The organism is Amycolatopsis umgeniensis, from assembly GCF_014205155.1.
Taxonomy (GTDB): domain Bacteria; phylum Actinomycetota; class Actinomycetes; order Mycobacteriales; family Pseudonocardiaceae; genus Amycolatopsis; species Amycolatopsis umgeniensis.
Genome location: NZ_JACHMX010000001.1, coordinates 1,958,081 through 2,014,406, shown reverse-complemented (window position 1 = coordinate 2,014,406; position 56,326 = coordinate 1,958,081). Strand labels below are relative to the sequence as shown.

Annotated in this window: 54 protein-coding genes and 1 tRNA gene (2 of these 55 cut by a window edge); 27 read left to right on the top strand and 28 right to left on the bottom strand. The window is 68.8% G+C overall.

Annotated features, from left to right (window positions below; all coding sequences use genetic code 11):
* The 3 genes from HDA45_RS08930 to HDA45_RS08920 form a co-directional block, all read left to right on the top strand.
* Nucleotides 1-627, top strand: partial view of a S8 family peptidase gene (locus tag HDA45_RS08930; protein ID WP_184893605.1) — the 3' portion only. Its footprint begins 537 nt before the window's first position; 627 of the gene's 1,164 nt are visible here — the last part of the coding sequence; the start codon falls outside the window, past its left edge; it ends in the stop codon at nt 625-627.
* Entirely contained in the window at nt 627-2,174 is a 1,548-nt protein-coding gene (locus HDA45_RS08925; protein WP_184893603.1) for a S8 family serine peptidase, read from the top strand. Before HDA45_RS08930 ends, HDA45_RS08925 begins: the two co-directional genes overlap by 1 nt.
* A gap of 71 nt (nt 2,175-2,245) precedes the next feature.
* Nucleotides 2,246-3,769, top strand: a complete 1,524-nt coding sequence (locus tag HDA45_RS08920) for a phytoene desaturase family protein (protein WP_184893601.1) — start codon at nt 2,246-2,248, stop codon at nt 3,767-3,769.
* A 64-nt stretch (nt 3,770-3,833) separates the two neighbouring features.
* Here the strand turns inward: HDA45_RS08920 and HDA45_RS08915 are convergent, their stop codons facing one another.
* Nucleotides 3,834-5,285 carry a trypsin-like serine protease gene (locus HDA45_RS08915; RefSeq protein ID WP_184893599.1) on the bottom strand — a complete coding sequence of 484 codons (1,452 nt, stop codon included), beginning with the start codon at nt 5,283-5,285 and terminating at the stop codon, nt 3,834-3,836.
* An 87-nt stretch (nt 5,286-5,372) separates the two neighbouring features.
* Nucleotides 5,373-6,128, bottom strand: coding sequence for a peroxide stress protein YaaA (gene yaaA / locus HDA45_RS08910; protein ID WP_184893597.1), 756 nt, complete (start codon nt 6,126-6,128; stop codon nt 5,373-5,375).
* A gap of 59 nt (nt 6,129-6,187) precedes the next feature.
* Here yaaA and HDA45_RS08905 point away from each other — a divergent pair, with 59 nt between their 5' ends.
* Together HDA45_RS08905 and HDA45_RS08900 are read left to right on the top strand one after the other, a co-directional pair.
* Complete coding sequence (locus HDA45_RS08905) at nt 6,188-7,156, top strand: GNAT family N-acetyltransferase (RefSeq protein WP_184893595.1); 969 nt, start codon at nt 6,188-6,190, stop codon at nt 7,154-7,156.
* A 73-nt stretch (nt 7,157-7,229) separates the two neighbouring features.
* Nucleotides 7,230-8,165, top strand: a complete 936-nt coding sequence (locus tag HDA45_RS08900; protein ID WP_184893593.1) for an aminoglycoside phosphotransferase — start codon at nt 7,230-7,232, stop codon at nt 8,163-8,165.
* Between the two features lie 293 nt (nt 8,166-8,458).
* Here HDA45_RS08900 and HDA45_RS08895 read toward each other — a convergent pair whose 3' ends face one another.
* Both HDA45_RS08895 and HDA45_RS08890 read right to left on the bottom strand, forming a co-directional pair.
* Nucleotides 8,459-9,373 carry a 2-hydroxyacid dehydrogenase gene (locus HDA45_RS08895; protein ID WP_184893591.1) on the bottom strand — a complete coding sequence of 305 codons (915 nt, stop codon included), beginning with the start codon at nt 9,371-9,373 and terminating at the stop codon, nt 8,459-8,461.
* 31 nt (nt 9,374-9,404) lie between these two features.
* Nucleotides 9,405-9,758, bottom strand: coding sequence for a VOC family protein (locus tag HDA45_RS08890; protein WP_184893590.1), 354 nt, complete (start codon nt 9,756-9,758; stop codon nt 9,405-9,407).
* A 127-nt stretch (nt 9,759-9,885) separates the two neighbouring features.
* Here HDA45_RS08890 and HDA45_RS08885 point away from each other — a divergent pair, with 127 nt between their 5' ends.
* Entirely contained in the window at nt 9,886-11,634 is a 1,749-nt protein-coding gene (locus tag HDA45_RS08885; protein WP_184893588.1) for a proline--tRNA ligase, read from the top strand.
* Nucleotides 11,634-12,566 carry a DUF8017 domain-containing protein gene (locus HDA45_RS08880; RefSeq protein WP_184893586.1) on the top strand — a complete coding sequence of 311 codons (933 nt, stop codon included), beginning with the start codon at nt 11,634-11,636 and terminating at the stop codon, nt 12,564-12,566. Before HDA45_RS08885 ends, HDA45_RS08880 begins: the two co-directional genes overlap by 1 nt.
* Here HDA45_RS08880 and HDA45_RS08875 read toward each other — a convergent pair.
* The 4 genes from HDA45_RS08875 to HDA45_RS08860 form a co-directional block, all read right to left on the bottom strand.
* Nucleotides 12,503-14,692, bottom strand: coding sequence for a bifunctional lysylphosphatidylglycerol flippase/synthetase MprF (locus HDA45_RS08875; protein WP_184893584.1), 2,190 nt, complete (start codon nt 14,690-14,692; stop codon nt 12,503-12,505). The two genes, HDA45_RS08880 and HDA45_RS08875, sit on opposite strands and share 64 nt — an antisense overlap.
* 71 nt (nt 14,693-14,763) lie before the next feature.
* Nucleotides 14,764-15,630, bottom strand: coding sequence for a DUF8017 domain-containing protein (locus HDA45_RS08870; protein ID WP_184893582.1), 867 nt, complete (start codon nt 15,628-15,630; stop codon nt 14,764-14,766).
* Nucleotides 15,627-16,565: a DUF8017 domain-containing protein gene (locus HDA45_RS08865; RefSeq protein ID WP_184893580.1), complete on the bottom strand. Its 939-nt coding sequence runs from the start codon at nt 16,563-16,565 to the stop codon at nt 15,627-15,629. The genes HDA45_RS08870 and HDA45_RS08865 overlap by 4 nt, the downstream gene beginning before the upstream one ends.
* Nucleotides 16,566-16,574: 9 nt before the next feature.
* Entirely contained in the window at nt 16,575-17,261 is a 687-nt protein-coding gene (locus tag HDA45_RS08860; RefSeq protein WP_184905450.1) for an HAD hydrolase-like protein, read from the bottom strand.
* 127 nt (nt 17,262-17,388) lie between these two features.
* Between HDA45_RS08860 and HDA45_RS08855 the strand changes: the two genes are divergently transcribed.
* Nucleotides 17,389-18,393 (top strand): YhgE/Pip domain-containing protein, encoded by a 1,005-nt coding sequence (locus tag HDA45_RS08855; protein WP_184893578.1) that lies wholly within the window; start codon nt 17,389-17,391, stop codon nt 18,391-18,393.
* Here the strand turns inward: HDA45_RS08855 and HDA45_RS08850 are convergent.
* The 3 genes from HDA45_RS08850 to HDA45_RS08840 are packed head-to-tail and all read right to left on the bottom strand — an operon-like array spanning nt 18,331 to nt 20,130.
* Nucleotides 18,331-18,741 carry a secondary thiamine-phosphate synthase enzyme YjbQ gene (locus HDA45_RS08850; RefSeq protein WP_184893576.1) on the bottom strand — a complete coding sequence of 137 codons (411 nt, stop codon included), beginning with the start codon at nt 18,739-18,741 and terminating at the stop codon, nt 18,331-18,333. The two genes, HDA45_RS08855 and HDA45_RS08850, sit on opposite strands and share 63 nt — an antisense overlap.
* Before the next feature lie 5 nt (nt 18,742-18,746).
* Nucleotides 18,747-19,556 carry a DUF3626 domain-containing protein gene (locus HDA45_RS08845; protein ID WP_184893574.1) on the bottom strand — a complete coding sequence of 270 codons (810 nt, stop codon included), beginning with the start codon at nt 19,554-19,556 and terminating at the stop codon, nt 18,747-18,749.
* A gap of 10 nt (nt 19,557-19,566) precedes the next feature.
* Nucleotides 19,567-20,130, bottom strand: a complete 564-nt coding sequence (locus HDA45_RS08840; protein WP_184893572.1) for a helix-turn-helix domain-containing protein — start codon at nt 20,128-20,130, stop codon at nt 19,567-19,569.
* Nucleotides 20,131-20,161: 31 nt separating this feature from the next.
* On the opposite strand from HDA45_RS08840, the gene HDA45_RS08835 reads away from it, so the two are divergent.
* On the top strand, nt 20,162-20,692 hold the full coding sequence (locus tag HDA45_RS08835) for a GNAT family N-acetyltransferase (RefSeq protein WP_184893570.1): 531 nt from the start codon (nt 20,162-20,164) through the stop codon (nt 20,690-20,692).
* Between the two features lie 437 nt (nt 20,693-21,129).
* Nucleotides 21,130-21,591, top strand: a complete 462-nt coding sequence (locus HDA45_RS08830) for an AAA family ATPase (protein ID WP_343072036.1) — start codon at nt 21,130-21,132, stop codon at nt 21,589-21,591.
* On the opposite strand, the gene HDA45_RS08825 is transcribed toward HDA45_RS08830, so the two are convergent.
* The 5 genes from HDA45_RS08825 to HDA45_RS08805 are packed head-to-tail and all read right to left on the bottom strand — an operon-like array spanning nt 21,588 to nt 25,986.
* On the bottom strand, nt 21,588-22,232 hold the full coding sequence (locus HDA45_RS08825) for a response regulator (RefSeq protein ID WP_184893568.1): 645 nt from the start codon (nt 22,230-22,232) through the stop codon (nt 21,588-21,590). The two genes, HDA45_RS08830 and HDA45_RS08825, sit on opposite strands and share 4 nt — an antisense overlap.
* A 16-nt stretch (nt 22,233-22,248) precedes the next feature.
* On the bottom strand, nt 22,249-23,505 hold the full coding sequence (locus tag HDA45_RS08820; RefSeq protein WP_184893566.1) for a sensor domain-containing protein: 1,257 nt from the start codon (nt 23,503-23,505) through the stop codon (nt 22,249-22,251).
* A 47-nt stretch (nt 23,506-23,552) separates the two neighbouring features.
* Nucleotides 23,553-23,756 carry a hypothetical protein gene (locus HDA45_RS08815; RefSeq protein WP_101609572.1) on the bottom strand — a complete coding sequence of 68 codons (204 nt, stop codon included), beginning with the start codon at nt 23,754-23,756 and terminating at the stop codon, nt 23,553-23,555.
* A gap of 10 nt (nt 23,757-23,766) precedes the next feature.
* Nucleotides 23,767-24,882 carry a fatty acid desaturase family protein gene (locus HDA45_RS08810; RefSeq protein ID WP_184893565.1) on the bottom strand — a complete coding sequence of 372 codons (1,116 nt, stop codon included), beginning with the start codon at nt 24,880-24,882 and terminating at the stop codon, nt 23,767-23,769.
* 12 nt (nt 24,883-24,894) lie between these two features.
* Nucleotides 24,895-25,986 carry a ferredoxin reductase gene (locus tag HDA45_RS08805; protein ID WP_184893563.1) on the bottom strand — a complete coding sequence of 364 codons (1,092 nt, stop codon included), beginning with the start codon at nt 25,984-25,986 and terminating at the stop codon, nt 24,895-24,897.
* A gap of 89 nt (nt 25,987-26,075) precedes the next feature.
* On the opposite strand from HDA45_RS08805, the gene HDA45_RS08800 reads away from it, so the two are divergent.
* From HDA45_RS08800 to HDA45_RS08780, 5 genes are all read left to right on the top strand, one after another.
* A complete protein-coding gene (locus HDA45_RS08800) occupies nt 26,076-26,732 on the top strand; it encodes a TetR family transcriptional regulator (protein ID WP_184905446.1) in 657 nt (218 codons plus the stop codon).
* Nucleotides 26,733-27,084: 352 nt separating this feature from the next.
* Entirely contained in the window at nt 27,085-28,203 is a 1,119-nt protein-coding gene (locus HDA45_RS08795) for a Re/Si-specific NAD(P)(+) transhydrogenase subunit alpha (RefSeq protein WP_184893561.1), read from the top strand.
* Entirely contained in the window at nt 28,203-28,502 is a 300-nt protein-coding gene (locus tag HDA45_RS08790; RefSeq protein ID WP_184893559.1) for an NAD(P) transhydrogenase subunit alpha part 2, read from the top strand. Before HDA45_RS08795 ends, HDA45_RS08790 begins: the two co-directional genes overlap by 1 nt.
* Nucleotides 28,499-29,884: an NAD(P)(+) transhydrogenase (Re/Si-specific) subunit beta gene (locus HDA45_RS08785; protein ID WP_184893557.1), complete on the top strand. Its 1,386-nt coding sequence runs from the start codon at nt 28,499-28,501 to the stop codon at nt 29,882-29,884. Before HDA45_RS08790 ends, HDA45_RS08785 begins: the two co-directional genes overlap by 4 nt.
* The gene (locus HDA45_RS08780; protein ID WP_184893555.1) at nt 29,881-30,612 is read left to right on the top strand and encodes a lipoyl protein ligase domain-containing protein; all 732 of its coding nucleotides are present in this window, start codon (nt 29,881-29,883) and stop codon (nt 30,610-30,612) included. Before HDA45_RS08785 ends, HDA45_RS08780 begins: the two co-directional genes overlap by 4 nt.
* 83 nt (nt 30,613-30,695) lie before the next feature.
* On the opposite strand, the gene HDA45_RS08775 is transcribed toward HDA45_RS08780, so the two are convergent.
* Nucleotides 30,696-31,424: an Lsr2 dimerization domain-containing protein gene (locus HDA45_RS08775; protein ID WP_184893553.1), complete on the bottom strand. Its 729-nt coding sequence runs from the start codon at nt 31,422-31,424 to the stop codon at nt 30,696-30,698.
* 157 nt (nt 31,425-31,581) lie between these two features.
* Between HDA45_RS08775 and HDA45_RS08770 the strand changes: the two genes are divergently transcribed.
* Nucleotides 31,582-32,955 (top strand): dihydrolipoyl dehydrogenase family protein, encoded by a 1,374-nt coding sequence (locus tag HDA45_RS08770; protein ID WP_343072035.1) that lies wholly within the window; start codon nt 31,582-31,584, stop codon nt 32,953-32,955.
* Here the strand turns inward: HDA45_RS08770 and HDA45_RS08765 are convergent.
* Nucleotides 32,952-34,388: a hypothetical protein gene (locus HDA45_RS08765; protein WP_184893549.1), complete on the bottom strand. Its 1,437-nt coding sequence runs from the start codon at nt 34,386-34,388 to the stop codon at nt 32,952-32,954. The two genes, HDA45_RS08770 and HDA45_RS08765, sit on opposite strands and share 4 nt — an antisense overlap.
* Nucleotides 34,389-34,582: 194 nt before the next feature.
* On the opposite strand from HDA45_RS08765, the gene HDA45_RS08760 reads away from it, so the two are divergent.
* From HDA45_RS08760 to HDA45_RS08745, 4 genes are all read left to right on the top strand, one after another.
* Nucleotides 34,583-36,055 (top strand): S8 family peptidase, encoded by a 1,473-nt coding sequence (locus HDA45_RS08760; protein WP_184893547.1) that lies wholly within the window; start codon nt 34,583-34,585, stop codon nt 36,053-36,055.
* Between the two features lie 552 nt (nt 36,056-36,607).
* A complete protein-coding gene (locus tag HDA45_RS08755) occupies nt 36,608-37,111 on the top strand; it encodes a DUF3145 domain-containing protein (protein ID WP_091599164.1) in 504 nt (167 codons plus the stop codon).
* Between the two features lie 41 nt (nt 37,112-37,152).
* Complete coding sequence (locus tag HDA45_RS08750) at nt 37,153-37,746, top strand: hypothetical protein (RefSeq protein WP_184893545.1); 594 nt, start codon at nt 37,153-37,155, stop codon at nt 37,744-37,746.
* Between the two features lie 66 nt (nt 37,747-37,812).
* Nucleotides 37,813-40,173 carry a cation-translocating P-type ATPase gene (locus tag HDA45_RS08745; RefSeq protein ID WP_184893542.1) on the top strand — a complete coding sequence of 787 codons (2,361 nt, stop codon included), beginning with the start codon at nt 37,813-37,815 and terminating at the stop codon, nt 40,171-40,173.
* A gap of 74 nt (nt 40,174-40,247) precedes the next feature.
* Here HDA45_RS08745 and HDA45_RS08740 read toward each other — a convergent pair whose 3' ends face one another.
* The 5 genes from HDA45_RS08740 to HDA45_RS08720 form a co-directional block, all read right to left on the bottom strand.
* Nucleotides 40,248-41,498, bottom strand: coding sequence for a beta-ketoacyl-[acyl-carrier-protein] synthase family protein (locus HDA45_RS08740; RefSeq protein WP_184893540.1), 1,251 nt, complete (start codon nt 41,496-41,498; stop codon nt 40,248-40,250).
* A 40-nt stretch (nt 41,499-41,538) separates the two neighbouring features.
* Nucleotides 41,539-41,784, bottom strand: a complete 246-nt coding sequence (locus tag HDA45_RS08735) for an acyl carrier protein (protein WP_184893538.1) — start codon at nt 41,782-41,784, stop codon at nt 41,539-41,541.
* 68 nt (nt 41,785-41,852) lie between these two features.
* Nucleotides 41,853-42,836: a beta-ketoacyl-ACP synthase 3 gene (locus HDA45_RS08730; RefSeq protein WP_184893536.1), complete on the bottom strand. Its 984-nt coding sequence runs from the start codon at nt 42,834-42,836 to the stop codon at nt 41,853-41,855.
* Nucleotides 42,833-43,759: an ACP S-malonyltransferase gene (locus HDA45_RS08725; protein ID WP_343072034.1), complete on the bottom strand. Its 927-nt coding sequence runs from the start codon at nt 43,757-43,759 to the stop codon at nt 42,833-42,835. Before HDA45_RS08725 ends, HDA45_RS08730 begins: the two co-directional genes overlap by 4 nt.
* 475 nt (nt 43,760-44,234) lie before the next feature.
* Nucleotides 44,235-45,449 (bottom strand): PucR family transcriptional regulator, encoded by a 1,215-nt coding sequence (locus HDA45_RS08720; RefSeq protein ID WP_184893532.1) that lies wholly within the window; start codon nt 45,447-45,449, stop codon nt 44,235-44,237.
* Between the two features lie 328 nt (nt 45,450-45,777).
* On the opposite strand from HDA45_RS08720, the gene HDA45_RS08715 reads away from it, so the two are divergent.
* Both HDA45_RS08715 and HDA45_RS08710 read left to right on the top strand, forming a co-directional pair.
* Nucleotides 45,778-46,515, top strand: a complete 738-nt coding sequence (locus HDA45_RS08715; RefSeq protein WP_184893530.1) for a mechanosensitive ion channel family protein — start codon at nt 45,778-45,780, stop codon at nt 46,513-46,515.
* Nucleotides 46,516-46,720: 205 nt separating this feature from the next.
* Nucleotides 46,721-47,365, top strand: coding sequence for a nicotinamide mononucleotide transporter (locus HDA45_RS08710; protein ID WP_184893528.1), 645 nt, complete (start codon nt 46,721-46,723; stop codon nt 47,363-47,365).
* On the opposite strand, the gene HDA45_RS08705 is transcribed toward HDA45_RS08710, so the two are convergent.
* Together HDA45_RS08705 and aceE are read right to left on the bottom strand one after the other, a co-directional pair.
* A complete protein-coding gene (locus tag HDA45_RS08705) occupies nt 47,337-48,548 on the bottom strand; it encodes an alpha-hydroxy-acid oxidizing protein (RefSeq protein ID WP_184893526.1) in 1,212 nt (403 codons plus the stop codon). The genes HDA45_RS08710 and HDA45_RS08705 overlap by 29 nt on opposite strands.
* 122 nt (nt 48,549-48,670) lie before the next feature.
* On the bottom strand, nt 48,671-51,466 hold the full coding sequence (gene aceE, locus HDA45_RS08700) for a pyruvate dehydrogenase (acetyl-transferring), homodimeric type (RefSeq protein ID WP_184893524.1): 2,796 nt from the start codon (nt 51,464-51,466) through the stop codon (nt 48,671-48,673).
* 401 nt (nt 51,467-51,867) lie between these two features.
* On the opposite strand from aceE, the gene HDA45_RS08695 reads away from it, so the two are divergent.
* The 4 genes from HDA45_RS08695 (at nt 51,868) to HDA45_RS08680 (ending at nt 53,958) form a co-directional block, all read left to right on the top strand.
* Nucleotides 51,868-52,299, top strand: coding sequence for a DUF3052 domain-containing protein (locus HDA45_RS08695; protein WP_034311133.1), 432 nt, complete (start codon nt 51,868-51,870; stop codon nt 52,297-52,299).
* Between the two features lie 76 nt (nt 52,300-52,375).
* Nucleotides 52,376-52,837, top strand: coding sequence for a peroxiredoxin (locus HDA45_RS08690; RefSeq protein WP_184893522.1), 462 nt, complete (start codon nt 52,376-52,378; stop codon nt 52,835-52,837).
* A 39-nt stretch (nt 52,838-52,876) separates the two neighbouring features.
* Nucleotides 52,877-52,948 (top strand) — tRNA-Val (locus tag HDA45_RS08685).
* Between the two features lie 47 nt (nt 52,949-52,995).
* A complete protein-coding gene (locus tag HDA45_RS08680) occupies nt 52,996-53,958 on the top strand; it encodes a GNAT family N-acetyltransferase (protein WP_184893520.1) in 963 nt (320 codons plus the stop codon).
* Between the two features lie 789 nt (nt 53,959-54,747).
* On the opposite strand, the gene HDA45_RS08675 is transcribed toward HDA45_RS08680, so the two are convergent.
* Entirely contained in the window at nt 54,748-55,251 is a 504-nt protein-coding gene (locus tag HDA45_RS08675) for a carboxymuconolactone decarboxylase family protein (protein ID WP_184893517.1), read from the bottom strand.
* A gap of 14 nt (nt 55,252-55,265) precedes the next feature.
* Between HDA45_RS08675 and HDA45_RS08670 the strand changes: the two genes are divergently transcribed.
* Entirely contained in the window at nt 55,266-55,784 is a 519-nt protein-coding gene (locus tag HDA45_RS08670) for a MarR family winged helix-turn-helix transcriptional regulator (RefSeq protein ID WP_184893515.1), read from the top strand.
* Here the strand turns inward: HDA45_RS08670 and HDA45_RS08665 are convergent.
* On the bottom strand, nt 55,781-56,200 hold the full coding sequence (locus HDA45_RS08665) for a cupin domain-containing protein (protein ID WP_184893512.1): 420 nt from the start codon (nt 56,198-56,200) through the stop codon (nt 55,781-55,783). The two genes, HDA45_RS08670 and HDA45_RS08665, sit on opposite strands and share 4 nt — an antisense overlap.
* A gap of 20 nt (nt 56,201-56,220) precedes the next feature.
* Nucleotides 56,221-56,326 carry the final stretch of an AMP-binding protein gene (locus HDA45_RS08660; protein ID WP_184893510.1) on the bottom strand. Its footprint extends 1,391 nt past the window's final position, so the window shows 106 of its 1,497 coding nt (coding positions 1,392-1,497); its start codon lies off the right edge, out of view; its stop codon occupies nt 56,221-56,223.

Genomic DNA, 56,326 nt, shown 5'->3' with positions numbered 1-56,326 from the left:
CAGGGCCACGGCACGCACGTCGCGGGCACGGTCGGCAGCGCGACCTACGGTGTGGCCAAGGGCGCCAAGATCGTCTCCGTCCGGGTGCTGAACTGCCAGGGCAGCGGCCAGTACTCGCAGATCATCAGCGGGATCGACTGGGTCGTGAAGAACGCCAAGGGACCGTCGGTGCTCACCATGAGCCTCGGTGGCCCGGCCGACTCCGGGGTGGACTCCGCCGTCCGCCGCGCGGTCTCGGCGGGTATCACCAACACGGTGGCCTCCGGGAATTCCAACACGAACGCCTGCAGCACCAGCCCCGCCCGCGTGAAGGAGGCAATCACCGTCAACGCCACGCAGAACGACGACCGCCGGTCCACGTTCTCGAACTACGGCAGCTGCACCGACATCTTCGCGCCCGGCACCAACATCACCTCGACCCGTAACGGCGGCGGCACCCAGCAGATGAGCGGTACCTCGATGGCGACCCCGCATGTCGCCGGTGCGGCCGCGATCTACCTGACCTCGCACCCGTCGGCCAACCCCGCCGCCGTGGCCTCCGGTCTGGCCGCCGCCGCCACCAACGGCGTCGTGACCAGCCCTGGCACCGGCTCGACCAACAAGCTGCTGAACGTGGCAGGTCTCTGATGCGCCGCGGCGTGCGCGGCGGTGTGGTGGTCTTCGCGGCCACCGCACTCGCCGCGCTCGCCGCCGGCAACGCCGTCGCCGCGCAGGCGGAAGGCGTTGTCGTGCAGGCGAACCAGCACTACGGGGACCAGTACATCGTCGCGCTCCACGACGTCGGCACGATGGCTGTCGAGCAGTCTTCGGCCGCGCTCACCGGCCGCTACGGCGGCGAGGTCCGGTCGGCGTACAAGAACGTGCTGCGCGGCTTCTCGGTCAAGGGAATGTCCGAGCAGCAGGCCCGGCGGCTCGCGGCCGATCCCGCGGTCAAGGCGGTCTATGAGGACGGCACCGCGCGGGCCGTCGGCACGCAGACCAACCCCACCTGGGGCCTCGACCGGATCGACCAGAAGAACCTGCCGCGTGACAAGAGCTTCACGTACCCGAACACGGGCACGGGCGTCACCGCGTACGACCTCGACACCGGGATCAACCCGGACAACCCCGAGTACGAGGGGCGCGCGTCCATCGGCAAGGACTTCGTGGGCGGCAACGGCAAAGACTGCAACGGGCACGGCAGTCACACCGCGGGCACCATCGGCAGCAAGACCTACGGCGTGGCGAAACAGGTCAAACTCGTCGGGCTGAAGGTGCTGGGCAACGACTGTTCGGGCAACGGTCCCGACTCCGCCATCGTGGACGCGGCGGAGTGGCTGACCGCGAACGGCACCAAACCGGCGGTGGCGAACCTGAGCCTGCGGATGGACCAGGTCGGGCTCGGCGACGACGTCATCAAGAAGTCCATCGCGGCGGGCTTCGTCTACGTGGTGGCGGCGGGCAACGAGAACCAGAACGCCTGCAACGTCAGCCCCGCCCGCATCCCCGAGGCGATCACGGTCGGCGCCTCGGACGAGAACGACAACAAGTCCTCGTTCTCCAACCACAGTTCGTGCGTGGACATCTTCGCCCCTGGCAGCAACATCACGTCGCTGTCCACGTCCAACGGTGGTTCGGCGAACATGAGCGGGACTTCGATGGCCACGCCGCACGTGGCGGGCGCGGCGGCGCTGTACCTGTCCGCGAACTCCGGGGCCACCGCGCAGCAGACGCGGGACGCGCTGGTGAACAACTCCTCGGACGGCGTGCTCAAGGGCCTGCCGAGCGGGACGGTCAACAAGCTGCTGAACGTGTCGTTCATCGGCGGTGGCGGCCCCGGCCCGAAGTGCGGGGCCAAGTCGAACACCACACCGGTGTCCATTCCGGACGCGGGTGACGCGGTGACCAGCACGGTGACGCAGGAGGGCTGCGACGGCAAGGCGTCGTCGACGCTGCCGGTCAAGGTCGACATCGCGCACACCTACACCGGTGACCTGGCGATCGACCTCATCGGGCCGAGCGGTGCGGTGTTCGGGCTCAAGCCAGCGGGAGGGATCGGCGAGGCGAGCGGCGTGCACACGTCGTTCACGGTGAACGCCTCGTCCGAACCGGCGAACGGGACCTGGAAACTGCGGGTCCGTGACGTCTACCGGTTCGACAGCGGGACGATCGAAGGATTCTCCATCACCTTCTGAGTCCTTGCGAACGGCGGTGCGCCGCGGTCACGATGACCGCGGCGCATTGTCGTTGGTTCGGGAGGAAGTGCATGGAGTCCTACGATGCCGTGGTCGTCGGTGGCGGGCACAACGGCCTGGTGGCGGCCGCTTATCTGGCCGCAGCGGGCCGTTCGGTGCTGGTGCTGGAACGCCGCGACGAGGTCGGCGGGGCGGCGGTGTCCTTCCGGGCCTTCCCCGGGGTCGACGTCCGGTTGTCGCGGTACTCGTACCTGGTGAGCCTGCTGCCGCGCAAGATCATCGCGGACCTCGGGCTCGGGCTCGATCTCAAGCGGCGGCGGATGTCTTCGTACACACCCGTCGGCGACGGCGGTCTCCTTGTCGACACGGGCGACGACGGCCGCACCTCGGCCTCGTTCTCCGCGCTCACCGGGTCCACAAAGGACTATGAGGCGTGGCGACGGTTCTACGCGATGACCTCCCGGGTCGCGGAGCGGACCTTCCCGACGCTCACCCAACCGCTGGTCTCCAGGGAGGAACTGCGTTCGGGCATCGAGCCGGCGGCCTGGGACGCGCTGTTCGAACGGCCGATCACGGAAACGCTCACCGGTCTGTTCGGCGACGACGTCGTCCGCGGCGTCGTCCTGACCGACGCGCTGATCGGGACCTTCGCCGACGCCGGCGACTTCCGGCAGAACCTTTGCCTGCTCTACCACGTGATCGGCAACGAGACCGGCGATTGGGACGTGCCGGTGGGCGGGATGGGCGCGGTGACCGGCGCGCTCGCGTCGGCCGCGCGCACGGCCGGGGCACGGCTGGTGACCGGTGCCGAGGTGCTGTCCGTCGATCCGGACGGCACAGTGCGTTACCGGCTGGGTGAAGACGAGTTCGCCGTGCGCGGCGGTCACGTGCTGGCCAACGTCGCGCCGCGGACACTCGCGCGGCTCCTGGGGGAGGAGCCGCCGGAGGCGCCGGAAGGCGCGCAGCTCAAGGTGAACATGGTGCTTTCACGGCTGCCGCGGCTGCGGGATCCGGGCGTCGACCCGCGTGAGGCCTTCGGGGGCACGTTCCACGTCAACGAAAGTTACGCGCAACTGGCGACGGCGTACGCGGAGGCCGCCGCGGGCGAAATCCCGGCACTGCCGCCGTGTGAGATCTACTGCCATTCGCTGACGGACCCGTCGATCCTCGGCCCGGCCGAACGAGCGGCCGGTGTGCAGACGCTGACCCTGTTCGGCCTGCACATGCCCGCGAGGTTGTTCGAGGGGCGCAACGACGCGGCTCGGGAAGAGGCGTTGCGGGCGACGCTGTCCTCTTTGGACAGTGTGCTGGCGGAACCGATCGAGGACTGTGTGCTGCGCTCGCCGGACGGCCGGTTGTGCATCGAGGCGAAGACGCCGCTGGACCTCGAAGCCGAACTGGGGCTGCCCGCGGGACACATCTTCCATCGCGACCTGTCGTGGCCGTACGCGGCCGATGCGGCTCAGGTGGGTCTTTGGGGAGTCGAGACCGCTCACGAGCGGGTGCTGCTCTGCGGCGCCGGTGCCGTACGGGGCGGTGGTGTCTCCGGCATCCCCGGTCACAACGCCGCGATGGCCGTGCTGGCCCGGTCCTGAAGTCCGTGAAGGCCTCCTTGAGGGACCCAGAGTCCCTCAAGGAGGCCTTCACGGACTTGCCTGCTTACTGGACGGTCAGGGTGTAGGTGGCGGTGCTGGTCTTGCCCGCCGAGTCCGTCGCGGTGACGGTCACCGGATACGTGCCGCGCTGGAACGGCGCGACCACCTGCATGGTCGAGCTGCCACCGCTCGAGATCGTCTTCGGGTTGAAGAACGGCGCGAACGGCAGACCCTGCCCGGACGCCGAAAGCGTGATCGTGCCGGTCCCGCCGGTGGCGGAAACCGTGACATTGCTGAAGAACCCGGGCTGCGAGGTCCCGCTGCCGGGGCTCACGCTCACCTGGAGGTTGCCGGGCTGCGGTCCGCCCTCACCGACGGTCAGCGTCAGGTTCGCGGTCGCCGTGTCGGTGGTTCCCTTGCCCGAGATCGTGACCGCGTAGTCCTTTTCGGCCGTCCCGGCGGGAACCTCGATGCTCACCTTCGCCGACTCGCCCGAGGTGATGGACGCGGGCTGGAACGTGGCCTTCGCCCCGTCCGGAAGCCCGGAAGCGCTCAGGTCGACCTTCTCCGCGCCGTTCTTGCCCGGCTTGCTGGTCACCGTCGCCGAAACGTACTTGCCCGGCTCGACCTTGACCGAGGACGGCGTCACCGCGAGAGAGAACGTCTCCGGGTTCTGCGGCGTGCCGATCTTCTCCTTGACCCAGTCGCCCATGTCGTTGTTGAGCCTGCCGTACACGCTGTACCACTTGAAGTCGCTGCGGCTCCACGACGCGACGCCGACGACCTTGCCGTCCACGATCAGCGGTCCGCCGCTGTCACCCTGCAGGATGGTGACGCGGCCGTCGCTGTAGCCGCTGCAGATCATCGTCGCGTCCTTGAAGCCCGCGCCGACACCGTTGCAGCTGCTGCCCTGCACGATCGGCAGGGTGAACTTGTGCAGTTCGACGTTCGCGGGACTGTCGTTGTGGTTCTTCTTGCCGTAGCCGAGCCCGAGGCCGGACTTGCCCGGCTTGTTCAGGTCCGTGTCGGCCGACGTCGCGACCTTCGCGTACTGCCCGCCCGGCACCGGGATGTCGGCGTCGGTGGTGACCACCGCGACGTCGTAACCCTGGTCGAAGTTGACGTACTTGGGGTGGATGTCGTAGCTGACGACGCCGATCCGCGTCCCGCCGCCGGCGTTGAGATCGTCCAGTCCGTAAAGGAAGCTCTTCTCGCCGTCGGCCGCCTTGCAGTGCGCGGCGATCAGGATCTTGCGCGGCGCGACGACCGAACCGGTGCAGGTCTGGCCCTGTGGCCGGACACCGCCTTGGCGCAGGCCCGCGATGATGAACGGATGGTCCTTGACCGAGGCGGGGGTGCCGCCGATGGAGTTCGTGTGCAGTCCACCGGGGACGACCGCTTGATCCGTCGGGGTGACGGCTGGCAGGTCAGCGGCCGCCGCCGGAGCGGGCAGGAGGACCGAGAGGCAGCCGAGGGTGGCGGTGGCGATCCCCAGAAGCCGTTGTCTTCTGTTCACGGTTGTTCCTTTCCAGGTGGCTGGAAATCACTTTCCGCATGTGCCACCGGCGGAACAACCGAGGAAGAAGCCCGTAGGGGTACGGAACTAATGCACGCCGTCTCCGGTGAGTAGTTCGAGACTGTGGTCTCCGGTGCGTTCGACGTCGAGGCCCGCCTTCGACAGCACCCGGATCAGCTGTTCCACAGTGGACGGTTCGCTGCGGGACTTGACCAGCTCCGCGGCCAGCCGTCCTTTGTACGCCTTGTTGAAATGGCTCACCGTGGTCCGGTTGCCCTTCGCGTCCTCGGTCACGACACGGACGGTCACCGCGTCCGGCCGGAGTTTCGCCAGCGCCGAGTAGGTCCCGGAGCGCAGGTCGACCACGAGCCCCTCGATGCCCTGGAGCACCGGTTCGAGCACCGGCTTCCAGATACTGCGGACGGTCCCGAGCGACGGCAGCGCGTTTCCTCCGGACAGCCGGTACGCGGGGATCGGATCGGTCGCCGCGACCACGCCGAACAGCGCCGAAGCGACGGCGAGGCGCTTCTCGGCCTTATCCAGCGTCGCCTTGGTGAACGACTTGACGTCGAGCGCGTCGTAGAGCACCCCGGTGTACCGGCGCAGCCCGGGCATCGTGGGCGAGGTCCACAGCTCGGCGTTGCGGGCGACCTCGCCCGCCTGGCGCGGCGTGATGCCGAGCGCGGCGACACTGGCCGGGATGTCGGCCGCCAGTTCGGCCAGCGCGTCGGCCAGCTTCGCCCGGGTCGGGTTCAGCTCCGGGAACGACAGCGCGCCGAGGTCCAGCGGCGCGCCGGTGCCACCGGTGGCCTTGGTTTCGGAAGGGGGGAGCAGCACGAGCACCACGGAAGCGTAACTAAATGAAGTGCGTCACCCCGAGTCGCGGGCTTAGCCTCGTCCGCATGAGCCTGACCTGGCGCCCGCTGACCATGGACGACATGCCGCGACTCGCCGAGACCTTCGCCGAGGCGGAGCGTGTCGAGCCGATCGAGGAGCACTACAGCGCGGAGGATCTCGCCGAAGAGATCGGCTCGCCGACCGTCGACCTGCCGACGGTGTCCACCAGCGCCTGGGACGGCGGCAAACTGGTCGCCTACGGCCTGCTCAGGAAACGTGACGCGGCGGATCCGGTGCACATGATGCGGGTCGAGACGCTCGTCCATCCCGGATACCGCGACGACGCGATCGCCGCGCACCTCACCGGCTGGTTCGTGGAGGCGGGTAAGCGCCTCCACGCGAAGTCCCACCCGGACGTGCCACTGGAGCTGCACGCCGCGGCCAACACCAAACAGCGCTGGCTCTCCGAGGTCCTCGTCGATTCCGGATACGAGCACGCGCGGTGGTTCGTCGACATGCGGGCCGACCTCGACGCGATCCCGCCTGCCAAACCGCTGCCCGGCGAGTTCCCGCTGGTGACCTATGAGGACAAGTACGAGGCCTTCACGCTGCGGTGCCGCAACGAGACTTTCGCGGGTCACTGGGGGAGCACGGAGCAGTCCCCGGAGGCTTGGCGGCATCTGGTGGTCGGCGGCAAGGACTTCCAGCCGGACCTGTCGTTCCTGCTGCTGAGCCCGGAGAGGGACAGGGCGGTCGCGATGGTGCTGAGCGCCTTCTTCGCCTCCGACGAGGCCGTCACCGGCGTGAAGGACCTGTATGTCAGTCACGTCTCCACCGACGCGAGCCTTCGCGGACGCGGGATCGCGAGCGCGCTGCTCGGGCACGCCCTCGTCAAAGCCAGGGCCGCGGGTTTCCAGCGGGCTTCGCTCAACGTCGACCAGGACAACACCCACCGCGCGCTCGGTGTCTACGAACGTGTCGGGTTCAGCGAGCATCAGCGCTGGGCCGGCTACGTGAAGCCCGTTCCGACCTGACCGGTTGACACCCGAAAGGGTGGATTTAGGTACAGTCGATCTTCTTGGAGAGATCGCTGGGGGTGTTAGGGCGTTGCCGGTTTCCGCACGCCTCGGCTGGCACGACCTGTCGTCGGCGACGCGTGACGCGGTGGAGCGCGAGCTCGGGTCGGTGGTTCGCCGTTCGTTGTGGCAGACCCCGGAATTCGACGGTGGCGTCTCGGCGAGGCTCGAGCTCGAACGCGGTCGTCACTGGGTCTTCCTGAAGGCGATCCCGGCGAGCAGCCCGCGGGCGGGCGGCTACCGGACGGAGGCCGCCATCGCGCGACGGCTGCCCCCGGAGGCGCCCACGCCGAAGCTGCTGTCCTTTGTGGATGGTGAGTGGCTCGTCCTCGCGTTCGCCGACTTCGACGGCACCAGGCCGAACCTGCGCCCGGGATCGCCGGACCTCTCCGCGGTCCTGGCCACCTTCGGCGCGCTCGGGCGCACGCTCACGCCGTGCCCGCTGCCCGACGTCCCGGACGCCCTCGACGATCTCGGCCCGCTCCTGCGCGGCTGGCACGAACTGGCGAAGGAACCACCGGACGACCTCGACGGCTGGGCCGTCCGCAACCTCGACAGGCTCGTCCAGCTGGAGACGTCCTGGCATCCCTGGTCGGCCGGGGACACGTTGCTGCACAACGACATCCAGCCCGAGTATCTGGTGCGGACCGGACCGGGCCGGGTGCTCGTCACCAACTGGCGCTATCCGGCGAGAGGCGCGGGCTGGCTCGACCTGGTCGCGCTCGTCCCGTATCTGCTCGACGCCGGACACGAGCCCGCCGACGTCGACCGCCTGCTGCGGCGGCGTCCCGTGCTGACCGGTGTCCCGGTCTGGGCGGTCACGGCGTTCGGCGTCGCCTTGGCCGGGCACGCGGAACGGGCTTCACGACTACCGGAGCCACCCGCGACGACCGGGGTCCGCGCGGCGCAGCGTCGTCTCGCCGCGGCCATGCGCGACTGGCTCGCCTACCGGACCCATTGGCCCTAGGCGCTGTCCTGCAAGTCATGCTCGCGGTCTTCGCGCCCAGCTGGTCCCTGACGGCACGGACGGTCCAGCCGAGTACAACCCGGTACGAGGCAGAACCGCCCGCACCGCCAGAAACCACCTGGATCACGAAGCCCATCGAGCAGACTTACAGGACAGCGCCTAGGCGCCTGGCTCACCTGCGCTCTCTCGCGACTCTCGCCGCCGCTAGGGCAGGTGTTGCGAAAGCCATTCTTCGCAACCCCCGCGGCAGCGCAGGACTGCTCGTAGTGAAGGCCAGAGGCACCCGCCGGGTCCTAGCCGTCCGTTCCACTGACGAGGTTCAGCGGCTCTTCCCCGGCGGCGTAGCGGCGCAACTGCTCGGCGACCAGCCGCTTCGCGCGCGGGTGGAACGAAGCCGACCCGCCCGCGATATGCGGCGTGATGACGACGCCCGGAGCCGACCACAGCGGATGCCCGGTGGGCAGCGGCTCCGGATCGACGACGTCCAGCGCCGCGCGCAACCGTCCGGCGACGGTCTCGGCGGTGAGCGCCTCGGTGTCGATCGCCGAGCCTCGCCCGACGTTCACCACCAGGGCGCCGTCCGGCAGCGCGGCGAGTTCCGCGGCGCCGAACAGGCCTGTGGTCGCGGGCGTCTCGGGCAGGATCAGGACCACGATGTCGGCCGACGGCAGCAGTTCCGCGAGCTCGCCGACGCCGTGCACCCGCTCCGCGGGACGGGCCGTGCTCGCCACCCTGGTCACGACCGCTTCGGCCGCGATGAGCTGCCGCTCGATGGCCTGGCCGATCGAGCCATGGCCGACCAGCAGCACACGGCTGTCGGCCAGCGAGCGCGTGTGCTCGCGGTCCCAAGAGCCCGTCGCCTGCTGCGCGAACCAGCGCGGCAGATCCCGCTGCGACGCGTGGATCAGCGCCAGCGCGTGCTCGGCGACACTGAGGTCGTGCAGGCCGCGGCCGTTGGCCAGCCGCACCCCCGCCGGCACCAGCGGGACCAGCCTCTCCACCCCGGCCGAAAGCGACTGCACGAGCTTCAGTGACGGAAGCCTGTCGATCAGCTTCGTCGGCTCCGCCCCGGTGTCGTACGGCAGCACGTAGACCTCGACGTCATCGAGGCCGCCCTCCGGCAGCGGGCCGATGCCGTCGTACAGCCGGACACTCAGGCCCTCGGGCAGCTCGATGTCGGACCAGGGCAGGATGGCTCGCTCCGTCATACCGCCATTCTGACCATCGGGACCGGCCTCGCTACCCGTGGGTCGCGACGCAGAATTCGTTGCCGACGGGATCGGCCAGCACCGTCCAGGCGATACCCGGCATCTCGTGCTCTTCCACCGTCTTCGCCCCCAGCTCGATCAGGCGTTCCACCTCCTTCTTCCTGTCTTCGGTGATGAAGTCCATGTGGACCCGGTTCTTGCCGGCCCGCGGTTCCGGAACGCGCTGGAACGCGAACACGGGCCCGTTCTCCACCTTGGGGTGCAGGATCAGGAACTCGCCCTCGTAGTCCTGATCCACCTCGACCCCGAGCGCCTTCGTCCAGAACGCCGCGAGCCCGCGGGGATCCGCGCAGTCGATCGTGATCATGCCCAGTTCGATACCCATGGCGGCAAGCTAGCGGCACCCACCGACAAAACCGGGCACCCGCGATAACCGGTTGAACCGCCCCGGGGCGGGGTGACTACGCTGCGCAGAACGTCTCAGCACGTAAATTCCAGCGAGGAGCCCAGAAGTGATCACCAGGATGTCGTCGTTGTTCCTTCGCACCCTGCGTGAGGATCCGGCGGACGCCGAGGTACCGAGCCACCGGCTCCTGGTACGCGCCGGCTACGTCCGCCGGGTCGCCCCGGGCGGCTACTCCTGGCTGCCGCTGGGCCTGCGGGTGCTGCGCCGCATCGAGAACGTCGTCCGTGAAGAGATGAACGCGTTCGGCGCGCAGGAGATCCAGTTCCCCGCGCTGCTGCCGAGGGAGCCCTACGAGGCCACCGGCCGCTGGACCGAGTACGGCGACGCGCTGTTCCGTCTCAAGGACCGCAAGGGCGCCGACTACCTCCTGGGCCCGACGCACGAAGAGCTCTTCGCGCTCACCGTCAAGGGTGAATTCACCTCGTACAAGGACTATCCCGTCGTCCTGTACCAAATCCAGACCAAGTACCGCGACGAGGCGCGCCCCCGCGCGGGCATCCTGCGCGGCCGCGAGTTCGTCATGAAGGACTCCTACTCCTTCGACCTCGACGACGAGGGCCTCGCGAAGTCCTACGAGCTGCACCGCCAGGCGTACACCAAGCTCTTCGACCGCCTCGGTATCGAGTACGTCGTCGTGAAGGCGACTTCGGGCGCGATGGGCGGCTCGGCCTCCGAGGAGTTCCTCGCCGTCGCCGAGACCGGTGAAGACACCTACGTCCGCAGCACCGAATCGGGTTACGCGGCCAACGTCGAAGCGGTCACCACGCCCGCGCCCGAGGCCAAGCCGATCGAGGGGCTGCCCGAGGCGAAGACCCACCACACGCCGAACACGCCGACCATCGAGTCGCTGGTCGCGTTCCTGAACGAAGCGGGCCTCGGCCGCACCTTCACCGCCGCGGACACGCTCAAGAACGTCCTGGTCAAGACGCGCCAGCCGGGCGCGAAGGAGTGGGAGCTGCTGGCCATCGGCCTCCCCGGCGACCGCGAGGTCGACACGAAGCGCCTCGAAGCCTCGCTCGAGCCCGCCGAGTTCGAACTGCTCGAAGAAGCGGACTTCAAGAAGAACCCCTTCCTCGTCAAGGGCTACATCGGCCCGAAGGCGCTGAAGGACAACGGCGTCCGCTACCTGCTCGACCCGCGCGTCGTCGACGGCACCGCCTGGGTCACCGGCGCCGACGAGCGCGACCACCACGTGGTCGACCTGGTCGCGGGCCGCGACTTCACCGGTGACGGCGTCATCGAGGCCGCCGAGGTCCGCGAAGGCGACGCTTCGCCCGACGGCAAGGGCACCCTGGTCGCCGCGCGCGGTATCGAGATCGGGCACATCTTCCAGCTGGGCCGCAAGTACGCCGACGCGTTCTCGCTGGACGCGCTGGGCCCGGACTCCAAGCCCATCCGCATCACCATGGGTTCGTACGGCGTCGGCGTCTCGCGGCTGGTCGGCGTGCTCGCCGAGCAGAACCACGACGACCTCGGCATCATCTGGCCGCGCGAGGTCTCGCCCTTCGACGTGCACGTCGTCATCGCGGGCAAGGACGAGACGATCGCCGCCGGCGCGGAGAAGCTCGCCGCCGAACTGGACGCCGCCGGGATCGAGGTCGTCCTCGACGACCGCAAGGCCTCCCCGGGCGTCAAGTTCGCGGACGCCGAACTCGTCGGCGTGCCGACCATCCTGGTGGTCGGGCGCGGGCTGGCGAACGGTGTCGTCGAGGTCAAGGACCGCCGCACCGGAGACCGCGAAGAGATCGCCGTCGACGCGGTCGTGGAGCATCTGGTCAAGCTCGTCCGCTCGTAATGTTCGGCAAGAAGCGCGGTGACTCGCCGGGCTATGAGGACAAACAGGCGCTGAGCGGGTTCGGGGGCTATCAGCCCTCGGACTCGCCCGGCTACACGCCGTCGCCTGTCGAACCCGCGTCAGAACCCACGCCGGAACCTCCGAAACCGGCGAAGCAGCCGATGTCGCGAAGCGGGCGAAGGGCCATGTACGGCTTCTTCGCCACGCTCGGCGTCATCGCGGTCGCCGCCTTGGCGAACAACGGCTCGGACCGGTCGTCGAGCAGCAGTACCCCCCGCGCGCCGACGGTCTACACGCCTTCGCCGCGCGTCGTCGCGCCGCCGGTGACCGACGGCTGGCAGTCCGTGGCCGGCGCCGACGGCCTCGTCGCCTACGACGTCCCGCCGAACTGGACGCCGAAACCCGGCACGATCCACGGCTGGGAGAAGACCGCGCTCGTCCCCGGTATCTCCATGTTCTCCAGCGCTTTCGTCGGCGACGACTACTGCCCGGCGGTCAGAGGGAGCAGGATCGGCGGTAGTGGACTGGCGACCGTGAAGGTCGCCGACGCGCCCGGCGCCGCGAACAAGGCCCTGTACGACCTCGTGGTGAGCGCGTACAACCCCGAGGAAGGCCCGTTGTCGGCCAAGATCGTCGCGGACCCGCCCCAGGCGACGGAATTCACGCTCGGCACCGGCGCGAAAGCCCCCGCGAACATCCTGATCGCCGAGGTGACCCTCGGGTACACCGGGGCTTGTATCCCGAAGCGCGCCCTCGTCGGCGTGCAGGCGGTGGACATGGGCGACGCGTCCGCCGCCCTGCTCGTCTATTCGGACCAAGACCAGCAGGGCAGTGCGGACCGCGAACAGATCCTGAAGATCCTCAAGACCTACCGGGGTGTCCCGGAAGCCGACCGCAAGACCATCACGCCGCCGCCTTCGACGCTGCGCTGATCTCTCTGGGGCTGGGGCTTCTTGCCGGAGCGAGCGAGCTTCGCCAGCCGCAGCAGTCCCGTGTTCGGCAGGTAGGCCCGGCCGAGCGCGATCCCGATCCGCGGCAGATCCGCCTCGTCGCGGAAAGCCAGGTACAGCGGGACATGGCGCGGCTGGAACTTCGCCTTGAACGCGTGCAGCGAACGGAATCCGTAGAACGGCTCCATCATCGTGCCGAGCGCGTCCAGTACGCGTTCGACGGCGTGCGCGGGTTCGCCGGAACTCGCCAGCGGAGCACCGGACAGCGACACGAACTTCGCCCCTTCCTCGCGGAAGGCCAGGCAGGACGACGCGATCAGGAACTCCATCGACGGGCGGAACCCGTCGGCGCGTTTGCGCATGACGTCGAGCGTCCAGCCGCCGATCGCGCCGGCGCCGGTGTAGACCGGCAGCCACGACGTCACGCCGTGCACCACGCCGTCGGCGTCCACCGCGAGACCGACCCGGGTCTCGGGGTCCATCGCCTCGTCGACACCGCCGAGCGTGAAGCCCATCTCGGGCATGCCCTTGTCGCTGATCCACTCCTCGGAGATCGCGCGGACCTGCGAGATCACCGCGCGCGGCTGATCGGCGAGCCGGACCAGCCGGAACTCGATGCCGTCCTTCTTGGCACGGTTGATCGCGGTCCGGACGTCCTGCCAGCGCTTGCCGCGGAACTCCAGCGTCTCCAGTTCGATCAGGGTGTCCTCGGCGACCTGGACGTGCTTCCAGCCGAGTTCCTGCGTCGTGGCGGTGGTGTCGCCGGTGGCGGAGAACAGGCACGGCACGAGACCGGTGTTCTCGCACATGGTGAGGAACTCGGCGATCGTGCGGTCGCCCGCGCCGTCCGGGGCGATCGGGTCGCCGAGCGCGATGGCGACACCGGCGTGACGCCGGTACGCGAGGTAAGACTTGCCGTCCGCGGCGACGAAGTACGAGTTCTGCGGCCACGTCGTCATCCACGAAAGCGTGCTTCCGCCGTGACGGCTGAGCAGCGTGCGGGCCAGCGCGGGGTTGCCCATCCGGCCGAGGCGGCGGCGCTTCCGCCGTGACGGCACGCGGAAGGCGCCCCGAGAAGAGATCAGCAGCGCGAACTCGACCGTCCACAGGAGATTGTCCACGAAGAACAGCGGCGGATCCGAAAGCCCGGTGTCCTCACCGAGGACCTCGGCGAGTGCGAGTACTCCGCCGTAGGCCATCACCTGCAGGATGACGAACGAGGTCAGGATCATCGCGCACCACCAGGCGACCTGGCTGCCCTTGCGCAGGCCGTTCATGATCGGCACCACGATCAGGCACAGGATGCCGACTTCCCAGGTGGACAGCGAAAGTTCTTCGGAAGAGCCGAAGGGGCCGTTGCCCGGTACGAAGGACATCACCAGTTCGGCGACCGTCAGCACCAGCAGACCGGCCACGACGTAGAACCGCCACTCGCGCAGGCTCGGCCGCCGTTCGCGGGCGGAATCCTTCGAAGCGACGAACTTGCGCCCGAACGGGAGGGCGAGGACGAGGGCGAAGAAGTGCACGAGGTCGGCGAGCGTGCCGACGAAGATGATCGCGATCCCGGCGTAGACGCACAGCCCGGCGCGCAACCGCAGGCGCCACGGCGGGCGCAGGGTGGCGCTGGCGACCGCGACCGCGGCGAGCGCGCCGCCGGAGAACCCGACGTCGAGGCTGCCCGCGACCCGTTCCGCCCACTCCCAGCCGGAGTTGCGGCTCAGCGCGAGGAACTGGACCGCCACCAGGACGCTGACGAACTGACCGCCGATCGCGACGGCCATCGCCCGGCGTGTGCCGAGCCGCCATTCCGCGAATCCGGCGAACAGCGCGAAGCTGAGCACCATCGGCAGGTAGTACAGCGGGACGACCGCGAACAGCGGTCCGGTGAGCACGGTCCACCACCGGCCTGACTCGAGCGACGGCAGCCCATACGCGATGTACGGGTACACCGCGCGATCCTCGGCGGCGGACCAGAGCGCGCCCGAGGCCAAGGCGAGCGCGAGCATGGTCACCGTGACGAGGGTCGTGAAAGGCAGCCGGTGCCTCAGCACCGTGGCGATCTTGTGCGTCCGGCCCGGCGCGGCCGTCCCGCTTCCCCCTGTTGGCATGGAAATCAAGGTAGGTGCGGGAGCCGGTCGGACACATCCGGCACGGGACCCATATTTCCCTTAGGGGAGTGCTACTCGCGACGGATGCTCTCACCCATCTTGAGGACGATGTCCCTGGCTATCGCATCGGGGATCTCCTGGTCCGCCAGCACCAGGAGGACGTGGTAGCGGCCGGATCCGGGCAGCGCGCGCAGGGGAAGGGCGATCGCGGTGATCGCGACCGACGGTGCCGAGCACGGTCCGTCCGCGGTGGGGACGACGGTGGTGGTCACGGAGGTGGCGATCGTGCCGCTTTCGAGGACGGTCACCGGCCCGGCCGTGCCGATTTCGGTCTTCGGGGCCTGTCCGCCGCTCATGGAGCCGTACGCGGCCTCGGCCCACCGCAGGGTGGTCTCCTCCGCCGCCTGGGTGATGCCGCCGACCTCGCCCTCGTCGATGGTGGTGAACCCCGCCATCGCGTGTGCCGAGAGTTCGGAGCCGGAACAGGAGTCGCGGCGGTACCGGGCGACGCCCTGCAGCGTGAGGAGGTCCCCGGCCGGCGTCTCGTAACCGACGGCGACGTCGGGCTCTTCGAGCTTCCAGTCCGGCGGGACGTCGAAAACGAGCGGGTGGTCGTCGGACAGGACGGGTTGCCAGCCCGCGATCACGGGTTCGATCCGGGTGGGCATCACCGGATCGGGCAGGACGAGGTCCTGCGCGGACGGCGGCGGGGCCGCGGTCCTGGCCTGATACGTGGCCAGCGTGCCGACGGCGAGGACGACGACCAGTCCGAGGACACCCAGCGACGGCAGGAGCCGGACGCGGCGGCGCCTCGGAACGGTGTCCCGAACCACCGGTGGCGGCCCGGTCTGTTCGGTTTCGTCTTCGAGTGGCTTCCCGGTGAGCGGATCGACGAACCACAGTCGCGGTTCGTCGGGGCGCCCACCGGGGCCGGTCATTGCTGCGGCCTCAAACTCGCGAGGATCTTCTGGGCTTCCGCCTCGGGCAGCGCGTCGGGTGTGCCCTGGTCGAGGGCCATGACGAAGCAGATGGTCTGGTCACCGGATTTGAACGCGGCCGAGGTGATCTTCACGGTCGGCGCCCGGCAGTCCTCGGTCTCGAGCGGGGTGAACGTCCCCGTCGAACTGACCGCCTGGATCGCGCCGCTCGCGATCGGGACCTGGTTGATGTCGGGCAGCGGGACGTCGGCCTTGCCGGTGGCGGACTGGATCCAGAGCCGGACAGCGCCCCTGGCGGCGTTTTCGACCGGGATCCGGTCCGCGGTGGCGAAGCCGACGACACCGCGGTTCGAGCCCCGGGCATCCGGGCAGGCGCCGAGTTTGTACGTCGACGCCTCGTGGATGACCATCTTGAACTCGCCCTCGTTGTAGCCGACGATCTGCCCGGGCTTGGTCTCCCAGCCGGACGGGGGCAGGTCGTAGGCGACTTTGTCCTTGGCTGACAGGATCCCCTGCCAGCCGGGTGTCGTCGAGGGGACTTTGTTGTCTTTCGGTGCCCCGCTGCTCGTGGGCGGCGGTTTCGACGCCGAGGACGACGGCGGTGCCGGCGCGGATGACGGCGGCGGAGCGGCCTGCGGCTGGGGGTCTTCGCCGTCACGCAGGACGAAGAAGAGCGTGGCACCGACGGCGATGACCAGGACGAGCGCGCCGAGTCCGATCCACAGGCCCGTTTTGCCCTTCTTCGGCGGTTCCGGCGCGAAACCCTGGTACGTCTGCTGCGGGAACTGCTGGTACCCCTGGTACTGCTGCTGGGGATCCTGCGGGTACTGGGCGTACTGAGGCGGGTTCTGTGGCGGATACCCCTGCGGCGGGGGTTGCTGTTGGTAGGGCTGCTGCGGTTGCTCCGGCCAGCCGTTGCCGCCTGGGTATGCCATGGGGCGAGCTTAGTTGGCGCTCCCGAGCACGGCCGCGCGCACCGCTGCCAGGTCGGAGAGGTCGCCGAGGACGGTGTGCGCACCCGCGTCGGCCAGTTCCTCCGCGCTGAACTGCCCTGTCGCCACGGCCACCGCGACGGCGCCGTTGTCGAGCGCGGCCCGTACGTCGTCCGGGGTGTCGCCGATGACGACGACCGACGTGGGCGCGAACTCGGTGCCGTGCTTGGCCGAAGCGTGGCCGACGGCGGCGGGGACCAGATCGGGCCGGTGTGCCGAAAGCGAGCCGTAGCCGCCGATCTCGAAGTCCACGTGCTCGTGCAGGTCGAACGCGGTCAGCTTGTGGACGGAGATCTCCGGCAGGTTGCCGGTGACCAGCGTCTGGACGATGCCGCCGTGCGTGGCGAAGTCGTTCAGCGCGTCTTTGGCGCCAGGGAGCGCCCGGCCGTTCGAGGACAGCGTCGGGGCGTGGCTTTCGGAGACCGCGATCAACGCGAGCCAGAGCTTGCGCACGTTCTCCTCGGTGGGCTCGACGCCGTGCGAGGTCAGGATGTCGGCGCTGATGGCGCGTTCGGTGCGGCCGCCGAAGTTCGGCAGCGCCCGCAGTTCGACGCCCGCGACCTCGGCGAGCGCGGTCGTGTACCAGGAGGCGCCCACGCCACGCAGGTCCACGAGGGTCTGGTCGATGTCCCACAGCACGAGCCGGTGCGGAGTAGTCACGCGGTCGACGTTACCGGGGAGCTTATTCAACGTCTGTTGACTTCTTGGGGGCCTCGGCCTACCTTGAGGCACTAATTCAACAAGTGACGAATAATGGAGGACGGTCATGCCGACCCCGAGCCGTCGCCCCGCCGGGGCCTTCGCCTTACTCGCCGCGCTGGCCGGTGCGCTGGCAGCCGTCGTACTCGGCTTCCTCACCTTCGGCGCGCAGGCCACTGTCGCGCCCGATGGCCTTCCGATCGCCGTGGCCGCGCCGCCGGGACCGCTCCAGACGGCCGCTAACGGGATCGCGTCCCACGGCGGAGGTCAGGTCTCCTGGCGGGTGACCTCGCCGGAGGAAGGCCGGAAACTGTTGGAGGACAAGGAGGTCTACGGCGTCCTCGAACTTCCGTCGACGGTCGTGGTCTCCGGGGCGGTGAACCCGTCCGGGACACAGATCGCGCAGCAGGCGCTGACCGGCGCCGCGCAGGCGCTCGGCGGGACACCGAAGGTCGAGACGCTGCACCCTGCGAGCGCCGCGGGCCGTGTCGCGCCGCTCGCGCTGAGCGCGCTGGCGTGGGTCGGCTGCCTGGCCGCGGGCGCCGTGCTGATCCTGGCCGGACGGCGGATCGGCAGGGAAGCGGGAGCCGCCGCGCGCTTCACCCAGATCGTCGCGGCGGGTGTGCTGGTCACCGGCGTCCTGGCCGGATTCCTGAAGCTGTGGGACTCTTCGCTCCCGCTCGGCTGGGACGTCCTCGGCTTCCTCTTCCTGACCTCGACGGCGTTCGCCGCCCTGCAGACCGGCCTGCTGAGGCTGCTCGGTGTGCGGGCCATGGCGATCCTGGGCCCGCTGTACCTGGTCGCGCCCGCCGTCGCCGGTCAGGTTCCGGAACTGCTGGACCCCGCGTACCGCGCGGTGCTGTGGTCCTGGACGCCGTTCCGGTTCTCCGCGGAAGGACTCCGGAGCCTGCTGCAGGGCTTGCCCGGCGCGCCGGACGTCACGATCGGCGCCTGGGTGCTCGCGGGATTGCTCGCGGCGGGGCTGGTGCTCGCGCTGTGGCCGGGCCGGTCAGCCCTCCAGGAGACTGAAGCGGACGCGCCGGACCGGGTTGTCGAGGTTGGTGTCCACTAGGCAGACCGACTGCCAGGTGCCCAGCGTCATCTCTCCGCCGAGCACAGGAATCGTCGCGTACGGCGGCAGCAGCGCGGGAAGGACGTGGTCACGGCCGTGACCGGGACTGCCGTGCTGATGCTGCCACCGGCCGTCGCGGGGGAGCAGATCGTCGAGCGCCTTGAGCAGGTCTTCGTCACTGCCGGCGCCGGTTTCGAGGATCGCCAGCCCGGACGTCGCGTGCGGGACGAAGACGTGCAGGATCCCGTCCTCGGCGTCCGCGTCGCGCAGGAAGGTCCTGGCGTCCTTGTTCAGGTCGTGCACCACGGCCACGCTGCCGGTGCGCACCTCGATCTCCGTGGAGTACATGCCCGTCACGGTAGTACTCCGAAGCGCGCGACGTAGTGCCAAACGCGTTTGAGCGCCTGTTGGTCGACGTGGCGGGCCTCGCCGAGGACGCGCGGATCGAGGTAGCCGTCTTCCGCCAAGGCCAAGCCGAGTTCGACGAATTCGGGACCCCGGTACGCGGGGTGTCGTGCGAGTTCTCCGGTCGACAGGCGGAATCCCGGATGCCATTCGACGGGGCAGCCGATCCCGAGTGCGGCCTTCTCGACGTCGGTGCCCCTGTGGCTCGGGTCGAGCACGAGGGCTTCGACGTCTGTTTTCAGCCGGACCGGGCCGTGAACGTGTGCCTCGATGTAGTCGTCGAGAGGATCCACGTCGTCCTGGGTGGCCAACGTGATCAGTGCGGAAACCCTGGTGCCGTAACCGAAATCCGCCGGTCGCAGGACGCTGTCCGGATAGCAGAACGTCGTCCGCGCGGTGGTGTGCGCCGCCATCCGCAAATGGGCCGAGCCGAACCTAGGTGCGCCGCCGACCGCGCGGCGCCGGAAGTCGAGCGCCCCGTATTTGGGCCGTTCGGCGGGTGGGGCATCGTCATAGGCGCCGCCGAACATCCGGCTCTCCCACCGCCAGCGATCTCCGCCGGGGTGCGCGGTCAACCCGCCGTTGCTCGTCCCCGTTTCGAACTGGTTGCGGTAGAAGCCGTCCTCGGCCATCGCAGCCAGCAGCGGACGTCCGTCCATTGTGGATCTGTCGGGATGGAAGTGCAGTGTCACCGGCAGCCCGGTCTCGTGCCCGCCGCGCGCTTTCGCCGCGACGTAGGAGAGGGCCCGGGATCTCATCACCCGAGTATCAGGCGTGCCGCCGGGCGAGAGCGACCAAATATCGGACCGGGTCATCGGTCGGGTTGACGTAGGCGCACGGCCGCGGAGTGCCGAGTTGCAGGCAGTCACCCGCGTCGAGTTCGTGCTCGACGTCGCCCTCGCGGAAACGCAGATGACCGTCGAGCACCCAGATCTGGTGGTGGGTCAGTGCGTAGGTGTGCGCGGGGAAAGCGACCTCGGCGCCCGCGGGCAGCACGACCTCGACCAGTTCCAGCGGCCCGCCGAGCGACGGCGACACCGCGCGTCGCACGTACCCCGTCTCGGGATCGGTCCAAGTCGGCTGATCGGCCGCGCGCACGAGCCGCCGGTCACCGTGTTCGGCGCGTGCGATCAGCTCGGACAGCGTCATCCCGAGCGCGGCCGAAAGCCTGCTGAGCAGGACGGCCGTGGGTTGCGCCTCGCCGCGTTCGATCTTGCCGATCATCGCCCTGGACACGCCCGACATCTCGGCGAGGGCGTTGGCCGAGAGGTTCTGATCGAGTCTCGCGGACTGGAGCGTCGCGGCGAGCGACGCGGACAAGGGATCCGACATGCTGCTCACTATAGTGGCACTCTCGGTTACTATGGTCGCCATGGTGATCAGGGAAGCGACGGAAGCCGACGCGACGGCGTGCGCGGAGATCTACGCGCCGTATGTCACCGACACGGCGATCTCGTTCGAAACCGAGGCCCCGAAGCCGGACGAGATGGCCGAGCGCATCGCCAAAGCGCAGCGATCACACGCGTGGCTCGTGCTCGAAGACGACGAAGGCCGCGTCGCCGGCTACGCCTACGGAGGCCCGTTCAGCGGCCGCCCTTCCTATCGCTGGTCTTGCGAGGTCAGTATCTATCTGGAGCTCGGACGCCGGAGGACGGGTGGCGGGCGCGCGCTCTATCGGGCACTGCTGGATGCGCTGGCGTCACGCGGTTTCCGGAACTTCTGCGCGGGAATGGTGCTGCCGAACGACGCCAGCGCCGGACTGCACGCGGCGATGGGGTTCGAGCCCGTGGGGACCTACAAGCGGATCGGGTACAAGCACGGCGCTTGGCGGGATGTCGCTTGGGTGCAGCTGTGCCTGCCGGAGGCGGACGGGATTCCGGTGGAGCCGCGGTGAGCGTGGACGACCACTACCCCCGATGCGTGCCGGAGGTACATGAAGGCCCCCTTGCTTGCGCCTAGGTATAGGAAGGGGGCCTTCACGTACTGGGGAACGGCTGAGCCGAGGGAAGGGGCCCTTCACGCGCGGCCGCTGGGGCGCTTTGGGGCGATCACGAAGGTAGTGAAGGCCCCCTTGGCGACCCCTGATTTGCTTGCCCACTGGCGTGGCTAGCGGTCGAGCATGAAGGATTTGGGACGTTCAACGTCCCCAATCTTCCCCACTCGGGTTGCCTGCCACCGGTCCGCGACCGGATGGACCCGCGCAACCACCGTCCTCACGCAAGTCAGACGAAGGTAGTGAAGGCCTCCTTCACTACCTTCAGGGTAGGCAAGGGGCCCTTCACGGACCCGCACCGAGAGCAACCGCCAGAACCGGGCCGTAGACTCGCCGACGTGACCGTGATCCTCGTGACCGGCATGTCCGGCACAGGCAAGTCGACCACTCTCGAAGCCTTGGCGCGCAAGGGATTCCGCACCGTCGACACCGACACCGGCGGCTGGATCGCCGAAGACGGAAACGCGGAACGCCAATGGCGCGAAGACCGCATCGACGCCCTCATCGCCGAGCACGAACGCACCCGCGAGCCGCTCTTCATCGCCGGGACCGTCTGGAACCAGCAGGATTTCTACCCGCGGTTCGACCACATCGTCCTGCTCAGCGCGCCTCAGGACGTGATCCTCGAACGCATCGAGACCCGCGACACCAACCCTTTCGGCAAATCTCGCGAAGAACGTGATCGCGTCATCGCGGACATCGAAGAGATCGAGCCGCTGCTGCGCGAGTCGGCCACCGTCGAGATCGACACGCGGCAACCCCTCGCCGACGTCGTCGCGAAACTGGAAGGCCTGGTCTAGGACTCCAGATACCGCAGCACGGCGAGAACCCGTCGGTTGTCCCCTTCGGACTGAGGAAGCGCGAGCTTCCCGAAGATGCTCGACACGTACTTCTCCACCGAGCCCGCCGAAAGGAACAGTCCCGCCGCGATGGCCGAGTTCGACCGACCCTCGGCCATCAGTCCCAGCACCTCGCGTTCCCGCGGCGTGAGCCCGGCGAGCGCGTCCGTCTTGCGGGTGGCGGTGAAGAGCTGGCTGACCACTTCCGGATCGAGCACGGTCTCGCCGTCGGCGACCCGGCCGAGCGCGTCAAGGAAGTCCGACACCTCCGCGACGCGGTCCTTCAGCAGGTAGCCGACACCGCCCGCGCGGTCGGCCAGGAGTTCCGTCGCGTACTGCGTCTCGACGTACTGCGAGAAGAGCAGGATCGCGCACCCCGGCAGTTCCGCGCGCAGCGCGATCGACGCCCGCAGCCCTTCGTCGGTGTGCGTCGGCGGCATCCGGATATCCACAATGGACACGTCGGGCCGGTGTTCGCGGACCGCCGCGCACAGGCTGTCACCGTCGGCGACGGCCGCGACGACCTCGTGCCCCCGAAGGTTCAGCAGTTCGACCAGTCCCGCCCGCAGGATGGCCGAATCCTCCGCGATCACGACGCGCACGCCGCCCCCCATGTTCCTATGTCCGTAGTGGAATCTCCGCGCTGATCACCGTAGGCCCTCCAGGAGGGCTGTCGATGTCGAGCCTGCCGTCCACCGTCGCGAGCCGTTCGGCGATCCCGGCGAGGCCGCCGCCGCGCTCCGGCCTCGCCCCGCCTTCGCCACCGTCTCGCACCACGAGCCGCAGGCCGTCACCGAAGATACCCACATCGACCTCGATCGCGGCCGAAGTGTGTTTGGCGGCATTGGTCAGCAGTTCGGCGACGGTGAAGTAGGCGATGGTCTCGATCGACGGCGACGGCCTGCTCGGCAGGGTCACGGTGATCCGCGCGTCGATACCCGAGCCCGCGGCCAAAGTGGACAGTGCGATGTCGAGGCCGGCGTCGAGCGCGGCGGGGTGGATGCCTCGGGCGAGGTCGCGCAGCTCGACAAGCGCCTGTTTCGCGTTGGCGTGCGCGGCGGTGACCAGGGCGGTGACCTGCGCGATGTCGCCGTCGCCGGACAGTTCGTCCTTCGCGATGCCGAGCTTCATCGCCAGCGCGACCAGTTGCGCCTGCGCGCCGTCGTGCAGGTCGCGTTCGATCCGGCGCAGCCGCCGCGTCGCGTCGTCGACGGCTGTCGCGCGGCTGCGTTCGAGGTCGCGCACGCGTTTGGAGAGGTCCTCGGCGCCGAGGACCCCACGCACCAGCAGACGGTCGAACGAGGTCAGGCCGTGGACCACCCACGGCATCGCCAGCAAGACGGCCAGTCCGGTGAGCGCGAGCGGCAGGGTGAGGGGCCAGGAGTCGACATGGAGATCGAAGGTCGGCATCGCCGCGCCGTTCAGGGTGAACCAGAACAGCGGGTACGTCAGCGTGCTGACGGCGTAGACGAACAGAGTCACGACCAGGAAGAACTCGACGAAAGACAGCGGCAGCCGGATCAGCAGGTAGGCGATCGACCGCCAGCCGATCGGATCCCCGATCTTGCTTTTGACGCCGTTCCACAGCCCCGGCCGCAGCTCGGGCCGGGCGGGTGGGGTGACCGTGGTCCCGAGCAGGGCCCGCGCCAGGCCGATGTGCGCGGCACCGATCAGCCGCGCGCCCGCCACGACGCCGATGAGCACCGGCAGCCCGATGGTGAGCAGGCTCAGGCCGATCCCGAGGAACAGCCCGACGACGACGAGCACGGTGAACACCAGCGTCAGCGGTGCGCCGATGAGCACCCACGCCAGCTCCGCCCAATACGCACGGCTCAGCTGTGCGCCGAGGACACGGGGGACGAGGCGGGTGGTCACGGCTTCACCCTGCCGTGACCACCCGCCTCGTGCCCATCCAGGTTTCCCTAGTCTTCGCGGTGTTCTTCGTCCGCCTGCGCTCGCTGGGACGCCTCGCGCATCTCGATGACGTCCGTCAGCCAGTCACCGGTTTCGCGGGCGATGTCCCGGATCGCGCCGGTGATGATCGTCGCGATGTTGCCGATGTGGGTGGCCGCCGACTCGGTGACCTCTTGGACCACGTCCTTGGTGCTTTCGAACTGACCGACCATGTCAGACACCTTAAGCCGCTCGGAGGGTCTTGTCGCTCTCCACGGTAGCGGGAGTGCGGGGTTCACCGTTCCAGGGCATGGCCAGTTTCACGATCTTCTTGGCCACCGAGAACAGCTGCTTGTGCAGGGGGCCGGTGTTGTACGGCAGGCCGTACTTCTCGCAGATCGCCCGCACCTCGCCCGCGATCTCCGGGTAGCGGCGCGCCGGGATGTCCGGGAACAGGTGGTGCTCGATCTGGTGCGAGAGGTTCCCGGTCATGACGTGGAAGAGCTTGCCGCCGGTGATGTTCGCCGAGCCGAGGATCTGCCGCAGGTACCACTGGCCCCGCGACTCGTTCTCGGTCTCCTCCTCGGTGAAGCTCTCGACGTCGGCGGGGAAGTGCCCGCAGAAGATGATCGAGAACGCCCACAGGTTGCGCGTCAGGTTCGCGGTGGCGTTGCCGAGGAAGGTCAGCGGCGCGAGCGGACCGGTCAGCAGCGGGAAGAGCACGTAGTCCTTGCCGACCTGGCGACCGGCCTTCTTGAGCATCTTCAGGCCGACCTCTTTGTTGTCCGACCATTTGCGCTCGCCCTTGACGATGCGGTCGAACTCGAGGTCGTGCAGCATGACGCCCCACTGGAAGAACAGCGCGAGCAGTGTCGCGTACACCGGGTTGCCCAGGTAGTACGGATTCCACTTCTGCGCGGGATCCATCCGCAGGACGCCGTAACCGATGTCGCGGTCCTTGTCGAGGATGTTCGTGTACGTGTGGTGCATGTAGTTGTGCGAATGACGCCAGTTCTCGGCGGGGGCGACGTTGTCCCACTCGAACTTCTGCGAGCTCAGCGCCGGGTCACGCGTCCAGTCGTACTGGCCGTGCATGACGTTGTGGCCGATCTCCATGTTGTCGAGGATCTTCGCCACCGAGAGCGCGGTCACCCCGGCGATCCACGCGGGCGGGAAGAACCCGGCGAACAGCAGCCCGCGGCCCGCGACCTCGAGCGCGCGCTGGGTCTTGATGATGTTGTGGATGTAGTCGACGTCGACCTGGCCGAGGTCGGCGACGATCCGCTGCCGGATCTCGTCCAGTTCGCGGCCGAATTCCTCGACCTGGGCGGGGGTCAGTTTGTCCTGCAAGCCTGTCATCGAGGCTCCCTTCTAAGCGTTGATCTCGACGTCCCCGACCGGGACGGAGATGCAGAGCTGGATCTCTTCGTTCTCTTCGCTGGAGGTCTCGCCGGTCTTGGCGTTGCGCACGCAGCCCGCGGTCTTGATCTGGGTGCAGGAGAAGCAGATGCCCATCCGGCAACCGTGTTCCGGCTTCAGTCCCGCGTCTTCGGCCTGCTCCAGCAACGGCTTCCCGGAGTTCTCGAACTCGCGGCCGCTGCGCGCGAACCGGATCTGCCCTTCGGCGTTCTCGGTGTCGAACGTGAGCGCCGGCGGCGTGAACTCCTCGGTGTGCAGATGTGCACCGAGACCGTCGGCCTCGAACGCCTCGCGGACCGAATCCATCAGCGGCTTCGGACCGCACAGGAAGGTCTCGGCGTCGGGGTACCACGGCGCGGCCTCCGCGAGGTGCTCCTTGGAGAAGAACCCGTGCAGGTCGCCGCCGGTTTTCGCGTGAGTGAACGCGTGTACCACCCGCAGGCCCGGCAGGCGGCGGGAGAGGTCGGCGAGCTCGGCGCGGTAGAGCGCGTCGTCGGCGCCGTTGGAGTAGGACAGGAAGGCGATGTCGCCCTCGTGGCGCTCGTCCGCGAGCGTGCGCAGCATCGACAGGACGGGCGTGATCCCGCTTCCGCCGCTCAGCAACAGGATCCGCCGGGGCCTCGGCGAGGGCAGGGTGAACTCGCCGTCCGGAGTGGACAGTCCGAGCACCGAACCGGTGGTGACCGTGCGGTTCAGATGCCGTGAGACGAGGCCCTGCGGATCGGCCTTGATGGTCAGTTCCAGTGTGCCGTCGTGCTCCGAACCGGCGGGCGAGTAGCAGCGGGTGCGGCGGACGCCGTCGATCTCGACGGTCACCCGCACGTATTGACCCGCGACGAAGCCCCGCCAGGCCCGGCTCGGCCGGATGGTCAGCGTGACCGTGTCGGGCGTCTGCCGCCGGACGCCGGTGACCAGGCCGCGGACTTCGCGGCGGACCAGCATCGGATCGACGAGTTCGAGGTAGCGGTCCATTCCGTGGGGCGTGAGCAGGGCCTCGGCCAGCGAGGCCAGCCGCCTGGCCCTGCGCGGTACCAGTGCCGTCATCACATCTCCAGAATTCAGTGAACGCTTGTACACTGAACAGTGAAGTGGCGATGATCCCGCTTGTCAACGCGAGAGGACGGCGATGTGACGTGAGTGATACTGCGGAGGCGATTACGCTGTCTGTCGTGACAACTGAGCCCGTTTCCAGGCAGGAGCGCAAACAGCGCACGCGTCAGGCGCTGCTGGACGCGGCCCTGGAACTGGTGGCGGAACGCGGGTTCTCCGGGCTGAGTCTGCGCGAAGTGGCGAAGCGGGCCGGGATCGTGCCGACAGCGTTCTATCGTCACTTCGCATCGATGGACGAGCTGGGCGTCGCGCTGGTGGAAGAGTCGATGCGCACCTTGCGCACGATGATCCGCTCCGCGCGCACCAAGCCCGCGGCGTACAACGACATGATCCGGATGTCCGTGCGCATCCTGCGCGAGCACGTGCGGGCGCACGAGGCCCACTTCCACTTCCTGACCAGGGAGCGCTACGGCGGCACCGGTCCGGTCCGGCAGGCGATCGGCTTCGAACTCAAACTCTTCGTCAGCGAACTCGCCGTCGACCTCGCGCGCTTCGACAACCTCCGCGAATGGGTGACGGAGGATCTTCATCTGCTCGCCGATCTGATCGTGACGACCATGCTCACGACGGTGCTGGAACTGCTCGAGGCGCCCTCGCGTGACGACGAGATCGTCCGCACGGCCGAGCGGCGGCTCCGGCTGATCTTTCTGGGGGTGCCGAACTGGCGCAGCGTTCCGTGATGCGGAAAGTCGTTGCTCAGTAAGGCCGGAACTCGCGTGCTCGAACCCGGAACTCGCGTGATCGGACACGTGACACACGTGACTGGACGCCGCACTCGATGTTCGGCCTCCGATCACGCGAGATCCGTCTCCGATCACGCGAGTTACGTGCCTGATCACGCGAGTGCGGCGCCGCGTCACGGCCGCCCCGTGCCTCCTTATGACGTCGCACACCTAGATCGATGGCTGGATCGATCGTGATGGGCGATGTCACGGAAAGATTCCTCCCGGACACGTTCAGCCATGGGACTTGTCGGCCGGACATGGTAAACAGTGCGAGTTCGTGTGGTCCTCTCCAGTGAGGAGGTCGCCTGTGGCGGCAGAAAACGAGCAGCTCACGGTCGGTGTTGTCCGGGAAACCGGACAAGGCGAACGCCGCGTCGCGCTGGTACCGAAACTCGTCGAGCGCGTCTCCGGACGCGGACTGCGGGTGGTGGTCGAGCCCGGGGCGGGCGCCGGCGCGCTGCTCGCCGACGAGGTCTTCGAGCAGGCGGGCGCGGTGATCGGCGACGCGTGGGATGCCGACATCGTGGTGAAGGTGGCGCCTCCGAGCGCGGCCGAAGTCGCGAAGCTCAAAGCAGGCACGATCCTCATCGGTTTCCTGAATCCACGGGCCGATCCGGACGGGATAGCGGCGCTCGAAACGGCGGGCCTCCGCGCCTTCGCCGTCGAGGCGATCCCTCGGATCTCCCGCGCGCAGGCCATGGACGCGCTGTCTTCCCAAAGCAGTGTCGCGGGCTATCGCGCGGTTCTGCTGGCCGCGGAGAAGCTCACCCGGTTCTTCCCGATGCTCACCACCGCGGCCGGAACCGTGCCCCCGGCGAAGGTGCTCGTGCTCGGCGCCGGTGTCGCCGGGCTCCAGGCCTTGGCGACGGCGAAAAGGCTCGGCGCGCAGACCACCGGCTACGACGTCCGGCCCGAGGTCGGCGAGCAGGTCAAATCGCTCGGCGCGAAATTCCTCGACCTCGGCATCGAGGCGGTCGGTGAAGGCGGGTACGCCCGCGAGCTCACCGAAGAGGAAAAGGCCGAGCAGCAACGCAGGCTCACCGAGGCGATCACGAGGTTCGACGTCGTGATCACCACCGCGCTCGTCCCCGGCCGCAAGGCGCCGGTCCTCGTCACCGCCGACGCGGTGAAGGGGATGCCCGCCGGCGGTGTCGTGGTCGACCTCGCCGGAGAGTCCGGCGGCAACTGCGAACTGACGAAACCGGGCGAGGAGGTCGTCGAACACGACGTCACCATCTGCTCGCCGCTCAACCTCGCCGCGGAGATGCCCGCGCATTCCAGTGAGCTGTACGCGCGCAACGTCACCGAACTGCTGGAGTTGCTCGTCGACAAGGAAGGCAAGCTCGCGCTCGACTTCTCCGACGAGATCGTCGCCGGGGCCTGCGTCGCAGGAGCCGGCGAAGCCGAAAAGCAAGGGGGCGAGTGATGCTCGTAGGCAGCCTGGCGATCCTCGTACTCGCCGGATTCGTGGGATTCACCGTCATTTCGAAGGTGCCCAACACCCTGCACACCCCGCTCATGTCGGGGACCAACGCCATCCACGGCATCGTCCTGCTCGGCGGGCTGATCGTGCTCGGCCTCGGCGTGGAAGGCGTACTGAACAAGATCCTGCTGGTGATCGCGATCGCCTTCGGCACGATCAACGTGGTCGGTGGCTTCCTGGTCACCGACAGGATGCTTTCGATGTTCAAGGCGAAGAAGCCGGAAGACGGTGGTGACAAGTGACGACCTTCATCGCCGTCCTCTACATCATTTCCTTCGCACTGTTCATCTACGGCCTGATGGGGCTGACAGGTCCGCGCACCGCGGTACGCGGCAACTGGATCGCCGCGGTCGGCATGGGCATCGCGGTGATCGCGACGCTTTTGACGCCCGGCATGAGCAACTGGCTGCTGATCGCCCTCGGCGTCGCGATCGGTGTCGTCGTCGGCGTGCCGTCCGCGCGCAAGGTCAAGATGACCGCGATGCCGCAGATGGTGGCGCTGTTCAACGGCGTCGGCGGCGGGGCGGTCGCGCTCATCGCGTGGGTCGAGTTCCGCACCACGGAGGGCTACGCGCACGAACCCGCGTACGTCGCGATCGCGTCGCTCTTCGCCGCGATCGTCGGTTCGGTGTCCTTCTGGGGCTCCAACATCGCGTTCGGGAAACTGCAGGAACTCATCTCCGGCCGCCCGATCACCCTCGGCAAGCTGCAGCAGCCGGTGAACGCGCTGGTGCTGATCGCCGCGATCGTCTTCGCGGTCGTCATCGCTTCCGGCGGCGACGCCGAACTGCTGATGATCGGCCTGCTGGTCGCCGCGGGTGTGCTCGGCGTCGTGGTCGTGCTGCCGATCGGCGGCGCGGACATGCCGGTCGTCATCTCCCTGCTGAACGCGCTCACCGGATTGTCGGCGGCGGCCATGGGTCTCGCGCTCGACAACACCGCGCTGATCGTGGCGGGCATGATCGTCGGCGCGTCGGGTTCGATCCTGACGAACCTGATGGCGAAGGCGATGAACCGGTCGATCCCGGCCATCGTCGCCGGCGGGTTCGGCGGCACCACCTCGGTCGCGAGCGGCGGATCCGGCGAGGTCCGGCCGGTGCGCAGCACCAGCGCGTCCGACACCGCGATCCAGATGGCGTACGCGAACAAGGTCGTGGTCGTCCCCGGTTACGGTATGGCCGTCGCGCAGGCGCAGCACGTGGTCCGCGAGATGGCGAAGCTGCTGGAGGCCAAGGGGATCACCGTCGAATACGCCATCCACCCGGTGGCGGGCCGGATGCCGGGGCATATGAACGTGCTCCTCGCCGAGGCCGACGTCCCGTACGAGCAGCTCAAGGAAATGGACGAGATCAACTCCGAGTTCGCCCAGACCGACGTCGCGCTGGTGATCGGCGCGAACGACGTCACGAACCCGGCCGCGGAGACCGATCCGGGCTCGCCCATCTACGGAATGCCGATCCTCAAGGTGAACCACAGCCGGTCGGTGATCGTGCTCAAACGCTCGATGAGCTCGGGCTTCGCCGGCATCGACAACGAACTCTTCTACGATGCGAAGACAAGCATGCTCTTCGGCGACGCCAAATCGTCGGTGGGCGAGATCGTGGAGGAACTCAAAGCACTGTGACCGGCCCTTCGGAAGTCGTCGCTTCGTTCGACGACCCGGCTGACAACCTCGCGTTCGACGAAGCCCTCCTGCGCGCCGCACCGGAGGCGCCGGTCCTGTGGATCTGGCGCAACACCGACAGTGTGGTCGTGGGGCGGGGGCAGAAGATCGAACGCGAGGTCAAGGCCGAAGTCTGTGCGAGCGACGGCGTTCCGGTGCTGCGCCGGGCCAGCGGCGGCGGGACGGTGTTCCACGATCCCGGCAATCTCAACATCACCCTCGTCCTGCCGGGTCAGACGGGCAGACCGCTCGAGGCGCTCGGGGAACTGATGACCGCGACGGTGGCCGGACTCGGGCTGCCGTCGCGGCTCGGTGATCGAGGGCTGTTCGTCGGTGACTCGAAGCTGTGCGGTTTCGCCGTGTTCCGGACGAGAACGGGCTTGCTCGCGCATTCCACCCTGCTCGTTTCGACCGCGGCCGAGCGGGTCGGCCGCTACCTCACTTCGGCACCCGCGGATCCCCGTCCGCTCGACTCCCACCGGAGCCAGGTCGCGTCGCTCGCGGAGCATGGCCTGCGCAAAGGTGTTGCCGACGTCACGGCCGCGGTCCGCGTGGCGGCGGCCGCGCAACTGGGTGAACTCACCACCCGGAAGCCCTCGGCGGCGGAGCGGGAGTGGCACCGCTCGCTCCGGCACACGCGGTACCACTACCCGGAATGGCATTCCGAGGGTTCTCAACGGGCCTCTTGATCCGCATTGACGATATTGCCGGTCATGAAACGAAAGGGCCCCATTCGCTCATCGCGAATGGGGCCCTTTCGTCGTTCGGGGAATTACTTCTCCGTGGCCGAGAAAGTGACGGCGGGCACCTTGCGGGTGGCCCGGCTGGTCTTCTTCGGCTCGGCTGCCTTCTTCACCGGCGCCTTGGCGGCTGCCTTCGGCGCGGCCTTGGCGGCGGTCGTCTTGGCGGCCGCGGTCTTCGGCGCGGCTTTCGCGGTGGTCGCCTTGGGGGCGGCCTTCGGTGCCGCCTTGACCGGGGTCTTCGCCGCGGCGGCGGCCTTCGCGCGGCCGGCCGGAGCCTTGGCCGCGGTGGTCTTCGCCGCCGTGCCGCGGGCCGACTTCGCCTTGGCGGCGGTGGCTTTCGCCGTGGTCTTGGCGGGTGCCTTGGCCTCCGCCTTGGGAGCCGCGGTCTTCGCGGCGGCGGTCTTGGGCGCGGCCTTGGCGGCGGCGGGCTTGCGGCCGGCGACACCCTTCGCGGCGGGTTTGCGACCCGGCTTCGCGGCCGTCTTCGCCTCGGCCTTCGCGGCTGTCGCCGCGGTCTTCGGGGTCGACTTCGACACCCGCGCGCCCTTGGGGCGCTCCACGACCCGCGGCCGCAGTTTCCGTCCACCGATCCGGCGGCCGTTCTCCACATAGGCACTCAGGATTTCCCGGAGCGCGGTGGCGTTGTCGGCCGAAAGGTCGATGTCGTAAGCGATTCCGTCCAGACCGAAAGCGACCGTTTCTTCGGCCGCCTCGCCGGTCAGATCATCCAGCAAATGCACAGCAGTGTTCTTGGCCATGAAAAAACCTCCCGCGCTCGATCGTTCTACTGCGTAACCGGCACGGTGCAACCTGAACCCGCGGCTGATGACTCACGCAGCGACACGAGGATAGCGGCAGGTTGCGCGAAGCTGCGCGGTGGTGTGCGCTGAATGCATGTCAGCACAGACTTTTGACGTGATCGTGATCGGAGGCGGCCCGGTCGGCGAGGTCGCCGCCGAACGAGCCGCGCGTGGCGGTCTTCGAGTCGCCCTCGTCGAACATGAGCGCTTCGGCGGCGAATGTTCTTACTGGGCCTGCATTCCGAGCAAGGCGCTGCTGCGGCCGGGGAACCTCCTCGCCGCCGCCAAACGCGTCCCCGGTGTCCCGGTCGGCGACGCTGTCGACCCCGCCGAGGTGTTTGCGCGCCGGGACTGGTTCACCGGCAAGGGAGATGACACCGGACAGGTCAAGTGGGCGGAGGGAGCCGGGATCGCCCCGATCCGCGGGCACGGCCGGATCACCGGTGAGCGGGAGGTCACGGTCGACGGCGGTGACGTGCTGACCGCGCGGCACGCCGTGATCGTCGCCACCGGCAGCGTCCCGCGGACGCCGTCGATCCCCGGACTGGACACCATTTCCCCGTGGGGCTCGCGAGAGGCGACCTCGGCGGAAGCGGTTCCGCGCCGCCTCGGCGTTCTCGGCGGCGGAGTGGTCGGCGTCGAAATGGCGCAGGCCTTCGCCACCCTCGGTGCCGAAGTCCACCTGATCATCTCGGGGCCGCGTCCCTTGCCGCGGCTGCCGGACTTCGCGGGTGACGCCGTCACCGCGGGGCTCCGCGAAGCCGGTGTCACCGTGCACACCGGCTCCGGTCTCGACTCCGTGTCCGCTGTGGACGGTGGTAAGGAATTGGCACTGAAGGGCGGTGAGCGGTTGGTCGTCGACGAACTGCTCGTCGCCACCGGCCGCGGCCCGGCGACCGGCGGGCTCGGCGTCGAGACGCTCGGACTCGAAGCGGGCGCGCCGCTCACGACGGACGACAACGGCCGGGTGTCCGCTGTGGACGGTGACTGGCTGTTCGCCGTCGGGGACGTCACCGGCCGGGCGCCGCTGACCCATCAGGGCAAATACGCCGCCCGGGCGACCGGCGACGCGGTGGCCGCGCAAGCCAAGGGACAGCCCGTCGACTCCGCCGCGTGGAGCGCGCACAGCGCCACCGCCGACCATCACGCGATCCCGCAGGTCGTCTTCACCGACCCCGAGGTCGCTTCGGTCGGGCTCGCCGGGCCGGAGGAGGGCAAGCCGCACCGCGTGGTCGACATCGACATCGCGGTCGCCGGTTCGTCACTGCACGCGGACGGGTACGCGGGCAAGGCGCGGATCGTCGTCGACACCGAACGCGGTGTCCTTCTCGGCGCGACCTTCGTCGGGCAGGACGTGTCCGAACTGCTGCATTCGGCGACGATCGCGATCGTGGGGGAGGTCCCGCTGTCGCGGCTGTGGCACGCGGTGCCGTCGTTCCCCACGATCAGCGAGGTGTGGCTGCGCTTGTTGGAGGCGTACGGGCTTTAGCCGTTGACGGGAAGTTCGAGGGCGGCCTTCGCGCCTCGAACCAGGCCGGGATCGTCCGGAGTGGACGGTCCCGGCACCCACACCGCCTGGATCAGCCGGACCGATTTCCCGTCGAGGCTGCTCTGATAGGCCGCGCCCTCGAACACCGGGACGTCGCCCTGCCACTGGTTCGTCTCGGTGGCGAGGTCGAGGATGCCGCCACCGCCGGGGGTGTCCGCGGCCGCCTTGAAGGCCGTCGCCTGTGAGGTGTCCGGGAATTCCACGACGGCGATCGTCACCGCGGCGGCCCTGCCGTCGATGGAACTGGCGAAGCTGGCCCGTTTCACCGTCGAGCAACTCGTCCGCTGAAGGCTCGACTGGACGTCGCCGTACGCGTGCGACGCGCATTTCTGATCCGCTGCCGAAGCCCGCGAAGTGAATTGGATGTTCTCCACGGCACTGCTGCTCGGTGGCGGGGAACTGGTCGCCGGGGTCGGCGGCAGGGGAGTCTGCGTGGACGCGGTGTCGTCACCGCCGGAAGCGACGCTGATGGCCGCCACCAGCAACACGATGAGCAGGCCGATCGCGGCGACCGGGAGCCACTTCACCGTTTTGGACTGATGCGGCGCCTTCGGTGCGGATTCGGCGGGAGGGGCGGCCGCGGCCGGCGGCGGGGCCTGCTGGACCGGGGGAACGGGTTTCGCGGCGATGGCCTGCCGAGGAGGCTGAAGGGGCGGGGGGGCCTGTGCGGGCTTCGCCGGTCTTTTCACCTTGCCCGGGTGTTGCACCGGAACCGTCGGGGCGATCGCGACGAGCGGGTTCTCGCGGATCACCGTCGGCTCGTCGTCGGAAAAGGCGCTGAACCCTTCCCCGAGCAACATCTCTTCGGGCATCGGCGGCGCGTCCGGGGCGAGCGCGGCGATCAGGTCCCGCGCCTGCTGGACCGACCGGGGCCGGGAGGCGGTGGCGAGCGAGACCGTCGCGGCGAGCATCGTCGTCGCCGTCGGGTACAGGACCCGGACCGATCCCGCGAGATCCGCGGCGGGCTGATCGACCGTCTCCACATAGGGACCGACCGCGATGATCGTGCCGATCGGCCCGGCGCCGGGGGCGACGTCCGCGATCTTGTGCGTGCACGCGGCGGACAGCGACAGCGCGTCGGTGGCCGGGTTGATCGAGGTGTCGCCGTGGACCAGCGGCCAGCCGTCGGCCTTCCACGGCCCGCCGAGCGGGGCTTCGAGTTTCAGCGCCGGATCCGGCAGGTCGACACCGATGACGATGAGGACACCCTTGGGCATGACGACGACGGCCTCGACCGGCCGTCCTTCGACCGGGCTGGCACCGACGAGGGCCACCCCGCCGACGACGTTGCTGCCCCGGCCGAGAGAAGCCAGCGCGGCGCGGACGTCCTCGGCCACCCGGGACGGCTGTTGAGCGAGGCGAACGAGTCGCACCGAACCCCTCCCCATCTCGTCGGTCTCGGTGCACAAAGTAGCGCCTCCGAACGGGCTAGCGGGAAGACACGTCGCAGGTCGGCGAGGTGATGTTGGTCCGAGAAGTTGTCATGTACGTGAGCGGCGTCACTCTTCCGGGTATTACTCGTTGGTAGGTCACTGCTCCCTTGTCCCCTGTAACCAGGAGAAACGTCATGGCCGCATCTCGACCCTGGCGTCGACGCGCCGCGCTCGTCGTCGCCTTGCTCGCCGTCCCGGTCGCGGGGATGGTCCCCGCGCAGGCCGCGGGACCGCTCGCGCCCGTCGCCCCCGGACTCTCCCGCCTGCTCTCGGCCGTCACCGGCGCCACGGGGGTGACCGCGCTCGTGCACGCCGGCGACGTCGCCACCGCCGAACGCGCCGCCCGCGAAGCCGGGCTCACGAAGATCACTTCGTTCGCGAAGATCGGTGTCGTCGCCGTCCGGGGAACCGCGGCCCAGGTTCGCGCGGTCCGCGAGGCCGCCGGGGTCACCTACGTCGAAGGCAACGAGAAGCTCGAGGCGCTCGGCAGCGCGGGCACCACCGCGACGCGGAGCCTGCAGACGCAGACGACGTTGAAGGACGCCACCGGCGCGCCCGTGGACGGCCGAGGGGTCTCGGTCGCGATCATCGACACCGGCGTCGACCCGACGCATCCCGCGTTCAAGGGCGCCGACGGCAAGACGCGGGTGGTGCGCAATCTCAAGAGCCTCTGCCTCGACGGGACCGCGACGAACTGCATCGTCGACGTGCCGACCTTCGTCGACACCGACACCCTTTCCCTCGGCGGCCACGGCACGCATGTCACCGGCATCGCCGCCGGGAACCAGCTGACGCTGACCGACGGCACCAAGGTCGGCGGTTCGGCGCCGGGGTCGAAGATCGTCTCGGTCTCGACCGGGGCCGCGCTGCTCGTACTCGGCACGGACGCCGCGCTGAACTGGGTGCTGGAGAACCACAAGGCACCCTGTGGTGCGGGCGTGGCGGCTTCGGTGTGCCCGCCGATCAAGGTGACCAACAACTCCTACGGTCCCAGCGGTGGCGGCGGCTTCGATCCGAACTCGGCGACGGTGAAACTGCAGCGCGCGCTCGCCGCGGAGGGCGTCGTCACGGTGTGGGCGAACGGGAACGACGGCGGCGACGGTTCGGCGAACCTCTCCAACCCGCCGGGACAGGACCAGACGCCGGGTGTGCTTTCGGTGGCCTCGTCCAACGATCAGGGGACAGGAGCCCGCGACGGCACGGTCTCCGACTTCTCCTCGCGTGGCCTCGAGACCGACCAGGCGACGTGGCCCGACGTTTCCGCGCCGGGGGAGAACATCCTCTCGTCCTGCCGTCCCACGCAGCCGATCTGCACGCAGGGCCTGCAGCCCAAGAACGGCCCGGGACTGCTGGACCTCGCCACCTACAACGTGATCAGCGGGACTTCGATGGCGGCGCCGCAGATAACCGGGATCGTCGCGCAGCTGTTCCAGGTCGCGCCCGCCGCGAGCCCGGCCGACATCGAGGCCGCGATCAAGGCGACGGCGTACAAGTTCGCGAACGGTTCGCCGTACGTGGCGGCCGGGCCGTACACGTCGAGCTTCGACAAGGGCGCCGGTCTGGTGGACACTTTCGCCGCCGCCCAATCCCTCGGCGCCCAGGGCTGATCCGCAAGTCCGACACGCGCGTCCGGCGTGACTGCTGCACGTGGGGCGAACGTCGCCGATCCGCAAGTCCGTGAAGGCCTCCTTCCCTACGCTCAAGGTAGGCAAGGAGGCCTTCACTACCTACGTCTGACTTGCGTGAGGACAGTGCTTGCGCGGGTCCATCCGGTCGCGGACCGGTGGCAGGCAACTCGAGTGGGGAAGATTTGGGACGTTGAACGTCCCAAATCCTTCACGCTCGACCACCGGCCACGCCAGTGGGCAAGCAAATCGAGGGTAGGCAAGGAGGCCTTCACGGACCTGGGGCGGCACAATTGCCGTCCCCGGGTTAACCCGCGTCAAGGCATCTTTTCCCCGGCTCAGCCGAAAGAAGGGGGCCTACGCGGGAGTCCCGCGTCCCAATCAGGTGCGACTTATGGTGTTCATGTGGCCAAACAGCACAGTTGGGGTGCACAATGTGCTCACGCGTACCGGGAGGCGGCACGAGCCACCTGACCAGCGCAGCTCGCGAGGTCGTAGGGGAAGACGCCCCTCGTCGAGTAGCGGAGGTCAGCAGTGAGCACCCGTGGCAACACCCGTGGCGTGGTGTACGTCCACTCGTCGCCGTCTGCGGTCTGTCCGCACGTCGAGTGGGCCATTTCGGGCACCCTGGGTGCCCGAGTCGAGTTGAAGTGGACGGCGCAGCCCGCCAGTCCAGGACAGCTCCGCGCCGAATGTGGTTGGCGTGCGCCTTCGGGCACCGGCGGAAAGCTGGCGTCCGCGCTCAAGGCGTGGCCGATGATCAGGTTCGAAGTCACCGAAGAGCCCAGTGCGGGGGTCGACGGTGAGAGGTTCTGCTTCGCTCCGGGCCTCGGCCTGTGGCACGGCAGGACCAGCGCCAACGGCGACATCGTCGTGGGCGAAGACCAGCTGCGCGCGCTCGTGAGCAAGGTTCGCACCGGCGAATCCTTGGCGCACAAGCTCGACGAGCTCCTCGCCGCCAATTGGGACGAAGCGCTCGAGCCGTATCGGCACGCCGGTGACGGCGCTCCGGTCACCTGGCTGCACCAGGTCGGGTAGACGGCGTGAAGCAGGAAGAGGCGGGCGGCTAACCTTTCAGGGTGACCGCCCAGCCTCGCCCCCTTTCGCGCCAGCGATGGCTGATCCCCGTCCTCGTGGTGGTGATCTCCCTGACCGTCGGCGTCGGGCTGCTGGCACGCGATCTCTACCTCCGTCCGGAGGCCGAGCCCACCTCGCCGGTCGTCAGCGAATCACCGACGTCGATCGCGCCCGGCGCACAGCCCGGCCCGCCCGCCGTCGAGGTGACTCCCGACGTCTTCGCGCATCCGCACTACCAGAGCGTCCGGCAGGTACTGCAGGGGTATTTCGACTCCATCAACGATCGCGACTATCCGAAGTGGACTTCGGTGGTCAGCCGGGACAGGGCCAAGACCAAGACCGCTTCCGAGTGGAAGAAGGACTATCAGTCCACTCGGGACGGCAGCATCCTCGTCTACCGCATCGAGCCGGGCGCGCCGAGCACGCTCCGGGTGCTCGTCGCCTTCACCAGTACGCAGGACGTCGACGACGCGCCGGTGTACCTGCCGGAGGCGTGCATCCGCTGGCGGCTGGTGCTGCCGCTGCGGCTGGAGAGCGGGTCGTGGCGGGTCGACACCACCGACGGCGGCACCAACCCCGAACACGAAAGATGCTGAAGTAGGGGACGACATGGTCCCCCAGGCTGACGCGTGCGTGAGCCGGGGCGGAATAGAGTCGCGGGCATGGCAATTGATCAGCCGGCCCTGCTGACCGACGCCTCGAGGGGGCTCTCCAGCGAAGAGGTCGCCCAGCGGGTGGCCGCGGGCCAGACCAACACGGTCTCGACGAAGACCAGCCGGACCACCGGCGAGATCATCCGCGCGAACGTCTTCACCCGGATCAACGCGATCTACGGTGTGCTGTTCGTGCTCATCCTGTCGACCGGGTACTTCATCGACGGGCTGTTCGGCGGACTGATCATCGTCAACAGCGCTGTCGGCATCATCCAGGAACTCCGGGCGAAACGGACCCTGGAACGGCTCGCCATCGTGGGGCAGGCCAAACCGACCGTCCGCCGTGACGGGCAGAGCGCCGAGATCGCCCCGGAAGACGTCGTGCTCGGCGACCTCGTCGAACTGGGTCCGGGCGACAAGATCGTCGTCGACGGCCCGACGCTGACGGCCGAGGCGCTGGAAGTCGACGAGTCGCTGCTGACCGGGGAATCCGATCCGGTGGTCAAGCAGCCCGGCGACAAGGTGCTGTCCGGCAGCTTCGTCGTCGCGGGCAGCGGCACCTATCGCGCGGACATCATCGGCAACGAGTCCTACGCCGCGAAACTGGCCGCGGAGGCCAGCAAGTTCACCCTGGTGAAGTCGGAACTGCGGCAGGGTATCGACAAGATCCTCAAGTTCATCACGTACCTGCTGGTCCCGGCGGGCGCGCTGACCATCTACAACCAGCTCGCGGGTGATCAGGCGTGGCCGGACGCGCTGCGCGGCATGGTGGCGGCGCTCGTGCCGATGGTGCCCGAGGGCCTGGTGCTGATGACCAGTGTCGCGCTGGCGGTCGGCGTCATCCGGCTCGGCAAGCGCCAGTGCCTGGTGCAGGAACTGCCGGCGATCGAGGGGCTCGCCCGGGTCGACGTGGTGTGCGCGGACAAGACCGGCACGCTCACCGAGAACGCGATGCGGCTGTCCGAGGTCCGGGAGATCACGCCGGGTCATCCGGTGGACGACGCGCTGGCCGCGCTCGCCGCCGCGGATCCCCGCCCGAACGCGAGCCTGCAGGCGATCGCGGAAGCGCACCGGACCGATCCGGGTTGGCGGGTCTCCACGACCATGCCGTTCTCGTCGGCGCGCAAGTGGAGTGGCGCCTCTTTCGGTGGTGACGGGGACTGGGTGCTCGGCGCCGCTGACGTCCTGCTGCCCGAGGGGGAGCACCGCGCGGAGGCCGAGAAGATCGGCTCGCGCGGTCTGCGCGTCCTGTTGCTGGGCCGTGCCGAGCGGGCCGTCGACGCGGCCGAGGGCCCCGGCGACATCGAGCCGGTGGCGCTCGTGGTGCTTGAGCAGAAGGTCCGCCCGGACGCGAAGGACACACTGGACTTCTTCGCGCACCAGGACGTCGCGGTCAAGGTCATCTCCGGCGACAACGCCATTTCGGTGGGCGCGGTCGCGGGCACCCTCGACCTGCCGGGCGCGGACAAACCCGTCGACGCGCGGAAGCTGCCGGACGACGCCGAGAAGCTGGCCGACACCGTGGAGGAACGCGCGGTCTTCGGCCGTGTGACGCCGTTGCAGAAACGCGCCATGGTCGGCGCGCTGCAGTCGAAGGGCCACACGGTCGCGATGACCGGCGACGGCGTCAACGACGTCCTCGCGCTCAAGGACGCGGACATCGGCGTCGCCATGGGCGCCGGGAGCCCGGCCACCCGCGCGGTCGCGCAGATCGTGCTCCTGGACGACAAATTCGCCACCCTGCCGCATGTCGTCGCCGAGGGGCGGCGGGTGATCGGCAACATCGAGCGCGTCTCGAACCTGTTCCTCACCAAGACGGTCTACTCGGTGCTCCTGGCGCTGATGGTCGGCATCGCGCAGGTGCCGTTCCCGTTCCTGCCGCGGCACATCACGATCACCGCGTGGTTCACGATCGGCCTGCCCGCCTTCGTGCTTTCGCTGGCGCCGAACAACGAACGCGCCCGCACCGGCTTCGTCGGCAGGGTGATGCGGATGGCCGTACCGGCCGGGCTGGTCATCGCGACGGCGACGTTCGTGAGCTACCTGCTGGTGTACAAGGGATCCGGACAGTCCGAACTGGACAAGATCCAGGCGGGGACGACCGCGCTGATCACCCTCATCACGATCGCGCTGTGGGTGCTCGGGATCGTCGCGCGGCCGTACCGGTGGTGGAAGATCCTGCTGATCGGCGGGATGGTCGTCCTGACGCTCGCGCTGTTCCTGATCCCGTTCACGCAGAAGTTCTTCGCGCTGGACCCGAGTGTGAGCGCGTACACCCTTTCGGCGTTCGCCTGCGCCGGGGTGGGGATCGTGCTGGTGGAGGCCGCCTGGTGGATCGGGCGGCATCTGGTCAAGCGCTCGGAAGCCTGACCTGTGAGTGCGTGAAGGCCCCCTTCCTTGCGCCTAGCGCAAGGAAGGGGGCCTTCACGCACTCACGAACAGCGTCAGGCCGCCGGGGTGAACAGCAGCGCCGTGTTGTGCCCGCCGAAACCGAACGAGTTGCTGATAGCCGCGCCCAGCTCGACCTTGCGTGCCTCACCGGCCACGACGTCGAGCTGCACCTTCGGGTCCAGGTCCTCGAGGTTCAGCGTCGCCGGGACGAGACCGTGGTAGATCGCCAGGATCGTGGCGATGCCCTCGACCGCGCCCGCACCGCCGACCAGGTGGCCGAGCGCGCCCTTGGGAGCGGTCACCACGGCGTGCTCGCCGACGGCGTTGCGGATCGCCGCGGCCTCGCCGACGTCACCGACGACCGTGGAGGTCGCGTGCGCGTTGACGTGGCCGACGTCGGCAGGGGAGACCCCGGCCATCGTCATCGCCTGCCGCATGGCGGCGATCTGGCCGACGCCCTCCGGGTGGTTGCCCGTGATGTGGTAGGCGTCCGAGGTGATCCCGAACCCGCTCAGCTGCGCGTAGATCCGCGCGTTGCGGGCCCTGGCGCGGTCCGCCCGCTCCAGGATCACGACGCCGGAACCCTCGCCGAGGACGAAACCGTCACGGTTCACGTCGAACGGCCGGGACGCCTTCGCCGGGTCGTCGTTGCGGGTCGACACCGTCCGCGCCTGGGCGAACCCGGCGAGGGTGATCGGGTGGATGCACGCCTCGGCTCCACCGGCGACCACGACGTCGGCCCGGCCGGACCGGATCATCTCGAAGCCGGCGGCGATGCCTTCCGCGCCCGACGCGCAGGCCGACGCGGGCGAGTGCACGCCGGCGCGGGCCTTCAGGTCGATCCCGACGTGGGCGGCGGGGCCGTTCGGCATCAGCATCGGCACGGTCAGCGGGGAAACCTTGCGGAGTCCCTGCTTGTGCAGAAGGTCGTTCTGGGAGATCAGGGTGACCGGACCGCCGACACCGGTGCCGATGGTCACCCCGAGGCGCTCGGGTTCCACATCCTGATGCTCATCGGTCGGCTGTTCGAAGCCCGCGTCCGCCCAAGCCTGACGGGCGGCGATGATCGCCACCTGTTCGCAGCGGTCCAGCCGCCGGGCCTGAACCCGCGGCAGGACCTCGGACGGGTCGACGGCGAGCATGGCGCCGATCTTCACCGGCAGCTCGAGTTCGTCGACCCAGTCGGCTTCGATGCGACGGATCCCGCTCGCCCCGGCGAGCAGGCCGTCCCACGTGGACGCGACGTCCCCGCCGAGCGGCGTGGTCGCGCCCATCCCGGTGATCACGACGTCGATGTTGCTCATTGGAGTCTCCCCAAGGTCGGCGCCAATCAAGAACTCGGACTTACTTGGAGTTGGCCGACACGTAGTTCACCGCGTCGCCAACGGTCTTCAGGTTCGCCAGCTCGTCGTCCGGGATCTTGACGCCGAACTTGTCCTCGGCCTGAACAGCGATCTCCACCATGGACAGCGAGTCGATGTCGAGGTCGTCCACGAAGGACTTGTCGGCGGTCACGTCGTCCTGCGCCACACCGGCGACCTCTTCGACGATCTCGGCGAGGCCGGCGAGGATCTCTGCGTTGTCTGCCACTGGTTGTTCCCTTCTCGGTGATGCTTTCGGCTGCCCCGCGGACACGGTGCCCGCGGGGGAAGTATTCATCACGGGCAGATGAAGGCCTGGCCCGCGTAGGAGAGTCCGGCCCCGAAGCCGACGGCGAGCACGACGTCGCCCTGCTTCGCGGTGCCCGCCTTGCGCATGTGGTCCAGCGCGAGGGGGATGGACGCGGACGAGGTGTTGCCCGAGTACTTGATGTCGTCGGCCACGACCATGTCTTCGCGGGCGCCCTTGGCGCGCAGCTTCTTGGCGATGGCTTCGACGATGCGCAGGTTGGCCTGGTGCGGGATCAGGACGTCCACATCGGACGGTTCGAGCCCGGCCAGTTCCAGCGCGTGCAAGGCGATCGGCGCGATCTGCGTGGTCGCCCACCGGAAGACCGACTGGCCCTCCTGGTAGATCCACCGGTCGTCGCGCATGTAGATGAGGTCGACGTGCTCGCCGGCGCTGCCCCAGGCGACCGGGCCGATCTGTGCCGTGTCGGCCGCGCCGACCACCGCCGCGCCCGCGCCGTCGGCGAAGATGATCGCGTTCGCGCGGTCGACCGGGTCGACGTGGTCGGTGAGCTTCTCGGCGCCGATGACGAGCGCCTTCTTCGCGCTGCCCGCCCGGATGAGGTCCGACGCGACACCGAGGCCGTAGCAGAACCCGGCACAGGCGGCGTTGAGGTCGAACGCGGCCGGATGCGTGATGCCGATCCGGTCGGCCACCTGCGCGGCGGCGTTCGGGATCTGGGTGGGCATCGTGCAGTTCGGCAGGATGACCGTGTCCACTTCGGACGGATCCACCCCGGCGTCCGCGAGCGCGGCGGCGCCCGCCTTGACCGCCATGTCGACCAGCGACTCGTCCTTCTCGGCGAACCGGCGCTCGACGATGCCGACCCGGTCGCGGATCCACTGGTCGTTGGTGTCCATGATCTTCGAGAGATCGTCGTTGGTCACGATCTTCTCGGGCTGGAAGCTCCCGACACCGAGGATGCGGGTCCCGGCGGCGCCCTGCGCCTGCCGCAAGGTGGATCGGTCGGTCACGAAGCGTCCTCCTGCCCCTGAAGCTTCGCCAGCTCTGCGGGCGTCTTCAGCGCGATGGTGGTGGTCACGGTTCCCTTGAGCTGCCGCTTGACCAGCCCGGTCAGCGTGCCCGCCGGCGGCAGTTCGAGCGTCGAGGTGACGCCCGCGGAGACCAGACCGTCCATGGTCAGGTCCCAGCGCACCGGGCTCGTGACCTGCTTGACCAGCCGGTCGAGGTATTCGGCCCCGCTGGTGACGATCTGGCCGTCGGCGTTCGACAGCAGCGGACGCGTGGGGTCCGCCGGGGTGATCTTCGCAGCGTGGGCGGCCAGCGCTTCACGCGCGGGTGCCATGTAGTTCGTGTGGAACGCGCCCGCGACCTTGAGCGCGCGGACCTTGGTGCCCTCCAGCGGCTCGGCCACGATCTTCTCGATCGCGTCGGCGGCGCCGGAAGCGACGATCTGGCCCGCGCCGTTGCGGTTCGCCGCGGCGAGGCCCTGGCCCTCGAGCCAAGCGACGACCTGCTCCGGGTCACCGAGCATGACCGCGGCCATGCTCGTCGGCTCCAGCGCGCAAGCCTTCGCCATCTCCGCGCCGCGGACGGCGGCGAGCGCGACGGCGTCCTCAGGGCTCAGCACCCCGGCGATGGCGGCGGCGGCCAGCTCTCCGACGGAGTGACCGGCGACCGGCGCGTCCGCGGCGACCGGGGCCTCGCGCTGCAGGTGTTCGAACGCCAGCAGTGACAGCGCCACGATCAGCGGCTGCGTGATCGCGGTGTCCTGGATCTCTTCGGCGTCCGCTTCGGTGCCGAGGCGGACGAGGTCGAGGCCGGCCCGCTCGGACCAGGCTTCGACGCGCGCGCGGGCGCCGTCGAGCTCGAGCCAAGGGGAGAGCATGCCTGGGGCTTGGGAACCCTGACCGGGGGCGAGGACTGCTGCTGTCACCCCATTAGAAAACACTCTCGGCCACCATGGTCGTGATGCCGACGCTCACCAAGTCCGGCCGACGTAATTGTCGGAACCCTCCAAAAGTGCCTTCCTGATCTCTGCGCTTAACCCAAAAGCCTTGTCGGGTTCAACCAGCTTTCCCTATGAAGTCTGTCACTGGTCTGTCTATGCCGCGGTCGCGAACGGGTCGCCGGGCCGTGACTTTTCGAAACCGGCTGAGGAGGGGTGCCCAGGCGGCCCGCCGCCCCGTTCGCGAGCCCTTCGGGCAAAACGCGGCACTCCAAAAGATCAAAAGACCTGGGTCGCCTCAGCCTCGGTCACCTCAGCCTGGGTCGCCTCAGCTTCGGTCACGTCGGCCTGGGTCACGTTGGCCTGGGTCGCGTTGGCCTGGGTCGAGTTCTCGTGTTCGCCGTCTGATCACGCGAGTTCCGTCTTCAATCACGTGTGTTCGCCGTTCGGTCACGTGAGTTCGTCACCAGAGGCCGCGGGCCCGGGCCAGACGGCCGACGGTCAGGGCCACCTTCAGCACCCAGGCGTCGCGCGATTCGGCGGCGTGGCGGCCGGTGAGTTCGGCGGCCTTCCGCAGCCGGTACCGGACGGTGTTCGGATGCACGAACAGCGTCCGCGCGCAGGTCTCCAGCACGCCGCCGCTGTCGAGGTAGGTCTCCACCGTCCGCAGCAGCGCCGGGCCCGCCTCCTCCAGCGGCCGGGCGATCTGCTCCACGAGCAGGCGTTCCGCCTCGGGGTCGCCGGACAACGCGCGTTCCGGCAGCAGATCGATCGATCTCGCGGGCCGCGGGGCGCCGGGCCAGCCGACGACGGCGCGCAGGCCGGAGAGAGCCTCTGTCGCGCTGTGGTGAGCCTCGGCGAGGGTGGGGACCGTCGGCCCGGCGACGACCGGGCCCTCGGCGAAGGCCACCGAAAGTTTGGTGAGGATCTCGCGGTCCTTGACGCTGCCGTCGGTGGGGCCCGCGACGACCACGACCAGGCGGGATCCCTGCACCGAGAGCAGGACGGGGCGCCCGACCCTCGCGGCGCGGCTGCGCACCTCGAACACGACGGCGGGCGGATCGTCCGACGTCGGGGTGCCGACCAGCGCGGTGGCGGGAGCGGCCGGATCCCAGCCGAGCGCGGCGGCACGGGAGAGCACCGCTTCCTCGGCGTCGCCGCGGACGATGCCGTCGACGACCAGTGCTTCGAGCCGCGCGTCCCAGGCGCCGCGTGCCTCGGCGGCGGCCGCGTAGGAGTTGGCGGCGGCGAACGCGATCTCCCGGCCGTAGCGCAGGATCCCCTCGATCAACGCGGCGCGTTCCGCCTCGTTCGCGGCGAACTCCGGCAGCTGCTCCTCGAACACCTCGATCGCGAGCCGCACCATGCCGACCGCCTGCCGCAGGCTCACCCAGCGGGACAGTTCGGCGGGCGCGTCGCGGAACGCCTCGGTGGTGAGGGAGAGGGCTTCCTTGGCGTCGCGGAGCCAGTCGACGAAACCGGCGGCACCCGCCTGGGTGATCAACAGGACGCTCGCGCGCTGGTCGGCGGGGAGGCGGGCGAACCAGCTCAGCCGCTCCTCCATCACCGCCACGCTCGCGCTCGCGAGCCGGCCGGAGGCGTGCTCGAGCCGCCGGAGGGTCTTGGCGGACAGCCCGTGGTGCTTGGGCACACGCCGTCCGGAAGTCGCATCAGCCATGGTCAGCCGATCCTAGTCCGGTCGGCCAAGGGGCCGTCGTCCTGCGGCCCTACGCCGCTCGTGTCCGAAGTGGACAGTCAGAGCGGCGAATTGTGAAAGGTGTTTGCCTAAAACTCGAGGCCGCCCGGCGCTCGCGTTTTTCGCTGCGCCGGACGGCCTCGTCTCCCCGGTCCCCACCGGTAGAACAAGTATGGGACTTGTCGATCTTTTCCCGCTAGTTCACTCACTCGATCGTGGGGTGCCGAGTTGCCGGTGCGGAGCCGGTGATCAACGATCCCTCGCAAGCCACGCCGGGTTTGGCGCGGATTTGCCGAGGAGGGAGTTCGCCGTGGGCGAGCAGCTGAAAGACGGTCTGGGGCAAGCATGGAACCTTGTCGCCACCTTCGTGCCGAAACTGGTCGGATTCCTGATCATCCTGCTCATCGGCTGGTTGATCGCGAAGGCCGTGTCAAAGGCATTGGGACTGGTTCTGTCGAAGATCGGATTCGGCAAGCTCATCGAGAAGACCGGACTCACCGGAACGCTCAAACAAGCGAATGTCGACGCGGGCGGGATCCTCGTCAAACTCGTGTACTACTTCATTCTCCTGATCGCGCTGCAACTCGCGTTCGGCGTATTCGGTGAGAGCAATCCGGTCAGCGCGCTGCTCAACGACATCATCGCGTTCCTGCCGCGGATCCTGGTGGCGCTGGTGCTGGTGATCGTCGCGGCCGCCGTCGCGAAGGTCGTCCGCGACCTGGTGACCGGCGCGCTCTCCACACGGCCCGCGGGACGGCTGCTCGGCACGATCGCCTACTGGCTGATCGTGGCGTTCGGCATCATCGCCGCGCTCGGCCAGGTGAACATCGCGACCGCGGTCACCGGACCGGTCCTGGTCACCGTGCTCGCCACCATCGGCGGTGTGATCGTCGTCGGCTTCGGCGGCGGCCTGATCAAGCCGGCGCAGGACCGCTGGCAAGGCTGGCTGGCCAACCTGCAGGGCCAATTGGAGTCCGGAAGCAGTAAAGAGAAGGTCCGTTCGGAGCCGCCGACTTCGCCCGTGGGCATCGGTCGCGTAGATTCCTGAGCATCCCGCGAGCCCGGTGATCGAGGAAGGCACCGGGCTCGCGCGGAGCTGAAGGGGCCCTTCGCCGCATGACACGCGGCGAAGGGCCCCTTCGTCTACTCCACTCAGCGGCTCTCGAGCCTGCTCCCTGTTCCGCACCTCACACTCTCTAGGGAATGGTGCCGAGGCGGAGCATGTTGGAGCGGTAGACGAGAGGGGTGCGGACGTGGACTTCCTGCTGCACAACGGTGTCACGGTGCTCGGACAGTGGATCTCCTTCGCCGAACTGGCGGGGCAGATCTTCGCGCTGGCCGTGGTCTTCCTGGCGCAACGCCGCACGTTGTGGACGTGGCCGGTGCAGGTCGGCGCCACCGTGCTGTTGTTCTCGGTCTACATCTCCGCGCATCTCGGCGGGCTCGCCACCAGGCAGGTCGCGATCCTCGTCATCTCGATCTACGGCTGGTGGGCCTGGTCCCGCCGCAGCGACCCGGTGTACGGCGTCGTCGTCCGCAAGGGCCGCCTCGGCGAGCGCCTGGCGATGATCGGCGCGTTCGCGATCGGCACCACCGCCATGGCGCTGGTGCTCGAGGCGCTGGACGCCTCGTGGGCGCCGTGGCCGGACGCCGCGATCTTCGTCGGCACGCTGGTCGCCTTCGCCGCGCAGGGCGCGGGTCTCGTCGAGTTCTGGCTGGTGTGGCTGGTCGTCGACGCGATCGGCGTACCGCTGCAGCTCTCCTCGGGCCTGTACTTCTCGGCCGCGGTCTACATCGTGTTCGCCGGGCTGGTCGTGCACGGCTGGTGGAGCTGGAACCGGACGGCGAAGCAGGTCCACGCCGGGGTCGTCACCGCATCGTCGCGTGTGAGGGCTTGAGGTCGTCGAGGGTGCGGACGCCCAGCAGCTGCATCGTCCGGGTCATCTCGGCGCGCAGGATGTCCACGCACCGCTGAACCCCGCGCTCGCCCCCGGCCATCAGGCCGTAGAGGAACGCGCGACCGATCAGCACCGCGTCGGCGCCGCGCGCGATCGCGGCCACGATGTCGCCGCCGGAGAGGATGCCGGTGTCGACCCACACCTCCGCGTCGCCCTGGATCTCGTCGAGCACCGCGGGCAGCAGTTCGATCGGCGTCGGAGCGCGGTCGAGCTGGCGTCCGCCGTGGTTGGACAGCAGCACCGCGTCGGCGCCGTGCTTGACCACGTCACGCGCGTCGTCGACGTTCTGGATCCCCTTCACCACGAGCTTGCCCGGCCAGGTCTGGCGGACCCAGTCGAGGTCGTCGAAGTTCAAGGTCGGGTCGAAGAGCTGGTTGAGCAGCTCGGCGACCGTGCCGTCGAACTGGCTCAAGGACGCGAAGGTCAGCGGCTCGGTGGTCAGGAGGTTGATCCACCACGCCGGATGCATCGCGCCATCGACGAACGTCTTGAGGGTGAGCGCGGGCGGGATGGTCAGCCCGTTGCGGACGTCGCGCAGCCGCGCGCCCGCGACCGGAGTGTCCACCGTCAGCATGAGCGTGTCGAAGCCGGCGGCCCAGGCGCGATTCATCAGATCTTCGCCCGCTTTGTGGTCGCGCCAGACGTAGAGCTGGAACCACTTGCGGGCCTCCGGGGCGGCCGCCGCGAGGTCTTCGATCGACGTCGTCGCCATCGTCGACAGCCCCATCGGGATGCCGTTGCGCTGCGCGACACGGCCCACCGCGGACTCGCCTTCGTGGTTCATCATCCGCGTGAACCCGGTCGGCGCGAACGCGAACGGCAGCGCCGAACGCTTGCCGAGGATCTCCTTGCTCGTGTCCACATCGGACACCCCGCGCAGGACATTCGGGTGGAATTCCACGCTGCGGAAGGCTTGCCGGGCGCGGCGCAGGCTGTCTTCCAGCTCCGCGGCGCCGTCGGTGTAGTCGAACGCCGCCCGCGGTGTCCGCTTGCGGGCGATCGTCCGCAGGTCGGCGATCGTGTGCGCGCCAGCCAGCCGCCGTTCGGTCGGGTTGAGCACGATCGGCTTCGGCCGCAGGATCTGCTTCAGCTCACTCGGCTTCGGCAGTCGACGCTTAGTCACACTCGCTCACCCTCTCCGCTTCCCAGAAACATCCGATGTCTACCCTAGCTTGACTCGCCCAAGATGTGCCGAAGGGGCCTTTCACCGCGAGTTTCGCGATGAAAGGCCCCTTCGGCTCACTGCTAGGCGCTACCGGAGTCCGACAGCTGCGGACCCGCGGCGGCGACGTCGTCGAGGCGGTACTTCCGCGCCGCCTCCGCCACCTTCGCCTGGTCGACCTCGCCACGCTTGGCGAGCGCGCTCAGCGTGCCGACCACGATCGACTGCGCGTCGACCAGGAACTTCCGCCGGGCGGCGGGGCGGGTGTCGGAGAACCCGAACCCGTCGGTGCCCAGCGTCAGCATGTCGGTCGGCACCCACGGACGGATCAGGTCCGGTACGGCGCGCATCCAGTCCGAAACCGCGACGACCGGCCCGTTCACGCCGGACAGCTTCCGCGTGATGTACGGCACACGCGGGGAGTCACCCGGGTGGAGGAGGTTGTCATGGTCGATCTCGACGGCCTCGCGCCGCAGCTCGGTCCACGACGTCGCGGACCAGACGGCCGCGCGCACCCCCCACTCTTCGGCGAGCATCTCCTGGGCCCGCAGCGCGTCCGGCATGGTGACGCCGGACACCAGGATCTGCGCCTCCGGGCCGTCGCCCGACGGGGCGTCGGCGTACCGGTAGAGACCCTTGAGCAGGCCGTCGACGTCGAGGTTCTCGGGCTCGGCGGGATGCTGGTAGGGCTCGTTGTAGATCGTCATGTAGTAGAAGATGTTCTCGCCGTTGCCGTCCGGCCCGGTCTCGCCGTACATCCGGCGAAGACCGTCCCGCACGATGTGCGCGATCTCGAACGACCACGCCGCGTCGTAGGCCACGACGGCCGGGTTGGTCGCCGCCAGCAGCAGCGAGTGCCCGTCTGCGTGCTGCAGGCCCTCACCGGTCAGCGTGGTGCGGCCGGCGGTGGCGCCGAGCACGAACCCGCGGGCCATCTGGTCCGCCGCCGCGTAGAGGCCGTCACCGGTCCGCTGGAACCCGAACATCGAGTAGAAGATGTAGATCGGGATCATCGGCTCGCCGTGCGTGGCGTACGAGGTCCCGACGGCGGTGAACGACGCGGTGGAGCCCGCCTCGTTGATGCCCTCGTGCAGGATGACGCCCTTTTCGGACTCCTTGTAGGCCAGCATCAGGCTCGCGTCGACCGACGTGTACGTCTGGCCGTGCGGGTTGTAGATCTTGGCCGTCGGGAACATCGAGTCCAGTCCGAAGGTGCGCGCCTCGTCCGGGATGATCGGGACGATCCGCTTGCCGATCTCGGAGTCCTTCGCCAGCTCGCGGATGAGCCGGACGAACGCCATCGTGGTGGCGACCTCCTGCTTGCCCGAGCCCTTGCGGATGCCTTCGTAGACCTTGTCGCCCGGCAGCACGAGCGCCTTCGCGGCCTTCGGGCGGCGCTCCGGCAGGAACCCGCCGAGCGCCTTGCGGCGGCCGACCATGTACTCGATCTCCGCCGAGTCCTTGCCGGGGTGGTAGTACGGCGGCAGCTTCGGGTCGCGCTCGAGCTCCTCGTCGCTGATCGGGATGCGCTGGGCGTCCCGGAACAGCTTGAGGTCGTCGAGGGTGAGCTTCTTCATCTGGTGCGTGGCGTTGCGGCCCTCGAAGGACGGGCCGAGGCCGTAGCCCTTGATGGTGTGGGCCAGGATCACCGTCGGCTGGCCGTGGTGCTCCAGCGACGACTTGTAGGCCGCGTAGACCTTGCGGTAGTCGTGCCCGCCGCGCTTGAGGTTCCAGACGTCGGCGTCGGTCAGGTCCTTGACCAGCTCCTTGGTCCGCGGGTCGCGGCCGAAGAAGTGCTCACGGACGAAGGCGCCGTCGTTGGCCTTGTAGGTCTGGAAGTCGCCGTCCGGCGTGGTGTTCATGAGGTTGACCAGCGCGCCGTCGCGGTCCGCGTGCAGCAGCGAGTCCCACTCGCGGCCCCAGATGACCTTGATGACGTTCCAGCCGGCGCCGCGGAAGTACGACTCCAGCTCCTGGATGATCTTGCCGTTGCCGCGCACCGGGCCGTCGAGCCGCTGCAGGTTGCAGTTGATCACGAAGGTCAGGTTGTCGAGGCCCTCGCCCGCGGCGACGTGGATGAGGCCGCGTGATTCCGCCTCGTCCATCTCGCCGTCGCCGAGGAACGCCCAGACATGCTGATCGCTGGTGTCCTTGATGCCACGATCGCGCAGGTAGCGGTTGAACCGGGCCTGGTAGATCGCGTTCATCGGGCCGAGGCCCATGGACACGGTCGGGTTCTCCCAGAACTCCGGCATCAGCCGCGGGTGCGGGTACGACGGCAGGCCGCCGCCCTCGCCGGCGTGCGAGAACTCCTGACGGAACCCGTCCATCTGGTTCTCGGTCAGCCTGCCCTCGAGGAACGCGCGGGCGTAGATGCCGGGGGAGGCGTGGCCCTGGATGAAGATCTGGTCGCCGCCGCTGGAGTGGTCCTTGCCGCGGAAGAAGTGGTTGAAGCCCACTTCGTACAGCGCCGCGGACGAGCCGTAGGTCGAGATGTGCCCGCCGACGCCGACGCCGGGACGCTGCGCGCGGTGCACCATGATCGCGGCGTTCCACCGGATGTAGGCGCGGTAGCGGCGCTCGATCTCCTCGTCACCGGGGAACCAGGGTTCGTTCTCGGTGGGGATGGTGTTGACGTAGTCCGTCGATGTCAGCGCCGGAACGCCGACGTGGCGTTCCCTGGCCCGCTCGAGGATGCGCAGCATCAGGTACCGGGCGCGCTGCTGACCACCCCTGGCCAGCGCCTCGTCGAAGGAGTCCAGCCATTCGGCAGTCTCCTCCGGGTCGATGTCGGGCAGGTGCGCCGCCAGTCCGTCACGGATGACGCGGACGCGTGCCGGGGTCTCCTTGCCGGAGGCGCCGTCGTTCTGCGGGGCCAAGGGGTCTCCTTGCGAAAGGTGGTAGCTGGTTCTGCTCGTACGCGGACGTGTCGCCTTCCATCGTCGTCCTCCGGTTCCGTTCGCGTCACCGCTACTGATCGGTAACGTTCGCGGACCCGATCGCGACACGTCTCGCGCGCGCCTGTACTCGCGCGCGCGTTTTCTCTCCCACCCTAAAGCAGTGCGTTCGGTGGTGCCCAAGTGCGCCTGAATTGACCACGCCAGGGTGGTCCGAATGTCCGTACGCCGCGACACGAGTTGTTCAAGATCCGGTGTGGACGGTTGCGCACAGCGCCTCACCAGTGTTCGCTAACGGGCATCGTGTACCCGAGTGTGGTGCCCGCCCGGTCGATCCGGCCGAGGCGACACCACGCTCCGTCGTAGTTGGAGGAGTGACAGCAGTGGTCGCCGCGGGAGACGCTGATCAGAGCAGCGTCGCCGAAAGGCTTGGGATCAAGCCGGACATGGTGGTCCAGGAGATCGGCTGGGACGAGGACGTCGATGACGACCTCCGAGCGGCGATCGAGGAGCAGATCGGCGGCGACATCCTCGACGAGGACGCCGACGAGGTCATCGACGTGGTGCTGCTGTGGTGGCGCGAGGACGACGGTGATCTCGGAGACACGCTGATCGAGGTCCGGACCCCCTTGAACGAGAACGGTGTGATCTGGGTGCTGACCCCGAAGACGGGACAGCCCGGACACGTCGAGCCGAGCGAGATCGCCGAAGCGGTGCCGCAGGTCGGATTGGCGCAGACGGCCAACATCAGCGCCGGCCCCAAGTGGGCGGGCACACGGCTGGTGTCGCCGAAGTCGTCCAAGACCAAGCGGTGACCTCAGGAGCCGCGCGATCGACACGATAGGGTTGTCATCGCAGGCCCCTGTTCGCTCTTGAGAGGAAACCGCCGGTATGGCCGTCGAGGTCGGATCGCAAGCCCCGGACTTCACGCTCAACGACTACAACAAGCAAGCCGTGAAGCTGTCGTCCTTCAAGGGCGAGAAGCCGGTCCTGCTCGTGTTCTACCCGTTCGCGTTCAGCGGCATCTGCACCGGCGAGCTGTGCCAGCTCCGCGACGAGTTCGCGGACTACGACGGCCAGGGCGTCCAGGTCATCGGTGTGTCCGTGGACACCCCGTTCTCGCTCAAGGCGTGGGCCGAGCAGGAGGGCTACCAGTTCCCGCTGCTCTCGGACTTCTGGCCGCACGGTGAGGTCGCGAAGGCCTACGGCGTCTTCAACGAGACGGCCGGCCTGGCCACCCGCGGCACCTTCCTGATCGACAAGGACGGCGTCGTGCGGTTCGCCGAGGTCAACCAGCCCGGCGAGGCGCGCGACCAGCAGGCGTGGAAGAAGGCCGTGGCCTCGCTGGCCTGAGTCTTCACCGGTGACACCCGTCCGCGGGTGTCACCTCCCGGGCGCATAGCTCAGCGGGAGAGCACTCGGTTTACACCCGAGCGGTCGTAGGTTCGATCCCTACTGCGCCCACCGAAAACCCGGCGACACCCCGCCCGCGCGGGGGATACCGTCGCCGCATGCGCGACACCCTGACGTGGCGGCCGCTCACCCGTGAGGACGCCAAAGCGTCGGCCGACCTCCTCAACGCCATCGAGGCCGAGGACGGCATCGGCGAGAACTACACCGAGGAAGACACCCTCCAGGAGCTGATCGACCCGTACGCGGACCTGGAGCGCGCGAGCCTCGCCGCCTTCGACGGTGACGTGATGGCCGGGTACATGAAGATCCGCTTCAAGCCGACCGCGGAAGAGGTCCATCGGGTCTTCCTCGACGGCGGGGTCCATCCCGGGTATCGCCGCCGGGGTGTCGGAACCGCGCTCGTCGACGCCGGGGTCGAGGCGGCCAAGGTGGTGCACGCGCTGCATCACCCGGCCTCGAAGCTCGTGGTGGACGTCAACCGGCCGGAGAAGGTCGCCGGTCTGGCCGAGCTCCTCCGGTCTCGCGGGTTCGCGGCGGTGCGCTACTTCCAGCGGATGGAGCACGCGCTCGGTGCCGTCGGTGGTGCGGCGATCCCCGACGGGTTCTTGGTCGAGCCGTGGTCGGAGCGCAACGACGAGGACTTCCGGAACGTGCGGAACGAGGCGTACCGGGATTACTGGGGCGCGGTGCCGATGCCCGTCGACCTCTGGAAGAACAAGATCACCAACCAGACCTTCCGGCCCGAGGTCGGCTTCCTGCTCCGGGAGAAGGCGACGGGCGTTCCGGTGGGAATGCTGGTGACCATGTACTGGGAGGCCGACACGGAGGCCACCGGCGTCCGCGACGCGCACTTCATGCTCATCGGGACGCTCCGGGAGTATCGGCGGCGGGGTGTCGCGGGCACGCTGATGGGGCACGCGCTGCGGGCCGCCGCCGAGCAGGGTTACGACCGCGCCAGCTTGAACGTGGACTCGGCGAGCCCGTCCGGCGCGTTCGGGGTCTTCGAGAAGGCAGGCTTCGCGCCGACGATGCGGTACGTGCGGTGGGCACTCGAGGCCTGAAGCTCCCGCGACGGCCCAAGGGGATCGTGAGTGGCGATCCGGGTTAGGGCCAAAGGTGCCCGTAGGTACCTATTGGATTCTGGCTGCGGTTGTTCGTGGGTGCGGTCCGTGAAGGCCCCCTTGAGGGACTCGTATTTGCTTGCCCACTGGCGTGGCCGGCGGTCGAGAGTGAAGGATTTGGGACGTTCAACGTCCCAAATCCTTCATACTCGAGTTGCCTGCCACCGGTCCGCGTTGAGGGACTCACGGGTCATTTTGTGCGCCCCGAAGGCTGACTACTTTGCGCGACCGGCGATGTCACTCCTTTGGCCGCCGATCTTGATGTATCTGGGCAGTCCCGGCCGTCTCCTGTCTTGTGCAGCCGAAAGTTCGCCACCCGCGGCGCGGCGCACCGGCGGTCTGGCCTGCCGAGGGGGCAGACCAGACCGCCGAAAACCCAAAGACGTTCCACAGTTGGGGGTGCGTGAAGACCCCTTCACTCGGCTCAGTCGAGTGGAGGGGCCTTCACGTGTCTACGGCCGGAATTGCCGACCCATTGGTATCCGGCCTTGCTTGGGCTTGATCAACCGGGGGCTGATGGGGTCTGCGCGACGGTGGAGAATTCGGGACGTTCAACGTCCCGAATCTTCCACGCTCGATCGTCAGCCGGAGATCGTGCTTCGGTGCCCTGGTCGCGCAGTCGCTGTAACTGCTGGTGCGCGCGGTGCGGACGTAGCGATCGCAAGCCCGTGAAGGGCCCCTTGCCTACCCTGAAAGTAGGCAAGGAGGCCTTCGCGGACTTGGGGCCGGTCAGGCGCGGGTGAGCCGGTTCGCCAGGGTCGACATCGTGTAGGTCCCGATGCCCATGACGACTTCGAGGGCGTTCCGCTCGGTGTAGCCGTGCCCGACGAAGGCCGTCAGTGTCTCGTCGTCCACGCCGCCGGCGGTTTCGAGCACCGCCAGCGTGAACTGCCGGACGGCTTCCAGGTGCTCGTCGGGCACGGGCTCCTGCGAGCGAAGCGCCGCGATGACGTCGTCGTCCGCGTGAAGTCCCTTCAGCTTGGCGGTGTGCATCTCGACACACACTTCGCAGCCGTTGCGCGTCGCCACGGTCATCACGACCGTCTCCCGCGCGAGGGGATCGAGTGTGGTCTTCTCGAAGCTCGCGCTGAGCTTCAGGAACCCGTCGAGCAGTTCCGGTGACGACGCCAGCCGGGCGACGGCGGTCGGCAGGTGGCCCAGATGCCGGATGGTCGCCTCCATCGGGCGACGGGAGGCTTCGGGCGCGGTTTCGAGGGTGTGATCGGTGAACAAGGCTGCCCCTTAGGATGGTCAACGTGGTTGACGAAAACGTAAACCAAGTTGTCGAACAGGGCAAGCGGGTTTCCGACGCGCCCGGGTTCGAGCTGCCGCTGTTGCTGTTCGCGGGCTTCCGCTCGATCATCGACCGGCTCCACGCCGAACTGGCCGAGCAGGGTCATCCCGACGTCCGTCCGGCGTACGGCTTCGCCATCCAGGCGATCGGCCGCGGCGGCGCGACGGCGAGCGAGATCGGGCGGCGGCTCGGGGTCAGCAAACAGGCGGCGGGCAAGACCGTCGACAAGCTGGAGCAGCTCGGTTACGTCGAGCGCGCCGACGATCCGGCCGACGCGCGGCGCAAGGTCGTGCGGCTCACCGGCCGCGGGATCGACTCACTCGGCAGGAGCGCGGCGATCTTCGAGGAGCTGCGCAAGGACTGGGTGGGCGCGCTGGGAACCGAAAGGGTCCGCGCGCTCGAAGCCGACCTGCGCACGATGGCGCCCGCGGACGGCTTCCGGCTCGACGTCGCCGGCTGGTTCGGGGCCTAGAAAGGACAACCCGGGTTCGGCGCGTCCTGTGAGAGCGGGCTCCCATGCGGGAGGACGTAGAGCACCTCCAGCACCACCGGCGTCGTCCCGAGGTTCCGTCCGATGTGGACAGTGTCGCTCGGCTCGGTGAACGCGGCGCCCTTCCGGTACAGGCCGTCGAGGCCGCAGTCGGCCGAGTTGTGCGTCAGCGTGCCCGCCTTGACGTACGCGTAGAGCTTCCCGTCGTGGTAGTGCCAGCCGGTGTACCCGCCGGGCTGGATGACGACCTCGCGCAGCACGTAGTCGGTGTTCCCGACCGTCTTCTGCTTGAAGATCGTCCCGGTCACCCCGGATCCGGGCGTCGCCTCGGCCGTCGCGGGGACGGCGAGCGCGAGGGCGAGTGTGGCGAGCAGCGTGGTCACGGACCGCGGGCGCATGGGAAGAACCGTACCGCGATTCAGGTCGCCCGAAGCGTCCGTCGCAGCATCTTGCCGCTCTCCGTCCGCGGCAGCCGCTCCCGGAAGTCGAACCGGCGCGGTGTCTTGAATCCGGCGAGTTCGGCC

Bases quoted from the DNA above. Each gene is read 5' to 3' on its own strand.
- HDA45_RS08775 (WP_184893553.1), bottom strand. From the start codon at position 31,424: ATGGCCAAGAACACTGCTGTGCATTTGCTGGATGATCTGACCGGCGAG.
- HDA45_RS08890 (WP_184893590.1), bottom strand. From the start codon at position 9,758: ATGGGTATCGAACTGGGCATGATCACGATCGACTGCGCGGATCCCCGC.
- HDA45_RS08850 (WP_184893576.1), bottom strand. From the start codon at position 18,741: ATGTACTCCACGGAGATCGAGGTGCGCACCGGCAGCGTGGCCGTGGTG.
- HDA45_RS08855 (WP_184893578.1), top strand. From the start codon at position 17,389: ATGCCGACCCCGAGCCGTCGCCCCGCCGGGGCCTTCGCCTTACTCGCC.
- HDA45_RS08925 (WP_184893603.1), top strand. From the start codon at position 627: ATGCGCCGCGGCGTGCGCGGCGGTGTGGTGGTCTTCGCGGCCACCGCA.
- HDA45_RS08865 (WP_184893580.1), bottom strand. From the start codon at position 16,565: ATGGCATACCCAGGCGGCAACGGCTGGCCGGAGCAACCGCAGCAGCCC.
- HDA45_RS08920 (WP_184893601.1), top strand. From the start codon at position 2,246: ATGGAGTCCTACGATGCCGTGGTCGTCGGTGGCGGGCACAACGGCCTG.
- HDA45_RS08690 (WP_184893522.1), top strand. From the start codon at position 52,376: ATGGCCGTCGAGGTCGGATCGCAAGCCCCGGACTTCACGCTCAACGAC.
- HDA45_RS08845 (WP_184893574.1), bottom strand. From the start codon at position 19,556: ATGAGATCCCGGGCCCTCTCCTACGTCGCGGCGAAAGCGCGCGGCGGG.
- HDA45_RS08680 (WP_184893520.1), top strand. From the start codon at position 52,996: ATGCGCGACACCCTGACGTGGCGGCCGCTCACCCGTGAGGACGCCAAA.
- HDA45_RS08810 (WP_184893565.1), bottom strand. From the start codon at position 24,882: ATGACAGGCTTGCAGGACAAACTGACCCCCGCCCAGGTCGAGGAATTC.
- HDA45_RS08880 (WP_184893586.1), top strand. From the start codon at position 11,634: ATGTTCGGCAAGAAGCGCGGTGACTCGCCGGGCTATGAGGACAAACAG.
- HDA45_RS08840 (WP_184893572.1), bottom strand. From the start codon at position 20,130: ATGTCGGATCCCTTGTCCGCGTCGCTCGCCGCGACGCTCCAGTCCGCG.
- HDA45_RS08790 (WP_184893559.1), top strand. From the start codon at position 28,203: ATGCTCGTAGGCAGCCTGGCGATCCTCGTACTCGCCGGATTCGTGGGA.
- HDA45_RS08905 (WP_184893595.1), top strand. From the start codon at position 6,188: ATGAGCCTGACCTGGCGCCCGCTGACCATGGACGACATGCCGCGACTC.
- HDA45_RS08665 (WP_184893512.1), bottom strand. From the start codon at position 56,200: ATGCGCCCGCGGTCCGTGACCACGCTGCTCGCCACACTCGCCCTCGCG.
- HDA45_RS08740 (WP_184893540.1), bottom strand. From the start codon at position 41,498: ATGAGCAACATCGACGTCGTGATCACCGGGATGGGCGCGACCACGCCG.
- HDA45_RS08805 (WP_184893563.1), bottom strand. From the start codon at position 25,986: ATGACGGCACTGGTACCGCGCAGGGCCAGGCGGCTGGCCTCGCTGGCC.
- HDA45_RS08835 (WP_184893570.1), top strand. From the start codon at position 20,162: ATGGTCGCCATGGTGATCAGGGAAGCGACGGAAGCCGACGCGACGGCG.
- HDA45_RS08720 (WP_184893532.1), bottom strand. From the start codon at position 45,449: ATGGCTGATGCGACTTCCGGACGGCGTGTGCCCAAGCACCACGGGCTG.
- HDA45_RS08745 (WP_184893542.1), top strand. From the start codon at position 37,813: ATGGCAATTGATCAGCCGGCCCTGCTGACCGACGCCTCGAGGGGGCTC.
- HDA45_RS08670 (WP_184893515.1), top strand. From the start codon at position 55,266: ATGGTCAACGTGGTTGACGAAAACGTAAACCAAGTTGTCGAACAGGGC.
- HDA45_RS08760 (WP_184893547.1), top strand. From the start codon at position 34,583: ATGGCCGCATCTCGACCCTGGCGTCGACGCGCCGCGCTCGTCGTCGCC.
- HDA45_RS08875 (WP_184893584.1), bottom strand. From the start codon at position 14,692: ATGCCAACAGGGGGAAGCGGGACGGCCGCGCCGGGCCGGACGCACAAG.
- HDA45_RS08870 (WP_184893582.1), bottom strand. From the start codon at position 15,630: ATGACCGGCCCCGGTGGGCGCCCCGACGAACCGCGACTGTGGTTCGTC.
- HDA45_RS08895 (WP_184893591.1), bottom strand. From the start codon at position 9,373: ATGACGGAGCGAGCCATCCTGCCCTGGTCCGACATCGAGCTGCCCGAG.
- HDA45_RS08815 (WP_101609572.1), bottom strand. From the start codon at position 23,756: ATGGTCGGTCAGTTCGAAAGCACCAAGGACGTGGTCCAAGAGGTCACC.